Here is a 57,671-nt window from a genome sequence, read left to right as displayed (position 1 = left end):
CGCCGTCCTTGCCGCTCGACGGGGCCTCAAAAGACTCCAACGCCTCCAGGACGTCCTGGACACGGGAGATCTCGGCATTGATGTCCTCGCGCCGCCGCACCAGGACCTCCAGCTCCCGCTTGCCCTCCTCGACCGTGGCCCGCGCCTCGCGGATCGCCTCGGCCTTGAGCTCCTCGGCCTCCCGGATGAGGGTGTTCCTCTTCTGCTCGGCCTCCTTCAGGAGGCCCTCGGCCTTCTTCACGGCGGCGATCCGCACCTTGCCCGCCTCGGAGTTCGCCTCCGAGACCAGCTCCTTGGCCTTCGCCTGGGCCTTCTCCAACTGCTCCTCGGCGGCCTTGATGAGCGCGTCGCACCGGTCGCCCGCGGCCTTCATCGTCTCGGCCGACTCCCGGCGGGCCCGCTCGTGCAGCGCCTCGATCTCGCCGGTGATGCGGTCGCGCAGCTCCTCCGCGCGCTTTCTGATCGCGGTGGCGTCCCGGCGCGCGCCGACCAGCAGCTCGTCCGCGTCCGTGCGGGCCCGCTCCACCAGGGAGTTGCCCTCCACGGTCGCCTCCGAGACCAGGCGGTCGGCCTCCGCGCGGGCCGCGCCGACCATGCTGTCGGCCTGCGCCTCGGCGTCCGCGGTGGTCTTGTGCGCCTGCTGCTGTGCCTCCGAGATGAGCTTGTCGGCCTCGGCGGCGGTCTCCGTGATGAGCTTGTCGACCTGCTCGGCCGCCTCGGAACGCCGCTTGTTGGCGTCCTTGCGGACCTCGTCCAGCGTCCGGTCGGCCTCCTCGCGCGCGGCCGTGGTGACCCGCTCGGCCTCGGCCTCCGCCTCCGCCCGCAGGCGCTCGGACTCGACGCGGATCCGCTCGGCGTGCTGCTGCGCGGAGCCCACGGTCTCGGCCGCCTCGGCGCGCAGCCGCTCGGCCTCGCTGGTCGCGTCCGCGATGAGCTTGTCGGCCTTCGCGACGGACTCCGCGCGGCGCCGCTCGACCTCCGCGGCCGTCTCGCTGGTGAGCCGCTCCGCCTCGGCCGTCACCTCGGTGATGAGCGTGTCGGCCTGGGTGGCGGCGTCCGAGCGGATCCGGTTCGCGTCCTCGCGGGCCTCGGCACGGGTGCGCGAGGCGTCCTGCTCGGCGGCAGCGATGGCGTCCGACGCCTCGGTGCGGACACGCTGGGCGTGCTCGGCCGCCTCGGCGCGCAGCCGCTCGGCCTCGGCGATCGCCTCGGATACCGTGCGCTCCGCGAGCGACTTGGCGGCCTCCGACTCCGCCGCCGCCTCGCGCCGGACCCGGGCCGCGTCCTCGCTGGCCCGCTCGCGCTCGGCGTAGGCGTCGGCGCGGACCCGGTCCGACTCCTCCTCGGCCTCCCGCCGCGTACGGTCCGCCGCGTGCTCCGCGGCGTTGCGCAGGCCGGCGATCTCCTCCTGGGCCTGCTCGTGCAGCCCGGCCACGGAGTCGCGCACCTGCTGGGCGTGCTGCTCGGCGGCCGACACCATCTCGGTGGCGCGCCGGTCGGCCTCCTCGACCAGGCGCAGCGCCTCGGCCTCGGCCTGCTCCACGCGTGCCCGCGCCGAGGCCAGCAGCTCCTCGCTCTGCTCCCGGGCCCGCTCGCGCTCCTGATCCGCCTCCTGCCGGGCGGCGCCGAGGAGTTCGTCGGCCTCGCGGCGGCGCCGGGCGGCCTCCTCCTGTGCGGCGGCCAGCGTCTCGGCGCTCTCGGTCGCCAGCCGCTCGGCCGCGGCCAGCGCCTCGGCCCGCACCCGGTCCGCGGTGTCCTGAGCCTCCGCCTTCAGCCGCTCCGCCTCGGACGCGGCCTCCGAGCGCAGACGTACGGCGATGGCCTCGCCCTCGGCCCGGGACGCCGACGCGTCGGAGGCGGCCTCGGTACGCACCCGCTCGGCCTCGGCCTCGGCCTGTGCCTGGAGCGAACGGATCCGTTCGGCGGCCTCGGAACGGAGCCGGTCGGTCTCCTCGGCGGCCTCACGGCGGATCCGCTCGGCCTCCGCGCGGGCGTCGCTGAGCGCCTGCTCCGCCGACGCGAGCCGCTGTTCGGCGTCGGAGCGCAGCCGGTTCAGCTCCTCGGCGGCCTCCGCCTCGCGGGAGGCGACCGCGCGCTCGGTCTCCTCGCGCAGCTCACGGGCGGCGCGCTCGGCCTCCGCCTTGATGGTCTCGGCCAGCTCGACGGCCTCGTCGCGCTGCCGCTCCGCCTCCTTGCGCGTGCGGTCGAGGGTTTCCTCGGCCTGACGGCGCAGCGTCGAGGCACGCTCGATGGCCTCCGTGCGGACCTTCTCGCTGTCCGTCGTGGCCGACTGCCGCAGCTCGTCCGCGTCCGCCTTCGCCTTGGCGAGCAGCTCCTCGGCGGTCTTGGCGCCCTCCTCGATCTGCTGGACGGCCTCGCGGCGTGCCTCGGAGCGGATGCGCTCGCCCTCGGCGACCGCGTCGGCCCGCAGCTGCTCGGCCTCGCCGCGCAGCCGGCGCGCCTCCTCCTGCAGCTCGACCGTCTTGGCGCGGTACTCCTCGGTGTCGTCCTTCGCCGCGCCCTTGAGCTGCTCGGCGAGGTCGTGCGCCTCGGCGCGCAGCCGGTCCGCCTCGGCCTCGGCCTCACCGCGGATGCGCTCGGCCTCCTCGGAAGCGGCCTTGATGGTGCTCCTGGCGTCCTCCGACGCCTTGTTGAGGACGTCCTCGGCCGTCTTCGCCGTCTTGGCGAGCTGGGACGCGGACTCCTCGGCGGTGATCGAGCGGGCCCTCTCGGCGGCCTCGGCGACGATCTTCTCGGCCTCGGCGCGCGCGTCCGCGACGACTTCCTCGGCGGACGCCTTGGTGGCCTCGGCCTCCTTCGTGGCCTCCTCGACCAGACGGGCGACCTGCTCCTTCGCCGTCCGCGTGCGCTGCTCGTTCGTCGACTCGGCGCTGGCCAGGGCCTTGGCCGCGGCCTCCTTGGCCTCGGCGACCACCTTGTCGGCCTCGGCGCGGGCCTTCTGCAGCGCCGTCTCGGCCTCGGCCATGCGCTGCTCGGCGGCCCGGCTCAGCTCGGTGGCCTGACGGCGGGCGGTGTCCGACTCGGTCGCGGAGGAGGAGCGCAGCTGCTCGGCGTGCTCGGTGGCCTCCTGGGCCTGGGTGGAGGCGGCGTTCAGCAGCCGCTCGGCCTCCGCGCGGGCCCGGCGCAGGATCTGGTCGGCCTCGGAGCGGGCCGACTCGGCCTCCTCCCTCAGCCGCTGACGGGCCTCGGAGGCCACCCGCTCGGCCTCGGCACGGGCCGCGGCCAGCGCCTGGTCTGCCTCCGCACGGGACTCGTCCAGCAGACGGCGGGCCTGCTGCTCGGAGCGGGCGCGCAGCTGCTCCGCCCAGGCCACGTTCTCGTTGACGTGCGACTCGACGGTCTGGCGGCGCTCGGAGAGCTCCTGGTCGAGCTGCTGGCGGCGCGAGACGGCCTCGGCGTGCAGCTCGGCCTGGAGACGGGCGGCCTGCTCGGCGTGCTCCTGGAGGATGCGCTGGGTCTGCGCCCGGGCCTGGCTCAGCTCACGCTCGGCCTCCGCGCGCAGCTGGTCGGCCTGCACCTGGGCCTGGCGGAGCATCTGCTCGGCCTGGTAGCCGATGTCCGATCCGTCGAACGAGGGCCGGGACATGATGGTGCGGCGCGCCTCGTGCAGCTTGGCGCGCAGCACCTCGACCTGGTAGCCGAGGTCCTCGGCGTGCTGGATCGCCTTTTCCCGCTCGGTCTTCAGCCGCTCCATCTCGGCCTCGAACCGAGAGAGGTGGTCGACGTCAGCCGCCGGCTCTCGCTCCTGGCGTTCGTAGCCCCGCACTGCGCGGTCCCATCCGTCCCCTGGTCGCAAGCTTCTCCAAACGAGCTCCGTCCAACCGCCGAACGGGGCCCCCGGGGAATGGTGTCAGATCAACGGCGGAGCGCGGGCTGCCGCCCTGACCCTCGCGTCCCCCGAAACCTGGACCCCGGCCCTTGGGTCCCGTCGTCGGAAGGCGGCAGGACCCCGGCCGTCTCCTCGACAAGGCGACGGCCGACCCCAACCCTACCGGCCCCTATGTACGGGGGTCAGTGCTCAGGTGACTCAACGGGCGCCGAAGTGACCAGTTCTGTCAGTACCCCGTGACAATCCTTGGGGTGCAGGAACGTGATCCGTGACCCCATGGAACCGCGCCGCGGCTCGTCGTACAGGACGCGTACTCCCTTGTCCCTGATGTCGGCGGACGCGGCGTCGACGTCCGACGTACCGAACGCGATGTGGTGGACGCCCTCGCCGTTCTTCGCCAGCCACTTCCCGACGGCGGAGTCCTCCCTGGTCGGCTCCAGTAGCTGGAGGTACGACGCGCCGCCGTCGTCCGTGCTGTTGATCCTGAGCATGGCCTCCCGCACGCCCTGCTCCTCGTTGACCTCGGAGTGGTACACCTCGAAGCCGTACGTGGCCCGGTAGAACTCGACGGTCGCGTCGAGGTCGAAACAGGCGATCCCGATGTGGTCGATTCGCGTCAGCATGGTGTCAGTGCACCGCTCCCGCGGCGGTTACGCAACGTGCGCGCGATCACACTCTTCGCCGGATGACGGGGTGGTCTACCGCTCAGTACATTCGAAGTAAACCCTCGTTCACTCCTCGGCCGTGCAGGCTGGAAGGGGATCGCACCTCATGTCTGGAACGAACGGCAACACCTCGGTGATCGTCGCGGGCGCGCGTACGCCCATGGGGCGGTTGCTGGGCTCGCTGAAGTCCTTCTCGGGAGCCGACCTCGGCGGCTTCGCGATCAAGGCCGCCCTCGACCGTGCGGGGATCGGCGGCGACCAGGTGCAGTACGTGATCATGGGCCAGGTGCTGCAGGCCGGGGCGGGGCAGATCCCGGCGCGTCAGGCCGCGGTCAAGGCCGGCATCCCGATGAACGTCCCGGCGCTCACCATCAACAAGGTCTGCCTGTCGGGCCTCGACGCCATCGCTCTCGCCGACCAGCTGATCCGTGCGGGTGAGTTCGACGTGGTCGTCGCCGGCGGCCAGGAGTCCATGACGAACGCCCCCCACCTGCTCCCGAAGTCCCGTGAGGGCTACAAGTACGGCGCGGTCCAGATGCTCGACGCGATGGCGTACGACGGTCTGACCGACTCGTTCGAGAACATCGCCATGGGCGAGTCGACGGAGAAGTACAACACGAAGCTGGGCATCGGCCGGGCCGAGCAGGACGAGATCGCGGCCCTCTCGCACCAGCGTGCGGCGGCCGCGCAGAAGAACGGCCTCTTCGAGGCGGAGATCACGCCCGTGGAGATCCCGCAGCGCAAGGGCGACCCGGTCGTTTTCAGCCAGGACGAGGGCATCCGCGGCGAGACGACGGCCGAGTCGCTGGGCAGGCTGCGCCCGGCGTTCGCCAAGGACGGGACCATCACGGCGGGCTCCTCCTCCCAGATCTCGGACGGTGCGGCGGCCGTGGTCGTGATGAGCAAGGCCAAGGCACAGGAGCTCGGCCTGGACTGGATCGCGGAGATCGGCGCCCACGGCAACGTGGCGGGCCCGGACAACTCCCTGCAGTCGCAGCCGTCGAACGCGATCGCCCACGCCCTGAAGAAGGAGGGCCTGGAGGTCGCGGACCTCGACCTGATCGAGATCAACGAGGCCTTCGCGGCGGTCGCCGTCCAGTCAATGAAGGACCTCGGGGTATCCACCGAAAGGGTGAACGTCAACGGTGGCGCGATCGCCCTCGGCCACCCCATCGGCATGTCCGGCGCCCGCCTGGTCCTCCACCTGGCGCTGGAGCTGAAGCGGCGGGGCGGCGGCGTGGGCGCGGCCGCGCTGTGCGGTGGCGGCGGGCAGGGTGACGCGCTGATCGTGCGGGTACCGAAGTCCTGAGCCCGCTGTACGTCTGTCCGACCTCTGATCCCGGATCTCGCTGAACGGAGCTGTGATGCAGGACGTCTCCACACTGGTCGCCCAGGCCAGGGAAGGCCGGCCGCGGGCCGTGGCCCGGCTGATCTCCCTGGTGGAGGGGGCGTCCCCGCAGCTCCGTGAGGTCATGGAGGCACTGGCGCCCCTGACGGGCGGGGCGTACGTGGTGGGCCTGACCGGCTCTCCGGGCGTCGGCAAGTCCACGTCGACGTCCGCGCTGGTGACGGCGTACCGGAAACAGGGCAAGCGGGTCGGGGTACTGGCCGTGGACCCGTCGTCGCCGTTCTCGGGCGGCGCGCTCCTGGGCGACCGGGTGCGCATGTCCGAGCACGCCTCCGACCCCGGCGTCTACATCCGCTCGATGGCCACGCGCGGCCATCTGGGTGGTCTCGCCTGGGCGGCCCCCCAGGCGATCCGGGTCCTCGACGCGGCGGGCTGCGACGTGATCCTCGTCGAGACCGTCGGCGTGGGCCAGTCGGAGGTGGAGATCGCGTCCCAGGCGGACACGTCGGTCGTGCTCCTGGCTCCGGGAATGGGCGACGGCATCCAGGCGGCGAAGGCCGGGATCCTGGAGATCGGTGACGTGTACGTCGTCAACAAGGCCGACCGTGACGGGGCCGACGCCACGGCCCGCGAGCTCAACCACATGCTGGGCCTGGGCGAGTCCCGTGGCCCCGGCGACTGGCGGCCGCCGATCGTGAAGACGGTGGCGGCGCGGGGCGAGGGCGTCGACGAGGTCGTCGAGGCGCTGGAGAAACACCGGGCCTGGATGGAGGAGCGGGGGGTGCTCGCGGAGCGGCGTCTGTCCCGCGCGGCCCGCGAGGTCGAGACCATCGCGGTGACGGCCCTGCGGGAGCGGATCGGGGACCTGCACGGGGACCGGCGGCTGAGCGCGCTGGCGGAGCGGATCGTGGGGGGCGAGCTGGATCCCTACCGGGCGGCGGACGAACTGGTGGCGGGCTTGACGGAGGGATGACCGGGAGGGTGTTTCGCCCCCGCCGCCCCTACCCGTCCCATCACCAGGGGCGCTGCCCCTTCGACCCCGCACGGGGCTCCGCCCCGGACCCCGCTCCTCAAACTCCCCCAGCTACCGCTGGGAGGTGCCCCCAAGGGGCTGATACGTGCGGCGGGGGCGGACAGCCCTCTGGCTGCCGCCCCGCCGCCGTAACCGGAGACCGTCAGTCGTCCAGGTCGTCCGCGTCGTCCGTCGACCGGTCCGCCGTCACCTTGGTGGAGTCGAGCGCGACGTGCCAGTCGTGCTCCACGCCGTCGGCGTCCGTCGTGTCCACGTCCCAGACGTGGGCGCGGCCCTCGTCGTCGAGGTCCACGGAGTTCACCGGGCCCTTGGCGGCGGCGGCCTCGGCGGCCTCGGCGGCCGACACGGAGGAGCCCTTCAGCGCGGCCCGCGCCTGGGCGGCGTCCTCGGGGTCCTCCTGCTCGGTGCGGGAGTCCAGCACCTTGCCGGTGCCCGGGTCGACCTGGACGTTGTGCCAGGTGTTGCCGGAGGACAGGATCTCGACCTCCCAGACCACGTTCGTGCGCTCGGTGTCGAGCTCGGCGCCGACCGCCGTACCGGACTTCTCCTTCAGCGCGGCCGTGATCGCGTCGGCGGCGGTGACCTTCGCCGCCTTGGCCTCGGTGGTGTTCTCGGCCCTGTCGTCCGCGTCGTCGGCGTCGTCCGTGTCGGTGGCGTCATCACGGTCATTGCCGTTCTGGACCTGCGCGCTCGACCGCTTCGCGGGCGCCTCGTCGTCGCCCGAGACCGCGAGGGCGGTCGCGGTGCCGCCGCCGACGAGGGCCGCGGCAGCGATGGTGGCGATGACGACGTTGCGCTTCATGGGGTTCCTCCCGAGTGCGATTGCTGTGCGATTCGTTGCGTTCGCTTTCGACGGGAACCAATCTCGCTGAGGGACGCTGAAGCCACCCTGAAACCCCCTGAAGCCGTCTTCAGGTTCGGTCTGGGACGCTTTTCGCATGCGCCTGTTGATCGTGGAGGACGAGAAGCGGCTGGCCCTTTCGCTCGCGAAGGGGCTCACGGCCGAGGGCTTCGCCGTGGACGTCGTGCACGACGGAGTCGAAGGGCTCCACCAGGCCGGCGAGGGAACGTACGACCTCGTCATCCTCGACATCATGCTGCCCGGCATGAACGGCTACCGCGTGTGCGCCGCCCTCCGCGCCGCCGGCCACGACGTACCGATCCTCATGCTCACCGCCAAGGACGGCGAGTACGACGAGGCCGAGGGCCTCGACACGGGCGCCGACGACTACCTGACCAAGCCCTTCTCGTACGTCGTCCTCGTCGCCCGCGTGAAGGCGCTGCTGCGCCGCCGGGGGCCCGCCGGGGCCTCGCCCGTGCACGTGGTCGGCGACCTGAAGGTCGACACCGCCGCCCGGCGCGTGTTCCTCGGCGACGACGAGACCGTCCTCACCGCCAAGGAGTTCGCCGTCCTGGAGCAACTCGTCGTACGGGCCGGCGAGGTCGTCTCGAAGGCCGACATCCTGGACCACGTCTGGGACTTCGCCTACGAGGGCGATCCGAACATCGTCGAGGTGTACATCAGCACCCTGCGGCGCAAGCTCGGTGCCGGGCTCATCAGGACCGTACGCGGGGCCGGCTACCGGCTGGAGGCGAGATGAGGCGCCGTCTGGGGTCGGTACGGGCCCGGGCCACGCTCGCGGCCACCCTCGTCGTGGCGATCGCCCTGGTGGCGGCCGGCGCGGCGGTCCTGCTCGCGCTGCGGGCCAACCTCGTCGACCAGGCCGACGCCCAGGCCGACAACGCCGCCCGCAAGGTGGCCGCCCAGATCGCGGCCGGTGTCCCCTACGCCCAGCTGAACCTGCCCGACGAGGAGGACAACCCCGTCCAGGTCGTGGACCGCAGGGGGCGACTGATCGCGGGCGACGAGGACGTGGAGAACATGAGCGTCGTCAGGCTCAGCTCCGCGCGGCCCGGCGCGGGTCCGGAACCCGGCGACTCCCCGGCCGACGACGATGACGACGACCGGGACGAGGCCCTGCCAGAGGCAGGCACGATCGCCGACCGGGTGCGGCACTCCGAGGGCACCGCGACCGTCGAGGGCGACACGGAGGACTACCGGTTCGCCGCCGTCGAGGTGACCACCCAGCACGACGTCACGCTGACGGTGTTCGCGGGCGCCCCCCTCTCCGCCCAGAAGGGCGCCGTCGGCACGGCGCTGACGGCCATGCTGATCGGTCTGCCCCTGCTGCTGGTGACGGTGGGCGGCGCCACCTACGTCGTCACCCGCCGCGCACTGCGCCCCGTCGAGGGCATCCGCGCCGAGATGTCCGCCATCACGGCCTCGGAGGACCTCTCCCGGCGGGTGCCCGAGCCCGACACGCACGACGAGATCGCCCGGCTGGCCAGGACCACCAACGAGACCCTCGCCGCCCTGGAGACGTCCGTGGAGCGCCAGCGCCGCTTCGTCGCCGACGCCTCCCACGAACTGCGCAGCCCCATCGCCTCGCTGCGCACCCAGCTGGAAGTGGGCGCGGCGCACCCGGAGCTGCTGGACGTGGAGGGGGCGGTCGAGGACACCGTACGACTGCAGCGGCTCGCCGCGGATCTGCTACTCCTCGCGCGGCTTGACGCGGGGGAGCGGCCCCAGGACACGCGCTTCGACCTGGCGAAACTGGTGCGGGAGGAAGCCGACCGGTGCGACCGGGTGCACATGGGCGGCGTGGACGCCGCCGAGGTGGCGGGGTCCCGGAGCCAGCTGGCCCGCGTCCTCGGCAACCTGCTGGACAACGCCAGGCGCCACGCCCGCGACCGCATCGACGTCTCCCTGCGCACCGAGGGCGCCTGGGCCGTGCTCGAGGTCGCCGACGACGGCTCGGGCGTCCCACCGGAGGAACGCGAACGGATCTTCGAGCGCTTCGTCCGCCTGGACGAATCCCGCAGCCGCGACGACGGCGGAGCCGGCCTGGGCCTGGCCATAGCCCGGGACATCGCCGTACGACACGGCGGCACGCTCAAGGTGGGAGATGGGCCTGGGGGCGGAGCACTTTTCGAACTGAGGGTGCCCGCAGCGCCCCTTGAAGGGGCGCGGGGCTGAGTCGATACGCGGCTCCGCCGCGTGGGCGCGACAAGCCACTGACGACCCGCACTGAACCACCGGCGCGCAGTCCCCACCCGCCCTCAGCGGAGCGCTACGGCTTGCCGCGATGCGCCCGCAGATGCTCGGCAACAGGCATCAGCGACTTGTGCAGCTGCTCCATCGCCTCGGGCGGCAGCAGATCGACGAAGTGCCTCCGCACGGACGCCACATGATGCGGCGCGACCCTGCGCATCGTCTCCATGCCGTGCTCGGTGAGCACCGCGTACAGCCCCCGGCGGTCCGACTCGCAGTTCTCGCGCCGTACCAGGTTCGCGTTCTCCATGCGGGTGATCTGGTGCGAGAGGCGACTCTTCGACTGGAGGGTGGCGGACGCCAGGTCGCTCATCCGCATCCGCAGGCCCTCCGACTCGGAGAGGTTCACCAGGATCTCGTAGTCGTTCATTGTCAGGCCGAACGGCTGCAGATCCCTTTCGAGCTGGTGCGTCAACAGCCTGTTGACGTCCAGGTGGGTGCGCCAGGCGCACTGCTCCGCATCGGTCAGCCAGCGCGTGGCCGTCTCGGTCTCCATGAATGAAGTCTACCTAAGAGGTTGAAAGGCGAACTAATGAGGGTTTTGTGACGGGCGGTGGGGTGCACGCGTTCGATGTCACACTCCGCAGACTACCGCTCACAGCCCGAAGCGACGCTGGAGGTCTCCCAGCTGTCCGGGAAGACGCGGTGTGCCCGCCTGCTGTCCGTGCTGCCCGTGACGACCGGGTGCCCCTCCCGAGCCCGGTACACCCGGCTCGTGCGGAACCGCTCCGGTGGCCTGCTCGGCCATGAGTGTCTCGGAGGACTGCAGGAGCACGGTGCCGGCGCCCACGAACTCGAACTGGTGCTCCTCGCCGGAGGCTCCGCCGAGGCCTGTCAGTGCACGTAGACCGCCCATCACGCCCGTCATGTACCCGTGGTCGTAGTGGTGGCAGGGCGAGGGGCAGTCGGCCCAGCCGACCAGGGCCTGCGGGTCGACCCGGATGGGCGGTTCCATGAAGACCACCGGACCGTTCGAGGCGGCCACGAACTTTCCGGTTCCGATCAGCGTCAGGAAGCCCGGCACGATCGACTGCTTGAGGGACAAGCTTGGCTGGAAAGCGAGCAAGTTGCCCGAGCGAATGGTCAGGTTGCCGTCGTCCAGGTCGTACGAATTGACGTCGAAGGCCCGGTCGGCGAGGAGCATCTTGCCCGAACCCTCCGCCACCACCCAGTCGCTCGCGTGCAGAGGTGAATGAAAGGACGTACGGACAAGGCGGTCCAGCCGGCCGTGTCCGACCCCGTTGAAATCGATCGAACCGTAGTAGGCGATCATCTTCCCCTTCTGCAGGAACCACTGGCTCCCCTTGAGCTCCACGCAGAAGGTGTAGTTGTTGACGTTGTCATCGCTCGGCAGCGTCATCGGGTCGTGGACCACCGGGCCGCCCTGAACCCCGTACGTGCTCACAGCTTCTCCTCCGACGCCTGGACGTACACCGCGCCACTGCCGCTCAGCTCCAGCTGGAACGCCTCGCCCGAGCCGCGGCCCACCATGTCGCGCCATCCGAGCGCGGTGGACAGCTTGTTGCGTACGTCGCCGTGGTGCGCCACGTACGCCTGGGGGTCGACGTGGACCGGGCGCTGGGGGGTGATGGGGACCTCGATGACGCCGCCGTGCGCCATCACCGCCACGGACCCGTGGCCCTGCAGGGTCGTCGTGAACAGCCCCTGCCCCGTGACCTGCCCGCGCACCATGCCCATGACCCCGCCCTGGGAGCCCATGAACATCGTGCCCTGCTGGAGTGTGCCGTCGAAGGCGAGCAGGCGGTCCGCCTCGACGTACAGGGTGTCGCCGGTCAGCGCGATCACCTGGACGTGGTGACCGCCGTGCCCGAAGAGCACGGTGCCGCTGCCCTCCACTGTCATCAGCGGTGTGGCCTCGTTCGCCACCCGGCGGCCGATCATCGACATGACGCCGCCCTGACCGCCCTGCGTGTTGGGCGTGAAGGACACCTCGCCCTTGTAGGCGAGCATGGCCCCGCGCTGGCTGAAGAGCCGCTGTCCCGGGGCGATCGTCGCCTCGATCATCTTCGAGTTGATCTCATGGAAGGGCATGTCACACATCCCCCGCGATCGTGTTCCGCTCACTCGGCTGCACGTACACCAGCCCGTCCCCCTCGAACCGGATCTGGAAGGCCTCGCCGCCGCCCTCGCCCATGAAGGTGCGGAACGTCACGCCGGACTGGAAGGACTGCCGCACGTTCCCCTGGTGCGCGATGTACGCCCCCGGGTCGACGACCAGCGGATACTGCGCGCTCACCCGCAGCACCACGGCCGGCCCGTCGGACATGATCGCCGCCTGGCCGTGCCCTTCCACGGTGGTCGTGAACAGCCCGTTCCCCTGGGAGGCCCCGCGCAGCCCCGTGAAGGACGTGCCGGTCCTCAGCCCCGCGTCCGTCGCGAGCAGGTTGCTCGACTCGACGTACAGCGTGTCGCCCTGGAGATGCACGAGATTGATCTCGGAGGCCCGGTCCGCGAACCAGCACGTCCCGTGCCCCTTCACCTCCATCATGGTCATCTGCTCGCCGGTGAGACGCCGGGTGACCATCCCCCGGATCCCCTTCCCGCCGCCGCTCATCTTCTTGAAGGCCATCTGCCCGTCGTACGCGACCATCGAGCCGTTCTTCGCCTTGACGGCGTCCCCGGTCATGTCGACGGCGAGCACCTTGCTGCCCTGAAGTCGGAACATCGCCACGCAGTGAAGGTAGCCGCAGGCAGGGTGGACAGGACAGGGCCCGGGGGTGGATCTCCACCCGGAGACGACCCTTAGGGGTGACGGCCACCCCCCTGCCCGGCCGCACCGGCCGTTGATGCCACAATGGGACCCGCTTGTGCTTGCGTTCACAAGGCTCGACGACTCTCCCATCGAAGGTGACCCGTGGACTTGAAGACCGCTTCCGCCCTCCGCCGCCTGCGCCTCGTCTCCGCCCCCGAGGCCGTCTCGTTCCTGCTTCTGCTCGTCTGCTCGGTGCTGAAGCGGACCACGGACTTCAACGCGGTGCCGGTGATGGGCATGATCCACGGCATCCTCTTCATCCTGTACGTGATCTTCTGGGCCGACGCCTGGAACCGCACGAAGTGGTCGCTGGGGACCGCCGCCCTCTACTTCGTCCTCTCGGTCCTCCCCGCAGGTGGCTTCTTCGCCGAGCGCAAGCTGCGCCGCGAGGCCGAGGACGCGGTGATCGCCTCCCGCGCCCGCAAGGAAGGGGTCGTCAACGCATGATCGTCGCCTTCTCCGTGACACCGCTGGGCGTCGGTGAGGACGTGGGGGAGTACGTCGCCGAAGCGGTCAGGGTGGTCCGCGAGTCCGGGCTGCCCCACCGCACCGACGCGATGTTCACCTCGGTCGAGGGTGAGTGGGACCAGGTGATGGACGTCGTCAAACGCGCGGTCGCCGCCGTCGAGGAACGGGCGCCTCGTGTCTCGCTGGTCCTCAAGGCGGACATCCGGCCCGGCGTGACGGACGGACTCACGTCGAAGGTGGAGACGGTGGAGCGGTACCTGTCCTCTTGACGCGTGGCCTGTCTCCCGGGTCGAAGGGCGAGACGGGGCTGACCGCGATATGACCGGCCGGTAAGGTCGGTGCCGTGCCGAAGCCGCTCAGCCTCTCCTTCGACCCCATCGCGCGCGCCGACGAACACTGGAAGCAGCGCTGGGGAAACGTGCCGTCCATGGCCGCGATCACCTCGATCATGCGTGCGCAGCAGATCCTTCTCGCCGAGGTCGACGCGGTCGTCAAGCCGTACGAGCTGACGTTCGCGCGCTACGAGGCGCTGGTGCTGCTCACCTTCTCCCAGAAGGGCGAGCTGCCCATGTCCAAGATCGGTGAGCGTCTCATGGTGCACCCCACGTCGGTCACCAACACCGTGGACCGCCTGGTGAGGTCGGGGCTCGTCGACAAGCGGCCCAACCCCAACGACGGCCGCGGCACGCTCGCCTCCATCACCGACAAGGGCCGCGAAGTCTGCGAGGCGGCCACCCGCGACCTGATGGCGATGGACTTCGGGCTCGGCGTGTACGACGCGGAGGAGTGCCGGGAGATCTTCGCGATGCTCCGGCCGCTCCGGGTGGCGGCGCACGACTTCGAGGAGGATTAGGCGATCGCGGGTGGCCCGGGGGCGCCCGAAGATCGTACGAAACCGGTGGTTACGCTCATAGCCATGAAAAAGAGCGTGCTGACCCGCTACCGCGTCATGGCCTACGTCACCGGTGTCCTGTTGATCCTGCTGACCCTCGGCATGATCGGCAAGTACGTGCTCGAGATCGACGGGGCCGCGGACTTCACGTACGTCGTGAGCCTCGCGCACGGGTGGCTGTACGTCGTGTACCTGGTGTTCGCCTTCGACCTGGGCAACAAGGCGAAGTGGCCGGTCGGCAAGCAGCTGTGGGTGCTGCTGGCGGGCACCATTCCGACAGCCGCCTTCTTCGTGGAGCGCAAGGTCAGCCAGGAGCTGGAGGCGAAGATCGCGGACGACTCTCCCGCGGTCGCCAAGGCGTAGCCCCACCGCCGTACGGTCACGCGTACGGCGGTCAGCCGTCGACACTTACTTGGACGTCCTAGTAAATTGGGTGCATGGACGCTGACGCCATCGAAGAGGGCCGCCGTCGCTGGCAGGCCCGCTACGACGCCGCGCGCAAGCGCGAGGCAGACTTCAGCACGCTCTCCGGCGATCCCGTGGAGCCGGTGTACGGCCCCCGTCCCTGGGACACCTACGAGGGCTTCGAGCGGATCGGCTGGCCCGGGGAGTTCCCCTTCACGCGCGGCCTGTATCCGACCGGCTACCGAGGGCGGACGTGGACGATCCGGCAGTTCGCCGGGTTCGGCAACGCCGAGCAGACGAACGAGCGCTACAAGACGATCCTCGCCAACGGCGGCGGGGGCCTGTCGGTGGCGTTCGACATGCCGACGCTCATGGGTCGCGACTCCGACGACCCGCGCTCCCTCGGCGAGGTCGGGCACTGCGGGGTGGCGATCGACTCGGCGGCCGACATGGAGGTCCTGTTCCAGGACATCCCGCTGGGCGACGTCACGACATCCATGACGATCAGCGGTCCGGCCGTGCCCGTCTTCTGCATGTACCTGGTGGCCGCCGAGCGCCAGGGCGTGGACCCCGCGGTGCTGAACGGCACGCTGCAGACCGACATCTTCAAGGAGTACATCGCGCAGAAGGAGTGGCTCTTCCAGCCCGAGCCGCATCTGCGCCTCATCGGCGACCTGATGGAGCACTGCGCGTCCCACATCCCCGCGTACAAGCCGCTCTCGGTCTCCGGCTACCACATCCGCGAGGCCGGGGCGACGGCCGCGCAGGAGCTGGCGTACACGCTGGCGGACGGGTTCGGGTACGTGGAGCTGGGGCTCTCACGAGGACTGGACGTGGACGTCTTCGCGCCGGGACTCTCCTTCTTCTTCGACGCGCACGTCGACTTCTTCGAGGAGATCGCCAAGTTCCGCGCGGCGCGGAGGATCTGGGCGCGGTGGATGCGGGACGTCTACGGCGCGACGTCCGAGAAGGCGCAGTGGCTGCGCTTCCACACGCAGACCGCGGGTGTCTCGCTGACCGCCCAGCAGCCGTACAACAACGTGGTGCGCACGGCGGTGGAGGCGCTCGCGGCGGTCCTCGGCGGGACCAACTCCCTGCACACCAACGCCCTGGACGAGACCCTCGCGCTGCCCTCCGAGCAGGCCGCGGAGATCGCGCTGCGCACCCAGCAGGTGCTGATGGAGGAGACCGGCGTCGGCAACGTGGCGGACCCGCTGGGTGGTTCGTGGTACGTCGAGCAGCTGACGGACCGGATCGAGGCGGACGCGGAGAGGATCTTCGACCAGATCAAGGAGCGGGGGCTCAGGGCACACCCGGACGGGCAGCACCCGATCGGACCGGTCACGTCAGGGATCCTGCGCGGGATCGAGGACGGCTGGTTCACGGGTGAGATCGCCGAGTCCGCCTTCCGGTACCAGCAGGCCCTGGAGAAGGGCGAGAAGAAGGTGGTCGGCGTCAACGTCCACACCGGTTCGGTCACCGGGGACCTGGAGATCCTGCGTGTCAGCCACGAGGTGGAGCGGGAGCAGGTGCGGGTGCTGGGGGAGCGCAGGCGGGGGCGCGACGAGGCGGCCGTGCGGGGAGCGCTGGACGCCATGCTGGCGGCCGCGCGGGACGGGGCCAACATGATCGGGCCCATGCTCGACGCGGTGCGGGTGGAGGCGACGCTGGGCGAGATCTGCGGGGCCCTCCGGGAGGAGTGGGGGGTCTACACGGAGCCGGCGGGGTTCTAGGGGCCGGTCGCCGTCGGGGCGCGCGGGGATGGGGTTCGCCCCCGCCGCCCCTACCCGTCCCATCCCCAGGGGCGCTGCCCCTTCGACCCCGGCCAAGGGGGCTGCGCCCCCTGGACCTCCGTCCTTTCGGGGCTCCGCCCCGGCCCCCGGACCCCCGCTCCTCAAACTCCCGCAGCTACCGCTGGGAGGTGCCCCCAAGGGGCTGATATTTCAGCCCGTCCGGCGTTTGAGGACGAGGCCGAAGGCCGACAAGCGGGGGTCTGGGGGCGCAGCCCCCAGGGATGGGACGGGTAGGGGCGGCGGGGGCGAGGAAAGCCCGGGTTCACGCCGGCGGCGACGTCGTTCCCTTCAGGCCCAGCAGCAGTACCTGGGCGAATCCGCGGGCCCAGTCCTCGGTCACCGGCTCGGCGCTGACCAGGGTGCGGTGGACCACCGCACCGGCGACCATGTCGAAGATCAGGTCCGCGGTGCGGGAGGCGGAGTGGGGGTCCTCCTCGGCGGGGAGCTCGCCACGCGCCTGCGCACGGACGCGGCCCTCCAGGACCAGACGCTTCTGGCGGTCGACGATCGAGGCGCGGATACGGGCCCGCAGGGCGTCGTCGCGAGTGGCCTCGGCGACCACCGCCATCAGGCCGCTCTTCGCCTCCGGGCGGTCCAGGATGGCCGCGAACTGCAGCACCACGCCCTGTATGTCGGCGGCCAGGCTGCCGCTGTCCGGGAGCCGCAGCTCGTCGAAGAGCTCGGCCACCGCGTCCACGACCAGTTCGTTCTTGCCCGGCCAGCGCCGGTAGAGGGTCGTCTTGGCGACGCCCGCCCGCGTCGCCACGTCGCCGAGCGTCAGCTTGGACCAGCCCAGCTCCACCAGGGCCGCACGGGTCGCCTCCAGGATCGCCGCGTCCGCCGCGGCGCTGCGCGGGCGGCCCGTGGCGCGGGGAGCGGAGGAGCGGCTCTGCATTCGTCGACCATATCCGGCCGTTTCCGAGAAGTGCGTTTCCTGTGACGCAGTGAGGGAGATCACCGATTCATGGTGTCGCGGGGGTCTGCGGGCCAGTTACGCTACGGGGCGTATCGAAAGCGCGAGGCGGGCGACGACCACGCCGGAGCCGGGTGGGGACCAGGCGCCGAACGCCACGCGGCGGCACGGGCTTTCACGTCGCTTTTCACACGGGAGCGCGGAGGGGGGAGGATGTACTCATGCAGCCACGGAACATGTCCATGAGCGGAGTCGTCGACCTCGCCGCGGTGAAGGCGGCCCAGGAGGCCAAGGCGAAGGCGGAACAGGCGCGCGCCGAAGCCGCCCGGCAGGGCGGGGGAGGGGCCGTCTCCCCCACTGACCTCGTCATCGATGTCGACGAGGCCGCCTTCGAGCGCGATGTCCTCCAGCGGTCCACCGAGGTGCCCGTCGTCATCGACTTCTGGGCCGAGTGGTGCCAGCCCTGCAAGCAGCTGAGCCCGGTGCTGGAGCGGCTCGCCGTCGAGTACAACGGGCGGTTCGTCCTCGCCAAGATCGACGTCGACGCCAACCAGATGCTGATGCAGCAGTTCGGGGTCCAGGGGATCCCGGCTGTCTTCGCCGTCGTCGCGGGGCAGGCCCTGCCGCTCTTCCAGGGCGCCGCGCCGGAGGCCCAGATCCGCGGCACCCTGGACCAGCTCGTGCAGGTGGCCGAGCAGCGCTTCGGGCTGACGGGTCTCGCGGTGGACCCGGATGCCGAGCCGGGGGGTGCCGAGCCGGCGCCGCAGGTCCCGGCCGGTCCGTACGACCATCTGCTGGAGGCCGCCGTGCAGGCCCTGGACGCGGGTGACCTGAGCGGTGCGGTCCAGGCGTACAAGAACGTGCTGAGCGACGACCCGGGCAACACGGAGGCGAAACTGGGCCTGGCCCAGGCCGAGTTGCTCCAGCGGGTGCAGAGCGCCGACCCGCAGCAGGTGCGCAAGGCCGCCGCCGAGAACCCCCTCGACGTAGCGGCGCAGGTCGCGGCCGCCGACCTGGATCTGGTGGGTGGGCATGTCGAGGACGCGTTCGGGCGACTTGTCGACACGGTGCGGCGCACGGCCGGGGACGACCGGGATGCCGCGCGGACGCGGCTGCTCGAGTTGTTCGAGGTGGTGGGCGCCGAGGACCCCCGAGTGACAGCGGCGCGGCGGGCGTTGGCCCGGGCCTTGTTCTGACCAGTCGCTAAACACCGGGGCTTGTGACGCCGCGGTGAAAGATTTGCCGACAGAGCGACATCGCGGCCGCGCTTTACCAAAACTTGGTAATCGCGGCCGCTGTTACTGCAAGTAAGTTGAGAGCGTCGTTCTGTCGGATTCTGTCCACGGATCAACTGTTCTGTCGACTCGCCGGTGGCGACCCTGTGTTGTTGCCCGATGTCGGTGGGTCGTACATCGGTTATCCGTCCGTTACTAGCCAGTAACGAACCCCCTTGCGGGGGCGGCGAGAATGCACCACGATCGGCCACGCTCGGTCCTTTCCCGTGCCCCGTCTGCCAGTCGGGTCAACGGGTTTTCTTGGGTCCCCACCGAGTAGAGCCGACGGCAGTGGCGCCGGCTCTCGGACAGGGGGGTCTCTGCCTCAACGGCAGAGCCTGTCCAGCAGGTTGTGCGTGATGCGTGTCAGGCGCGACCAGTGGTAGTCGCTCGGGGGTGATCGCCGGTGATTCGGGCGCGGTTAGTGCCTCCGAGTGCGGGCGCTCTCCTTCCCGAGGACGTAGCACTTCTCCCATCCCTGCCTGGCTGAGCCGCCGTCAAGGGGCGAGCCGGGGCCAGGAGATGTACGTCCGAGAAGGAGGAAATATGGAGTCCCAGGTGCGTGGCGGGACCAGATGGAAGCGGTTCGCTGTGGTCATGGTGCCCAGCGTCGCCGCGACAGCAGCGATAGGTGTCGCCCTCGCGCAGGGCGCTCTGGCCGCTTCTTTCAGCGTGTCGGGGCAGTCGTTCAAGGTGACGGCGGATCAACTCGAGGGCACGGGCTTCTCTCAGTACGGGGCCATCGACGAGGGCTACACCCTCAAGGGTGAGAAGACGGCGCACCCGGTGGCCGTCTCCGCGTTCAAGAACGCGGAGATCACCAACATGTGCCAGTCCGTGGTCACACCGAACATCCCGCTCGTCGGCACCGTCACCCTCAGGCTGACCGCCGGTACGGGTGCCAAGAAGGTCGAGGCCAGCAACCTCTACATCGACGTAGAGGACCTGAGCACCACCGACGCCACGTTCAAGGACATCAACATCGGCGTGGCGGCCGGCGACCTCAAGAACGGCCCCGGCCCGGGCATGAAGGGCGGCAAGGAGCAGGCCAACCCGTACGGGTTCTCGCAGCAGGCCGAATCGGCCAAGCTGACCGGCGTCAAGCAGACGGCGTGGGCGACCACCGCCGGAACCTTCAAGCTCAGCAACTTGAAGATGTCGCTGCACAAGGGCATGGACGCCGAGTGCTACTAGGCGCTCACCGGGCGGGTGAGGGGGTCTTGGCTTCTTCGCCCGCCCGTCCTCTCACAAGTACGTAACCTCTCCGTGCGTGAAGCGCGCCCCCCGCGCTTCCCGTACGTGAATCACAGCAACGCCGTTCCAGGGAGCTGTTGTCCATGAGCGCCGAGTCAACGGGGCAGAACGAGCACTATCTCCGCGTCTTTCGGCGGCGATTTAGCGCCTGGCGAGGCACTCGTCCGTTCTGGGCGGGGCTGTTCGTCCTGCTCAGCGGCTTCCCGATCATGTACTTCCCGTACGCGAACCTGCAGATCGGTCACCTGACGCTGGCCATGGCCACGACGGGAGGCGCGGGGTCTCTCATCATCGGCGTGCTGCTCGTGGTTCTCGGGGTCAGCCTCTGGTTCCAGCGGCACGTACGGACCTTCGCGGGTGTCGCGGCGATCCTCCTGGCGCTGGTGTCCATCCCGGTCTCCAACCTCGGTGGCTTCGTGATCGGCTTCCTGCTCGCCCTGATCGGCGGTGCGATGGCCGTCTCCTGGGTGCCCGGCAAGGAGGAGGGGCCGGTCGCGGCCGCCCCGCAGGACACCGCCGGAGCCCCGCAGCCGGCGGCGGCGGGGGCCGCGAACGGGGCGGGCGGCGAGTTCGACGATCTGTCAGGTACCACCCCGAACGGGACGAACGGGAGGCACAGTGCCGGCTGACGAGGAGACCCGCGGGACTGCGGTGGGAGAGTCCCGCGCGAGATCCGGACCGCGGCACGCGGCGCCCAAGAAGCCCCTTCTCACCCGCATCCAGGTGCCCGCGGGCAAGGCGATAGCCGTGGCGGCGATGCCGACGGCCGTCCTCATGGGGATGGGGTTCACGTCGACACTCGCCAGGGCCGACGACAAGCCGTCGGCGAAGAGCCTGGCGGCCGAGGCGGACGACTACAAGGACTGCGTCGACGCGCTGAAGGCCGCCGAGAAGGACAAGGAGGCGTCGCCCACGCCCTCCGCCTCGGCGAGCGAGTCCGCGCCGGAGGACAAGTCCGACGACGCGTCCGGCGACACCTCGGGCGGCACGTCGGACAACAAGGACGAGCAGGGCTCCGACGGCTCCTCGGGCAGCGGGACTTCGGGCGGGGACTCTTCGTCGGATTCAGGTTCCGACGACACGACCGAGCCCGCGCCGTCCCCGTCCACGAGCGCGCCGGCCGAGTCCTCCGAGGACGAGGCCTCCACGGCGAGCCCTTCGCCGTCCGAGAGCAGCGGCAACCTGCTCGACACCATCGGCGACACCATCAAGGACGTCTTCACGCCCGACGACCAGGAGTCCGCGGACGCCACGGCGACCCCGTCCCCGTCCGCCTCGGCCGGCGAGGACGCCTCCGACACGGTCGAGGAGGCCGAGAAGAAGGTCACGGACACCGCCGAGGACACCAAGAACTCCGTCGAGGACACGGCCAAGGACGTGACCGACGCGGCCTCCAAGGCGGCCGAGGACACCACGGACAAGGCGGCGGAGGCGGCCGGCGAGGCCACCGCGACCCCCAGCCCGTCCGAGAGCTCCACCACGGACCCGGAGGACTGCCCGACCGCCACGGACGAGGAGGGCGGTGTCGAGACCGGCATTCCGGCGCTCGCCGACGACCCCTGGTACCTGGAGGCCAGTTCGCTGCTGCTGAAGGGCGCCGACTACCAGGGCATCGTCAAGGTGAAGACGGCCAACGGGTCGGTCAAGAAGGTCCTGAAGTACGTCATCTCCGACGGCTCCGACATCGGTGACCTGCACCAGATCGTCAAGGACAAGCAGGCCGGCAAGACCTACCACGTGCAGGGGGGCAAGGGCACCACGTCCACCATCCGTGACGGCAAGACGGTCATGTACACGGAGCGCATCTCCGGCAACCTGCTCGGTCTGATCCCGGTCACGTTCGACCCGGAGCACCCGCCGCCGCTGAACATCCCGCTGATCTACTTCACCAACGTGAAGGTCACTCAGGCCGCCCAGTTCGGCGGGACGCTGACCGTTCCCGGGATGCACCAGTACACCACCGACTGAGAAGCCTCCAAGGCCCGTTCGGGAGCCGCACACGACGAGGGCGCCCTCTGCCGCGCAGAGGGCGCCCTCGTCGTCCTACAGCGCCGTTGCCGGGCGCCCTCAGGGCCTCCTGGGGGCGTCCCGTACGGGGTCAGTCGCGGTCGCCGCCGCCCAGGTGGTGGACCCGGACCATGTTGGTGGTGCCGGGGACGCCGGGGGGCGAGCCCGCGGTGATGATCACGATGTCGCCCTGGTGGAACTTGTTGATCCTGATCATCTCGTGGTCGACCATGTCGACCATCTCGTCCGTGCTGTTCACGAACGGCACGACGTGCGAGTCCACTCCCCAGCTGAGGGTGAGCTGGTTGCGGGTCGACTCGTCCGTGGTGAACGCGGTGATCGGCTGGGCCGCGCGGTAGCGGGACAGCCGGCGGGCCGTGTCACCGGACTTGGTGAACGCCACCAGGCCCTTGCCGCCGAGGAAGTCGGCGATCTCGCACGCGGCACGGGCGACCGAACCACCCTGCGTACGCGGCTTCTTGCCGGGCACCAGCGGCTGCAGGCCCTTGGAGAGCAGCTCCTCCTCGGCCGCGGCGACGATCTTCGACATCGTCCGCACGGTCTCGATCGGGTACGCGCCCACGGACGACTCGGCGGACAGCATCACCGCGTCGGCGCCGTCCAGGATCGCGTTCGCGACGTCGGACGCCTCGGCGCGCGTGGGGCGGGAGTTGGTGATCATCGACTCCATCATCTGGGTCGCCACGATCACCGGCTTGGCGTTGCGGCGGCACAGTTCGATGAGGCGCTTCTGCACCATGGGGACCCGCTCCAGCGGGTACTCGACGGCGAGGTCGCCGCGCGCGACCATGACGCCGTCGAACGCCATCACGACGTCCTCCATGTTGTCCACGGCCTGCGGCTTCTCCACCTTGGCGATGACGGGGACGCGGCGGCCCACCTCGTCCATCACCTTGTGGACGTCCTGCACGTCGTTCGCGTCGCGCACGAACGACAGCGCCACCAGGTCGCAGCCCATCCGGAGCGCGAACCGCAGGTCCTCGACGTCCTTCTCGGACAGGGCCGGCACGTTCACGGCGGCGCCGGGCAGGTTGATGCCCTTGTGGTCGGAGATCACACCGCCCTCGATGACGACCGTCTTCACCCGGGAGCCGTCGACCTCGACGACCCGCAGCTCGACGTTGCCGTCGTTGATGAGGATCTGGTCGCCCTTGGCGACGTCGCCCGGCAGGCCCTTGTACGTCGTCCCGCAGATGGTCTTGTCGCCCGGCACGTCCTCGGTGGTGATGGTGAACTCGTCACCGCGCACCAGCTCGACGGGACCCTCCGCGAAGGTCTCCAGGCGGATCTTCGGGCCCTGCAGGTCGGCGAGGACGCCGATGGCCCTGCCGGTCTCCTCGGAGGCGGCCCGGACACGGTCGTACCGGCCCTGGTGCTCTTCGTGCGAGCCGTGGCTGAAGTTGAAGCGGGCCACGTTCATGCCCGCCTCGATCAGGGCGACGAGCTTGTCATGGGAGTCGACCGCGGGGCCGAGAGTACAGACGATTTTCGAACGGCGCATGGGACGATCCTATCGGTTTGTTTCGCTACGGAATATTCCGTCTGGCGGAAGATACAAATGGGCGGGTATGCGCTCAGGTGTGGCGCGGCTCACTCGCCGGCCCGCCCGCTCACCGTCTCACTTCCGTGCACGACCAGTGCGAAGGTCTGTGTGGCGATCTCCAGCTCCTCGTCGGTGGGGACGACCGCGACCGCGACCCGCGAGCCCGCGGGCGAGATCAGGCGCGGCTCGCCGCTCCGTACGGCGTTCAGATCGGCGTCCACCGCGAGGCCCAGCTCCTCCAGGCCCGCGATCGCCGCCTCGCGCACCGGGGCCGCGTTCTCGCCGACCCCGGCCGTGAACGCGACCGCGTCCACCCGGCCCAGGACCGCGTAGTAGGCGCCGATGTACTTCTTCAGCCGGTGGATGTAGATGTCGAAGGCCAGCTGGGCCTGTTCGTCACCCTCGTCGACACGGCGGCGGATCTCACGCATGTCGTTGTCCCCGCACAGACCGACCAGACCGCTCCTCTTGTTGAGGAGAGTGTCGATCTCGTCCGTGGACAGCCCGCCAACGCGCGCCAAATGGAAGATGACGGCCGGGTCCAGGTCACCGGACCGCGTACCCATCACGAGGCCCTCCAAAGGCGTCAGCCCCATGGAGGTGTCCACGCACCGGCCCTTCTCGACAGCGGACGCCGAGGCGCCGTTGCCGAGGTGCAGCACGATCACGTTCACGTCCTGCGGCGCCCTGCCGAGGAGTTCGGCGGTGGCGCGGGAGACGTACGCGTGCGAGGTGCCGTGGAAGCCGTACCGGCGGACGCGGTACTCGTCCGCGGTCTTCACGTCGATCGCGTAGCGCGCCGCCGACTCGGGCATCGTCGTGTGGAACGCGGTGTCGAAGACGGCGACCTGGGGCAGGTCCGGCCGCAGCGCCCGAGCCGTCCGTATGCCCGTGAGGTTGGCCGGGTTGTGCAGCGGCGCCACGGGGATCAGGCGCTCGATCTCCGCGAGCACGGCGTCGTCGATCACCGTCGGCTCGGTGAAGGACCTCCCGCCGTGCACCACGCGATGCCCGATCGCGGCCAGCTCGGGTGAGTCGAGCCCCAGCCCGTCCTTGGTGAGCTCCTCCGAGACCGCCTGCAACGCGGCCTCGTGGTCGGGGATCGGCCCGGTCGACTCACGGCTCTCACCGCCGTCGTGGAGCGGCGTGTGCTTCAGCCGCGAGGTCTCCTCGCCGATGCGCTCGACGAGCCCCACGGCCAGCCGGCTGTTGTCGCGCATGTCGAGCAGCTGGTACTTCACCGACGACGAGCCGGAGTTGAGGACGAGAACACGCGTGGAGCTCACAGTGCGGCTGCCTTCTCGCTGGAGGACGGGGCGGGGGCCTGGGCCTGGATCGCGGTGATGGCGACGGTGTTGACGATGTCCTGGACGAGTGCGCCGCGAGACAGGTCGTTGACGGGCTTGCGCAGGCCTTGGAGGACCGGGCCGACGGCGATGGCGCCGGCGGAGCGCTGGACGGCCTTGTAGGTGTTGTTGCCGGTGTTGAGGTCCGGGAAGGTCAGCACGCTGGCCTGGCCGGCGACCTCGGAGTCCGGCAGCTTGGTGGCCGCGACCGTCGGCTCCACGGCCGCGTCGTACTGGATCGGGCCCTCGATCCTCAGGTCGGGCCGCCGGGAGCGGACGAGTTCCGTGGCCTGGCGCACCTTGTCGACGTCGGCGCCGGAGCCGGAGGTGCCCGTCGAGTACGACAGCATCGCGATCCGCGGCTCGACACCGAACTGCTCGGCCGTGGTGGCCGACTGGATGGCGATGTCGGCGAGCTGCTCGGCGTTCGGGTCGGGGTTGACCGCGCAGTCGCCGTACACCAGCACCTTGTCGGCGAGGCACATGAAGAACACGGACGAGACGATCGACGCGTCCGGCTTGGCCCGCCCGTCTCCCGCCACCGCCCTACCTGACGCGCTTCGCGCGGCCCCCTTCGTCTTGATGATCTCGAACGCCGGGCGGATCGTCGCGGCCGTGGAGTGCACCGACCCGGAGACCATGCCGTCGGCGAGGCCCTCCTGGACCATGAGGGTGCCGAAGTAGTTGACGTCCGAGACGATGTCGTACGCATGCTCCACGGTGACGCCCTTGTGGGCGCGCAGCAGGGCGTACTGCTCGGCGAAGCCCTCCCGCAGCTCGGACGTCCGCGGGTCGACGATCTGCGAGCCGCCGAGGTCGATGCCCAGGTCGGCGGCCTTCTTGCGGATCAGGTCCCCCGGCCCGAGCAGCGTCAGCTCGCACACACCCCGGCGCAGCAGCACCTCGGCCGCGTGCAGCACGCGCTCCTCGGTGCCCTCGGGCAGCACGACGCGCCGCTTGTCGGAGCGGGCCCGCTCCAGCAGCTTGTGCTCGAACATCATCGGCGTGACCCGGTCGCTGCTGGGCGCGGAGACCCGCCCGGCCAGCTCGGTGGTGTCCACGTGCCGCTCGAACAGACCGAGCGCGGTCTCCGCCTTGCGGGGCGTGACCGCGCTCAACTTGCCCTCGATCGCGAACAGTTCGGAGGCGGTGTCGAAGGAGCCGCTCTTGACCGCGACCACCGGGGTGCCGGGCGCCAGCCGGGCGGCGAGGGTGAGGACCTCCTCGCTGGGCCGCTCGTTCAGCGTGAGCAGCACACCGGCTATCGGCGGGGTGCCCGCGCTGTGGGCGGCCAGCGCGCCGACGACCAGGTCCGCGCGGTCGCCGGGGGTGACCACCAGACAGCCGGGGGTCAGGGCGTTGAGGAAGTTCGGCAGCATGGCGCCGCCGAACACGAAGTCCAGCGCGTCGCGGGCCAGCCCGGAGTCGTCCCCGAGGAGCACCGTGCCGCCCAGCGCGTGGGTGATCTGCGCGACGGTCGGCGCGGACAGCGCGGGCTCGTCCGGCAGGACGTAGGCCGGCACGTCCAGACGGGACGTGAGCCCCACCTGGATCTCCAGGCGGTCGGCCGCGGTCACCCGGTTGGTGACCATGGCCACGACATCGCAGCCGAGTCCCTCGTACGCCCGGTGGGCGTTGCGCGTCTCGGCCAGCACGGACTCCGCGGTCTGCCCCCGCCCGCCGACCACCGGGATCACGGAGGCGCCGAACTCGTTCGCAAGCCGTGCGTTCAGGGACAGCTCGTCCGGGAACTGGGTGTCGGCGAAGTCGGTACCGAGGACGAGGACCATGTCGTAGTCGCGGGCGACCCGGTGGAAGCGGTCGACGAGCGTGGACACCAGTTCGTCGGTGCCCCGCTCGGCCTGCAGGGCGGACGCCTCCTGGTAGTCCATGCCGTACACGGTGGCCGGATCCTGCGTGAGGCGGTAGCGGGAGCGCAACAGCTCGAAGAGCCGGTCGGGGGTGTGGTGGACGAGAGGGCGGAAGACCCCCACCCGGTCGACCTGGCGGGTCAGGAGCTCCATCACCCCCAGTTCCACCACCTGGCGGCCGTCGCCGCGGTCGATCCCGGTCACGTACACGCTGCGCGTCACGCGTCAATCTCCGTTCCGTCTTCAGGGGGGTCTTCGGCAGTGCCTCGTCACGCGTTTCGCGTCGCGCGAAGATCACCCAACCGTGGCGGGCAGAACCCTCTTGACAATACCTCTGAGGCTGGTTAAGGCGCCCGTCAGCGTGGGGGCGGGGCCACCGGACCGTACCGGCCGAACGGGGCGGGAGGGACGCGGTCCCCAGCGCCCCGGGAGCCGTGGAACAATCGGATGGACTCACCAGTACCACCGCGCACCAGTAGCGAGCACCTACCCGGCACCGAGCAGGAGACACAGCACGATGCGTATCGGAGTTCTCACCGCAGGCGGCGACTGCCCGGGTCTGAACGCAGTGATCCGGTCGGTCGTGCACCGAGCCGTGGACCACTACGACGACGAGGTCATCGGCTTCGAGGACGGTTACGCCGGCCTGCTGGACGGCCGCTACGTCGGCCTCGACCTGAACGCGGTCAGCGGCATCCTCGCCCGCGGCGGCACCATCCTCGGCTCGTCCCGCCTGGAGCGCGACCGCCTGCGCGAGGCCTGCGAGAACGCCTCCGACATGATCCACGAGTTCGGCATCGACGCCCTGATCCCGATCGGCGGCGAGGGCACGCTGACGGCGGCGCGGATGCTCAGCGACGCGGGCCTGCCGGTGGTCGGCGTCCCGAAGACCATCGACAACGACATCTCCTCCACGGACCGCACCTTCGGCTTCGACACGGCCGTCGGCGTCGCCACCGAGGCCATGGACCGCCTGAAGACGACGGCCGAGTCCCACCAGCGGGTGATGGTCGTCGAGGTCATGGGCCGGCACGCGGGCTGGATCGCCCTGGAGTCCGGCATGGCCGCCGGCGCCCACGGCATCTGCCTGCCCGAGCGGCCCTTCGACCCGGGCGATCTGGTCAAGATGGTCGAGGAGCGCTTCGCCCGGGGGAAGAAGTTCGCGGTCGTCTGCGTCGCCGAGGGCGCGCACCCCGCCGAGGGCACCATGGACTACGGCAAGGGCGAGATCGACCAGTTCGGCCACGAGCGCTTCCAGGGCATCGGCACGGCCCTCGCGTACGAGCTGGAGCGGCGGCTCGGCAAGGAGGCCAAGCCGGTCATCCTGGGCCACGTCCAGCGCGGCGGCACGCCGACCGCGTACGACCGCGTCCTCGCCACCCGCTTCGGCTGGCACGCCGTGGAGGCCGCGCACCGCGGCGAGTTCGGCATGATGACCGCGCTGCGCGGCACCGACATCCTGATGGTGCCGCTCGCGGAGGCCGTGACCGAGCTGAAGACGGTCCCGAAGGACCGGATGGACGAGGCGGAGTCGGTGTTCTAGACCCAACGCCGTGTAGTTGGCGGCGGGGCTGATGTGTCAAGCCGTCTGAAGCAGAGACGGAGCTCCTGCTGGAACCGTGTCGACCGAGATCACTGTTCAGCAGGAGCTCCAGCTCGGGCGCCTCTGGGTTCAGCACCCGGATCCCGGGGCCGCCGGTGAGGTGGAGATCCGCCTGGGCTCGCCCGACGGCAGGCTCGTCGGTACGGCGCGCTTCGGCGGTACGTCGTCGCCGTACGCGTACCAGAGGGTGACCCTCCGGTGCGGCGAAGGGGCGGCAGGACGTGTACCTGGTCCTGCCGGATGGGCTGCGTCTGTCGGCGTTCTCCCCGCGCTGACAGTTTCCGGCATCGAGGCGGAGCAGTGTGGCCGGTGGAACGGAGGTCCATGACCGACCTGTCCGTCCACGGCCCCGACCACTTGTAGGCCGTGGTCGCCGAGCTGAACAGCCGCCCGCGCAAAGCGCTCGGCTGGGAATCCCAGCCGAGCGCCTGCGTGAACTGCTCGCAGCGACTTCTCCGATCTGCCCAGATCACTGTTCGTTCAAGGCAGCTCGCAGGTAGGCGATCAGATCACCGGTCGGCACCTCGGCCCAGGAGGCCCCGGGCACCCCGACGCGCATGACCTCGCAACGCTCTCCGTCCAGCTCATGCACCAGAACCTGACGGCTCGTTCCGTGCAGCGGATCCACCCGCAGGCGAACGGCGCCGTGCGTGATCGTCGGGAACATGTTCCGCAGCACCTCATCCGCATGGAGGCGACGCAGAAGGTTCCACTGCCTCCGGTGGAAGTCGGACGACAGAAGGCCGGACCACTGCGAAGAGGTGGGCTCTCCGACTTCGAGCGCCCTGGTGAATTCATCAAGCTCCAGGAACGCGAATCTCGACGCCAATTCGTCGAGCGGCATACCTTCCCGCCATGCGGCGACCGCCTCCACGAGCGACCCAAGATCGTCAGTTGAGCCGATCGCCCAGGTGAACTCGGTGATCCCGGGAACGATGACACCCACCCGGAACAGACGCTCCTCGGCCGCAGCGTCGACCGACACGAGACCCCTTGCCGTCTCGATACTGATGACGTCGGAGGCCCAGGGCGGCAGCCCGATGTCGCATCCACGCAGCTTCGCTGCCTCTTTCATGGCTGCTGCAAGGCCACCTGAAGCTGTCACGTCCGGGTAGAGGTCTTTCCGATGGGTATCCATGATCGATTCCTCAGCAGTGACAGCGTCCGATGCTCATACCCTTCACTGGGTCAAGTTTCCCCAGTACCGAAAGATCCGGCATATCTGTCGGGGGATCCAGTCGCATGGCTCCATCTGGACCCGACGGAGAGTAGAACTTGATCGAACTCCACGGGCGTTGACCGTTGGCGACAGCTCTCGCGATCAATGACATCTCGTAGTCCGTGGCGAATCCTTCCTCACCGGCCCTCAGGCCACGCTCGGCAGCGGCCATGAAGCCTCCGTGTCCGTTCAGTCCCGTCATGTTGACGTGCAGCACCACTTTCGGGTCGGCGATGGCGAATCTCGCGACCGAGGCGAAGTCCTTCGGGGCCACGTTGGAGAAGGTCTCGAACTTGTTCTCGGGCAGCTTGGCCCACTCGTCGAGCTTCCCATTGTTCTGCCACCCCAACGCCACCTTGCAGTTGTGGACAAGGACCGGAGTGGCGCCCGCCAGCACGAAGAACGTGTGCAGGTCGTCTACCGTGAGGTCGTAGACCGTGCGCGGAGCCAGACCCGAGCGGTCGTGGAGGGCGGTCACCGAGCGGACGGAGCCCTCCGGGGTGCGCAGGAGATCACCGACGCGCAGGTCCGAGACGAGCGTCCACCCGCGGTCCACCACGTAGAACTTGTGGCCGGCGGTGCTGGACAGCCTCCCCCCATCGGCAACGGTGATGTCCACCAGTCGCTGGGTGTCGTGTTTGAAGGTGTCGGTGACCTGCCGGGCCCGCAACTGGCCGGAAGCCGGATCCGTGGCCTTGACGAGGTCTCCCACGCCCACCTGGCTGATGGGCCGGTGTGAGCCGTCCGCCATCAGCACCTGGGTTGTGCCGGGGAAGCTGTTACGGGCGCAGGCGGTGTAGAACTCTTCGTGGGCGTTGACGAAGCTTTCGATCTTGGCAATGGTCCCGGGGGCCAGGTCGAGCGTCTTGAGGGCCCTGAACGCGTCACGGACCCCGATGCCTGTCTTCATGGCGGCATCCAGAGCCCGGATCCCATCGAAGACCTTGCCGAACGCCTTGCCGGGGATGAAGTTGCTCGCGGCCCAGGCGCAGCCGCTGACGCTGCCGTGCCAGCAGTCGACGAAGTCCTGGACCAGGACCGCCTTGATGATCTTGTAGGTGAGGGTCTCCTGAATGAGCTCCCACTTGGAGAAGTACCGGGTGACGTCCTTCTTCAGACCGGGGATGCGCTTGCTCTCGATGAGCAGCGTGTCCGCCTTCGGACAGCCGTCGGCGCCGGCCGTTGCCTCAGGGTTGACGCAGAGGAAGAAGTCGACCACCGCGCTGAAGGTGACCGTGAACGTGGTGGTGCAGCCCTCGAAGCCGGGCTCGATGACGCAGGGATCGTGCTGCTTGGCGTCAGTGATCTCGATGCTTTCCTCGTCGACGACATACCACGTGCCGCCGACTCCGGTACCCGCGCCAGTCGAGACCTGCTTGTTCGCTTCGTTCCGCTCGGCCTCTTCGGCCGCCTGCTGCGCCGACTCCGCGTACTTCTGGGCGTCCTTGGCGGCTTCCTCGGCCTCGGTGGCGGCGGCGTCGGCGCGGTCGGCTGCCGCGCGGGCGTCCTTGGCGGCCTGCTCGGCCTCGTCCGCTGCCGCGCGTGCGGATGCGGCGTCGAGGGCGGCCTGGTCGGCGGAGTCGCGGGCGTCCTTGGCGTAGCCCTCGGCCCGGCCGGCGGCCTTGTCGGCGGCGGCTGCGTCCTCGGTGGCCTGGCGCTGGTACTCGATCGAGCGGGTCAGTGACTGGCTGGCCTGGGACGCGGCCTTGGCGGCGTCGGCGGCGTAGCCGAGGGCCTCCTTGGCGTAGCCACGGGCGTCCGCCGCGTGTCCGCGGGCGTTGGCGGCGTGCTGGTAGGCGGCCTTGGTGTCACCCTTCGCCTGCTCGGCGAGGGCCTTGGCCGCGGCGGCCTCCTCCTTCGCGTTCTTGGCGTGGGCGTCGGCGACGGCCTTCTGCTGCTCGGCGATCGTCTTCGACGCCTGCCCGGTCAGCACGACCAGGCCGGCGGCCGAGTCGGTGGTGATGTAGGGGGAGCCGAGCTGGATGGCGTCGTTGGCCGGCTTCGCGACCTGTGCGGCGGCGTTGCCGGCGTCCACGGCGGCCTGCGCGGTGACATGGGCGTAGCCCGCCGCCTTCGCCGAGGCCACAAGGGCCTTGGCGGCCTCCTTGTTCGCCTGGTCGGCCTGGGTCTTGGCGGTCTTGGCGTGCTTCTCAGCCTCATCGGCCAGTTCGACGGCCGTCTCCGCCTCGGCGGCGGCGTGGGCCGCGGCCTTGATGGCGTCCGCCACGGCGGCCGTTGCGGTCTTCACCGCCGCGTCCGCCTTCAGCTTCGCCGCCTGGGCGTCGTCGGCGTGGGCGCGGGCGCGCTTGGCGGCGGCCTCGGCACGCGTGGCCGCGGCGTCCGCGTCCGCCGCCGCCTTCGTCGCCGCGTCAGCTGCGGAACGGGCCCGGCCGGCGGCCGCTTCGGCGTCGTCCGCGTGCTTGTCCGCCTCGTCGGCAGCAGCCCTGGACTCCTGGGCGTTGCTGTCGGACTCGTGGGCCTGGGCGTACGCCTCCTTCGCGTCCGCCTTGGCACGCTTGGCGTCGGCCTTCTGTTTGGCGTCCCACGCGTCGTCGCGCAGTTCGCGGGCCTTGTCCCGGGCTTTGACGGCGCCATTCTTCTTCTCGACCGCGGTGGCCTCGGCGGCTTCGGCCTTCTCCTTGGCGTCCTTCGCGTTGGCCGCCTCGGCCTGCGCGGTCTCCTTGTGCCGGGCTGCCTGGGCCTGCTTGGCCTCGGCGGTCTCCTTCTCCTTCTTCGCGGTCTTCTCTTCGGCTTCCGCGGCCAGCCGCTTGGCGTGCGCGTCGGCCGCAGCCGCCTTCGCGTCACCCTCCGCCTTCAAGGCGACGGCGAGCTTGGCCTCAGCGGTCTCCTTGTCCTTCTTGGCGTTGTCGCGGTGCACCTTCGCCGCATCCGCCGCGGCCTTCGCCTGCAACTCGGCCGCCTCAGCGGCCTTCTTACGGAACTCCGCCTTCGCCTGCGCGGCCTGGGCCAGCGCACGCTGCGTGATCGTCTCACTGTCCGCGGCCGCGGCACGGGTGGCCGCCTCAGCGGTCTCACCGGCCTTCACCATGGCCGTCAGCGCAGCCACCGCACCCTTGGTGACCTGCGCCTTCTGCTGACCCACCAGCAGACCACGACCGCGCGGAGCCCCCGCCTGGTCAGCGATCGTGTAGGCGGCCTGCTCGGCAGTGTCGGACGTGGTGACGGCCTTCTGCGCTGCCGCCAGCTGGGCCTTCAGCACAGCGAGCTGCTTCTTCGCCGCCGCCTGAGCGGCCGTGACACCAGCCTTGGCCTTGTCGAACTGTGCCTTCGGCGGAACCGTCCCGGTGTGTCCGGACGGCTTGATGCTGAACTTCTGCGAGTTGCCGCCGGAGCACGTCCACAGCCGCCCGTCAGTGCTGTTCGTGAAGTTGGCCAGGTCCAGGCACTTGTCCGTGGCGGTGTTCTTCAGGGCCGTGGTGGCGCGCAGGTTGTACTCCCACGTCTGCGCCGGGGAACTGTTGCACGTCCAGATCTGGATCTTCGTGCCGTTCTCCGCACTGGTCCCCGACACATCAAGGCACTTCAGGGAGTTGACGTTCCGCAGGTGCAGACCCTTGTCGTCGCCATAGACCTCCCACTGCTGCTGTGCCTTGCCGTTGCAGGTGTAGATCTGCACCGGCGAGCCGTTGGTCTTCGCCCCACCGGGGATGTCCAGGCACTTGCCCGACGCGCCCGGCACCTCGATCACCGCCGGAGCGTCCCCGACGTAGCCGACCCCGCCGGCGGACCAGTAGTCCTGCCAGCGCGTGAGGTGATCAGCCGTCCAGGAGTGGCCCAGCATGTCGCCGAGCGCCTTCGCCCCCGCGGCCAGCGCCGTGGTGGCGTCCTTGTTCGCGCCCAGGATCTGGTTGCGCTGCGCGGCCTGCGAGGAGACCTCCTGTTGCCACTCGGTGGCGGCGGTGGAGGAGATGTCGCCCAGCACCTTGCTCGGGTCGATCGGATCCCGCCACGCACACGCCGCGAACCGGCTCTTCAGGTCCTCGACCGCGATGCGGTACTCCGCAGTGCCCGGCTGCGGGGCCGTACGGGGGAAGCCACCGGAGGCGAGGAAGAGACGGGCGTCGTCCGCGCCGGTGGGCTCCAGCGACCAGTTGGACAGGTGCTTGAAGGCGTCCCGCTCGGCGAGCGCACGATTCCACTCGTCATTGGGCAGACTCGGATCCGGGTCCTGGCCGTACAGCGGGGTGCCGAGGTCCTTGACCGCCTTGACCGTCGCCGCATCAGCTCTCGGGGTGGAGTCCTCGTAGAAGTCGCCCTCGTCCTTCCAGAACCGCTCCGCGGTCCACTTCGTCAGGCCGGTCTGGCCATAGAAGTCGTCCTTGCCGTCATTTGCTGTTCCCGGAGGCCAGTGGAAGCCGGTCTCAGTGAAGCCGGCCGGGGTGGTCAGCCCATCGAGAGGTTTCTTCCACCCGTCCCGCAGCGCGTCCAGGGCGTTCAGCTCCTTGCTCGCCGCGTCCTTGTCCTTCTGGTACGCCGCGGAAAGCGGGGTGTTCTCCCCATTCTCCCGGTTGGCCAGCTCACGCAGCTTCGCCGGAGTCTGGTTGAGACCGTCCTGCGCGGTCGTGGCCATCGACGGCCCGCCCAGGCGCAGCACTTCGGCCATCAGGCACTGGTCCTGCCGCAACTGCTCGGCAGCCGTGTCCTCGTTCCAGTCGTACGAGTCGTTCGCCGCTGCGGCCTTCGCTGCGGTCAACTGCAGCACGTCCGGCTGGACAGCCAGACCGCTCAGCACGGACACGGCCACGACGGACGTGACGACGGGAGCGAGGAACCCGGATTTTCTTGGTCTGGTACTGGTTCTGGAGCTGAAGAACCCTGGTCTGGGGCGCAACAGAGCATCCCTTCATCGCAAAGGAAGGCAGGCGGGAGCGACCGTCCGAAGAGGCGGAAGCGACAGGTGAGGTCAGGCCGTCGTCTCGGTACGGAGACCGGAGCAACGGGCGGAGCAGGCCGAAACAGCATGCGTGAAGTGCCGGAATCGCGGCAGGACGAACAACCTCTCCCCGTGGCGACACCGTTCCCCCGGCCGCCGGTTGACACGCGCGATGGCGGAGTGGTCAGAAGCCGCCCGTCGCGAGGATCACCATACGTGCACATGAACGGGACAGGACAAGTCAGATTTTGATGTCTGAGTTGACTGGCGCAAACGTGCCAGCCGAGGCTCACGGATCTCGGCCTGGACAACTTCCGTGCTCAAGCTCGGGGTTATCTGTGTGATAAACGTGAAGAGCCCGTCAAGTTGGCGCGATTGCCGGATCAAAGTTGACTTTAAGTCGCCCGTCGCCCGCTGCGTTCTGGACCAGCTGGCGGGGCCCGTGTACCGGGAGCTGACCGTCACACCACGGGCCCGGCTGCCCGGCTCAGTACGGGCCGGTGCTCTCCACCGTCGACCAGAAGCGGTCGACGATGTGGTCCAGGAAGTCGCGGCCGGCCTCGTGGGCGTCGGACGCGGACGTGCCGCCGGCCCAGGTGAGTGAGGCCGCCGGCATTCCCTGGTACGCGAGGTGCAGCTGGCGGAGCACGTCCGCGAGGTGCCGCCGGTCCAGGGGCAGCAGCTTGGCCGCCGGGCGCACGTAGGCCTGCCAGCGCGTGGTCACGGCGCTCCGGAGCAGCTCGGCCAGTTTCCCGTTCCTCCCCGAGACGGTGACGAGGTCCTCCAGCGAGAGGCCGAGCAGCTCGATGAGGGCGGCGGACTGACGACCGGTGCCGCGCCACCGGTCGGTCTCCTCCATGCGCAGGTACGCGAGGAATTCCAGGCCGACGCCGCGGGCGACGTCCTCGGCCGCGAGACCCCGGGCGAGGCGGTACTCGCGCAACGTGCGGGGCCTGTCGGCGAGGTCGCCCACGGAGCACCACAACACGCCCGCGAGAGCGGTGAGTTCGGCGCCGGTGGGGGCGGAGGCGCCGCGTTCCCAGTCGATGACCATGTCGGGGGTGACGTGGGGGAGTCCGTACGAGGAGCGCATCCCGTACGCCACGTGCTCGGGCTCCATGCCGAGCCCGGCACGGAGTTCCCGGGCGGCCGCGGAGTTGAAGGGCGGGGTGGGGGGCAGGGGCTGCGCGGCCTGTGACCGGTGCGAGGGCTGCGCGGGGTGCTGGGCTCGTGCTCGTGGTCGGTGCACGCGGCCACCGTAGGGGCGTGGGGCTGCGGTGACTACGGTCTGTTCGGCCACACTCACGGACCGCGGAAACCTTTGGCCGCAGCGCGGAACGCCGGACTCCGGGAGCTTCGTGGGGCCCTTGGGGCCCGAGAGTCTGCCGAGGCCGTCTGGCCCGGGGACAACCCACCGGTCCAGGATGGCGGTGCACGATCAAGCAACGGCTGGAAGGCACTGACCACATGACCGAGGCCGACGGCAGGGACAAGCTGGACGGGCACATCCGGGAGCGGCTGCTCGCCCCCAACTTCTGGCATCTGGCGACCGTGGACGCCGAGGGGGCGCCCCAGGTGTCGCCGATGTGGGCCGACATCGAGGACGGGTACGTCATGGTCAACACGTCCGTGGGCCGCGTCAAGGAGGACAACCTGCGGCGCAACCCGCACGTGTCCCTCTCCCACCACGACGCTGAGAACCCCTACGACCGGGCGGAGATACGGGGACGGGCCGTGCGGTTCGTGACGGGCGAGGAGGCACTGCGGGCCATGGACCGGCTCACGAAGAAGTACATCGGTGAGGACCGGTACCCGTGGCTCCTCCCCGGGGAGGAGCGCCTGATGATCCTCATCGAACCGACACGGGTGCGCCGGGTCGTGGGCGTGGAGCCGTTCCGGGCGGGGGTCCTGCCGGACACGCCGCCCGCTCCCTGACACGTCCCCCGGCTCACCGTCTCACCACCCGGCTCACCCCTTGACCGCCCCGCCCAGCGCGAACCCGCCGCCGAGCCGTCGTGCCACCAGCACGTACAGCACCAGCACCGGCGTCGAGTAGATCACCGAGAACGCCGCCAGCTGCCCGTACACCACCATCCCGCGGTTGCCGAAGAACTCGTTGATGCTCACGGCGGCGGGCATCTGGTCGGGCGTCAGGAGCAACATGAAGGGCACGAAGAAGTTGCCCCACATCATGACGAAGCAGAACACGGTCACCACGGCCACGCCCGGACCCATCAGGGGCAGCACGATCCGGACCAGGGACTGCGGCGACGAGGCGCCGTCCGTCCAGGCGGCCTCCTCCAGTTCCCTCGGGACGCCGTCCATGAAGTTCTTCATCAGCCAGATGGCGAACGGCAGTTGTGAGGCTGCGAAGAAGAAGATCGTGCCCTGAACGGTGTCGATGAGGTTCACCCGCACGAACAGCGCGTACACCGGGACCATGATCGCGGTGATCGGCAGACTCGTCGCGAAGAGGATGGTGAGCAGGAACGGCCGGTTGAGGCGGGAGCGGAAGCGGGAGAGCGGATAGGCCGCCAGGGCCGCGCACACCACCGTCAGGAGGGTGCCGCCACCGCACAGGACCAGGCTGTTGAGCAGCGGGGTGAAGGTGATGTCCGGGGTCAGGACGGCGCCGAAGTTGTCCAGGGTCAGGCCGCCGGGCACCTTCACCCTCAGGTCGGCGTCCGGGTCCAGGGCGGACAGGACCACCCAGGCCAGCGGCAGGGCGAAGGCCGCGGCCACGGCGAGGAGACCCGCGTCGGCGGCCAGCCGGTGGGCCCTGCGGCGGCTGCTCGGAGTGCGGGGCATGGCGGCTCAGACCTCCGTCCGCAGCAGGCGCAGGTAGACGACCGAGAAGAGGGACCCGATGAGGAGCAGCAGGAGGGCCACGGCCGTGCCGTAGCCGATCATGCTGTTCTGGAAGGCCTGTTCGTACATGAACAGGGGGAGCGTCTGGCTCCTGTCGCCGGGGCCCCCGCGGGTCATCACCCAGATCAGGCCGAACACGGACAGCGTCTGCAGGGTGTTGAGCATCAGGTTCGTGCCGATGGAACGCCGGATCATCGGCAGCGTGATGTGCCACAGCCGGCGCCAGCCGCCCGCGCCGTCGACCTCGGCCGCCTCGGTGATCTCCTTCGGGATCTCGTTCAGGGCGGCCGAGTACACCAGCATGGAGAAGGCCGTGCCCCGCCAGACGTTCGCGAACGACACCGCGAGGATCGGCAGCGTGAACAGCCAGTTCTGCGACGGCAGATGGAGCCACTGAAGGATCGCGTTCAGGGTGCCCTCACGGCGGAAGAAGGCGTACAGGAGGAAACCGGCGACGACCTCCGGCAGCACCCACGCCGTGATCACGATCCCGCCCACGAGCGTACGGACCGGCTTCGACGCCCGCCGCATCAGCGACGCCAGCGCCAGCCCCAGCGTGTTCTGCCCGACGAGCGAGCTCAGCACCGTGAACACCAGCGTCAGCCACACGGCGTTGAGGAACGCGTCGTCCTCGAACGCGGTACGGAAGTTGTCGAAGCCGACGAACGACTCCCGGGCCTGGCCGGTGAGCTGGAGGTCGGTGAAGGCGATGTACGCGCAGTAGACGATCGGGCCCGCGAGGAAGAGGACCAGGAGGACGAGGGCGGGTGTGACGGGCAGGGCGCGGGTGAGGCCCCGGAGAACGGGCCGCGGGGCCTGCCGGACTTCCTGGTGGCTCACCTCTCGATCACTTGGCCGTTCGTGACCGACTTCAGGGTGTCGTCGTAGCCGCTCGCCGCCTCCTCGACCGACACGTCACCGGTCGTCACGCCCTCCATCGCCTCCTGGATCGCCGTCGAGACCTTCGGATACGCCGGATACGCGGGCCGGTAGTGGGTGCTGGGGACCAGGTCGGTGAAGAACTCGATGCCGGGCTGCGCCCTGACGTACTCCGGATCCTCGGCGACGTCCTCGCGTACGGCGATGCCCGAGTTGGCGATGTACCACTTCTGGGCGTTGTCCTTCGTCTGCATCGTCTTGATGAACTCGAAGGCCAGGTCGGGGTTGGCCGCCTTGGCCGGGATCGCCCAGGTCCAGCCGCCGGACATGCTCACCTTGCCGGGGGACTGGCCGTTCTGCGTCGGCATGTACGCAAGGCCCAGCTCCTCGGACCAGGTGGGCCACTCGTGCCCGGCGCCCTTCTGCCAGTCCTGCGGGAGCCAGGAGCCGTCGAGGTCGATGGCCAGCTTGCCCTTCGGCAGGAGGTCGCCGCGGACGATGGTCTGGATGTTCGGGTCGAGGGCGACGGAGACGTCCGGGCCGAGCTTCTCCTTGTAGACGGTCTCCACGAACGCCAGGGCGTCCTTGAAGCCCTGGCTCCCGGCGACCCACTTCTTGGCCGCCTTGTCGTACAGCGGGTCGGACGTCCCGTCGCCCGTCCCGTACAACAGCATCTCGAAGCCCTGCATGGTCGCGGCCTCACCCGCCGGTTTGCCGGTGTAGACGTTCAGCGGTGTGACGCCGGGGACCTTCCGCTTGACGGTGCGGGCGGCGGTCAGGACGTCGTCCCAGGTCTTCGGCTGCCAGTCGGAGGGCAGCCCGGCCTTCTCGAAGATGTCCTTGTCGAACCAGAGGCCGCGGGTGTCGGTGCCGTCCGGGACGCCGTACGTCCTGCCGTCCTCCGCCCTGGCCGCCGCCTTGGCGGAGTCGATGAACCGGTCCCAGTCCTTCCACTTGGCCAGGTACGGGTCGAGGGGTTTGAGATAGCCGCTGGTGATGTCGGAGTTGATGAGGAAGGTGTCCTCGTAGACCAGGTCAGGAGCCGTCTTCGGAGAGCGGAGCATCTGCTGGACCTTGGTGTAGTACTCCGAGTCCGGGGCCTTGATGGGGACGAGCTCCACCTTCTTGCCCGGATGTGCCTTCTCGAACTGCTTCTTGACGCCGGCGAGGAAGGTGTCCATGACACGGACGGAGTTGTCCGTGGACTGCTTGAACGACACCTTCACCGTGTCGGGGTCACTTCCGGAGCCGCTGCCGCAGGCGGTGAGGGTGCCTGCGGCGAGGAGTGTGACGGCGAGGAGTGGGGGGAGGGCGGCGGTGGGGCGCACGGGCATGACCTCCTGCGGACGCACTTCGTTGTGGCGCGGGGTGGCTGCCCGGTGACCGTAGGTTGAGTGGTCTAGTCAGGTCAATGCGTCTGCGGCGGATTCGCCTGGAGGAGGGCTCAGGGAGGGACTAGAGGAGGTGGTCGGCCTTGCCGGACTTGATGTCATGGATGAGGGTGCGGAGCGCTTCGCGGGTGACGTTCCGTCGGCGCGGGCCGTGTTGGCATCGATGCCCTTTCTCCATGGTCGGTGGGGGTCAGTCTGCACCTGGGAGGGGTGGGCCCGTGCCAGGGAGACAGGCCACCACCGCTTGGGGCGTCGGCGCGTCACCGAAGGTCCATAGTCAACAAGGGAGTTGCTCATGCCCGTGTCCGCGCTCGGAGTCGTCTCCACCTGTCCTGTCTTCGCCGGGGAGGCGGACGTCTCTTCGCCGGGAAGGCGGACGTGGCGCCACTCTCGCCCGACACGCTCACCTACAGCCTCACCCTGCCTGCCGGACCGGCCGGCTCGTGGATCGCGCGGGTCGCGACGCGGGCCGTGCTTCACGGGCACGGGCTGGGGGACATGACGGATGCGGTGGTGCAGGTGGTGGGGGAACTCACCGCCTGTGCCTGCCGGTTCACGCCGGGAGAAGAGGTGTACCTGTCGCTGCGCTATCGGGAGGGGCGCTGAGGGTGGTGCTCTACGACGGGCATCGGCGGCACGAGCACCCGCGGCTGGTCGCGGCCTGCGATGCGCGGAGGGGGCGGCGTTGCGGGTGCTGGGTGTGTGGTGCGGGCGTGTGGCGGGGAGTGGAGGTTCGGTGAGGCGGGGGAGCCCGGGGGGCGGGGCTCGGATGTGGGCGGTGGTGCCTTGGGTGGGGGCTCGGGGGTATGCGGGGGTGGGGTGAGGTGGGGGTTTGGGCGCGTATCGAGAGCTGGCAGGGGGCTTGTCGTCGGGCAGTTCACGGCTGGCCGTGCCTCTCAGCGGGTGGCGCCTGCTGGTCGTGCTTGATGCGGGTGAGGAAGAAGTCCCGGACGTCCTCGGCGAGCAGCTCCGGGACCTCCATCGCGGCGAAGTGGCCGCCACGGTCGAACTCCGACCAGTGCCTGATGTCGTACAACCGCTCGGCCAGCGGCCGCACCGACTGCGTGATGTCGTGTGCGAACACCGCCACGCCGAGCGGCACCGGACAGGGCGCGCTCCGCCCGCGGGGAGCATCGTGGTGCAGGCGCGCCGAGGAAGCCGCAGTGGCGGTCAGCCAGTACAGCGAGATGTCGGTGAGCATCCGATCGTCGCTGACCGGCGTGCGCGGGTCGGTCCACTGCGCGAAGCGCTCGGCGATCCAGGCCAGCTGGCCGACCGGCGAGTCGGTCAGCGCGTATCCGATGGTCTGCGGGGTGAGGGCCTGCAGGGCCTGGTACGGCGGACGGTTCGCCATCAGCTGCCTGACTTTGTCCAGCCGGGCTTCATCCGTCTCGGACAACTCGATGCCGGCGTCCGGGTCCGGCCGGGTCGGCAGATAGTTGACGTGCACCCCGACGACCTGCTCGGGTGCCACGGCGCCGAGGGCCGTCGATATGCCGGCGCCGAAGTCGCCACCCTGCGCGCCGTAGCGCTGGTATCCGAGCCGGCGCATCAAGTCGGCCCAGGCCCGCGCGATCCGGACGGCGTCCCAGCCGCGCTCGTGGGTCGGTCCGGAGAAGCCGTAGCCGGGGATGGACGGGATCACCAGGTGGAAGTCGCGCGACAGCGGCTCGATCACGTCGAGGAACTACAGGAACGAACCGGGCCAGCCGTGGGTGAGGATCAGTGCGAGCGCGTCCGGCTTCGCAGACCGGACGTGGATGAAATGGATGTTCTGGCCGTCGATCTCGGTGGTGAAGTGTGGAAGCTCGTTGAGCTCGGCCTCATGTGCACGCCAGTCGTAGCCGGTGCGCCAGTACTCGGCAAGCTCCTTCAGCCGCGCCAGCGGGAAGCCGTAGTCCCATCCGGCGCCGGCGACCTCGTTGGGCCAACGGGTGCGGGAGAGGCGGTCGGTCAGATCGTCGAGGTCGGCCTGGGGGATGTCGATGCGGAACGGCTTGATCATGGTCTTCACTCCAGGGGTATTCGTTCGGCACCCAAACGTTCGTGGCACTAATGAAGTTAAACTGTTAGTGTCACTAACGCAAGAGGCGGAGGATCTCCCCATGAGCCCGACTTCCGAACCCACCCCGGCCCGGCTGCGCGCCATCCCCAGCCGCCTGCTCGCCGGGGCCGCGGTCGTCGCCGACCGGCTCGTCAGCGAGCGCCTGGCCGCGGAAGGCGCTCACAAGTGGCACTTCGCCGTGCTGGTCGCGCTCGCCGAGTCCGGCGCCGCCAGCCAGGCCGAACTCAGCCGCCGCACCGGCGTCTACCGCAGCGACATGGTCGCCGTCCTCAACGAGCTTGCCGAGACCCAGTGCATTCGCCGCGAACCCGACCCCGCCGACCGCCGCCGCAACGTCATCACGCTCACCCCCACCGGCCGCCGCCGCCTGGAGCATCTCGATACGCTCATCGCCGACGCCCAGCGCGAACTTCTGGCCCCCCTCAACCCCGCCCAGCAGGACGAACTCACCCGCCTGCTCACTGCCCTGACCGAGCACCACCGCCCCCCGCACCTCCGCCCCCGCGACGGGCAATAGTCCGACGTGGCTAAGGCTGACCCTTCACCCACCGGTACTGCAGCTCCGGTCTCCCCACCGTCCCGTACTGCGGGCTCCGAGCGGCCCGGCCCGCCTCCACCAGGTGCTCCAGGTAACGGCGGGCCGTGATGCGCGAGATGCCGACGGTCTCCGCGATGCCGGCCGCGGTCATGCCGTCGGCGCAGTCGCGGAGGGCCACGGTGACGCGCTCCAGGGTGGGGGCGCTCAGTCCTTTGGGCAGGGCGGCGGGGCCCGGGGCCCGGAGGGTGGCGAGGGCTCTGTCCACCTCGTCCTGGCCGCTCGCCTCGCCCGCCGCCGCGTGGAACTCGGCGTAACGGATGAGACGGTCGCGCAGCGTGGCGAAGGTGAAGGGCTTGAGGACGTACTGCACCACGCCCAGCGACACCCCTTCCCGCACGACCGTCAGGTCACGGGCCGACGTCACCGCTATCACGTCCGCGTGGTAGCCGGCGGCACGCAGCGTGCGGGCGAGCTGCAGGCCGTGCACGTCCGGGAGATGGAGGTCCAGCAGGAGCAGGTCCACGGGCGTGCGGTCCAGCGCGCGGCGCGCCTCCGCACCGGTGTGCGCCTTGCCGACCGCGACGAAGCCGGGGACCCGGCCGACGTACATGACGTGCGCGTCGGCGGCCACGGGGTCGTCCTCGACGACGAGGACGCGGATGGGTTCGGTCGTCATACGTGGCCTCCAGGCACGGCTCTGTGCGCGGCGGACCGCGCGGTCTCCGTCGCCGCGCCGGGCCGGGCGGACCCCACCGTAGGCAACGGCAGCCTGACCTCGAACTCCGCCCCGCCCTCGTCGGCCTCCCTGACCGTGAGGGTGCCCTCGTGGCGGCGTACGGTCTGCCGGACCAGGGCGAGACCGAGGCCGCGGCCGCCCGGGCCCGCCGGCTTCGTCGAGAAGCCCCGCTCGAACACGGCCTCCGCGTGGGCCGGGTCCACGCCCGCGCCCGTGTCGGCGACCCGGAGCAGGAGCTCGGCCCCCGTGGCGGAGTCCGTTGTGTACGCCGTCACCGCCACCCTGGCCCCCACCGTCCCCTGCGCCGCGTCCACCGCGTTGTCGATCAGGTTGCCGAGGACGGTGACCAGGTCGCGGGCGGAGAGCGACTCCGGGAGGAGGCCGTCGTCGATGCGGCTGTCCTCGGAGACCACCAGCTCCACGCCCCGCTCGTTGGCCTGGGCCGCCTTGCCCAGGAGCAGGGCCGCCAGGACAGGCTCGCTGACCGCCGCGACCACCTGGTCGGTGAGGGCCTGGGCCAGTTCCAGTTCCGCCGTCGCGAAGTCGACCGCCTCGTCCGCGCGCCCGAGCTCGATCAGGGAGACGACCGTGTGGAGGCGGTTCGCGGCCTCGTGCGCCTGGGAGCGCAGGGCCTGCGTGAAGCCCCGCTCCGAGTCCAGCTCGCCCATCAGCGACTGAAGCTCCGTCACGTCACGCAGCGTCACGACGGTGCCGCGGCGCTGGCCGCCGGAGACGGGGGAGGTGTTCACGACCAGCACGCGGGTGGCCGTCAGGTGCACCTCGTCCACCCGTGGCTCGGACGCCAGCAGGGCACCCGTGAGCGGGGCCGGCAGTCCCAGGTCGGCGACCGAGCGGCCGACCACCTCCTCGCTCACGCCGAGCAGCTCCTGCGCGCCGTCGTTGATCAGCGCGACACGGTACTGCCCGTCCAGCATCAGCAGGCCCTCGCGTACGGCGTGCAGCGCGGCCTGGTGGTAGTCGTGCATGTTGCTGAGCTCGGCGGCGTTCATGCCATGGGTGTGGCGGCGCAGCCGGGCGTTGACCACGTACGTGCCGAGGCCGCCCAGGGCCAGGGCGCCCGCCGCGACGCCGATCAGCGCGGTCAGCTGGTCCTGGACGCGGGCGCTGATCGCCTCGATCCTTATGCCCGCGCTGACCAGGCCGATGATCCGGCCGTTCTCCTCGATGGGCGTCACCGCGCGCATGGACGCACCGAGGGTTCCCGTGTACGTCTCGGTGAAGGTCTCGCCCTTCAGCGCCCGGTCGATGTGGCCGCGGAAGTGCTTGCCGATCTGCTTCGGGTCGGGATGGGTCCAGCGGATGCCGTCGGGGTCCATGATCGTGATGAAGTCGACCTCGGTGTCGCGCTGCACCTTCAGCGCGTACGGCTGGAGCGTCTTCGTGGGGCGCTGCGTGTGGATGGCCTCGCGCACCGAGGGGGAGTCGGCGACGGCGCGGGCCACGGCCCTCGCCTGGCGGCCCGCCGCCTCCTCGGCCTGGGCGCGGTCGCTGACGTACGTGAACAGCGCGTACCCGGCGACCACGACCGCCAGCAGCACCGCCTGGACGGCGAAGAGCTGGCCGGCCAGGCTGCGGGGCCGCAGGTAGCGGGGGGCGCGGGCGGCGCGGGGGAAGCGCATGCGAACAGTCTGCATCCACGTATAAGCGTGAACTAAATGAACGGAAGGGTGACCGCCCTCACAGGGCGGGAGATAGTCACCCAAGTGCGATGGAGCGAACAGCCCGTCGCGAGGGAGCACGACTCCCGACCCGGGACCCGCACTCCCGAGCCGCAGGGAGCATGACTCCCACCCCCTGGGAACCCCCACTCCCACGACCCCCGGGGGCGGTCTCCCACCCAGGGAGCCCGTTTCCCCGCACATCCCCCGGACGTGAGCCGCACGCCGGAAGAGCCGACGACGTCGTCGACGAGGAGGGCAGCCGTGGCCAGCACCACCCATACGGCACCTACCGCTCCCGCCAAGCGGGACCGCACGCACTACCTGTACATCGCCGTGATCGTGGCCGTGGCCCTCGGCATCGCCGTAGGCCTCATCGCCCCCGACTTCGCGGTCGAGCTGAAGCCCATCGGCACCGGCTTCGTCAACCTCATCAAGATGATGATCTCGCCGATCATCTTCTGCACGATCGTCCTGGGCATCGGTTCCGTACGGAAGGCCGCCAAGGTCGGCGCCGTCGGCGGTATCGCGCTCGGCTACTTCACGGCGATGTCGCTGGTCGCCCTCGGTATCGGCCTGGTCGTCGGGAACATCCTGGAGCCCGGTACGGGCCTGGCGGTGACCGAGGCGGTCAAGGAGACCGGTCAGGCACAGGTCACGGAGGCCAAGAACACCGAGGAGTTCCTGCTCGGCATCATCCCGACCACGATCGTCTCCGCGTTCACCACGGGTGAGGTACTGCAGACGCTGGTCGTCGCCCTGCTCGCCGGATTCGCCCTGCAGGCCATGGGCCCGGCCGGAGCGCCGATCCTGCGCGGTGTCGAGCACATCCAGCGGCTCGTCTTCCGCATCCTCGCCATGGTGATGTGGGCGGCCCCGATCGGTGCCTTCGGTGCCATCGCCGCCGTCACCGGTTCCGCCGGTCTGGACGCCCTCAAGAGCCTCGCCGTGCTGATGCTCGGCTTCTACGTCACCTGCTTCCTGTTCGTCTTCATCGTGCTCGCCGCGCTGCTGCGGATCGTCGCCGGCCTCAACATCCTCACGCTCTTCAAGTACCTGGGCCGTGAGTTCCTGCTGATCCTGTCCACCTCCTCCTCCGAGTCCGCGCTGCCGCGGCTCATCGCGAAGATGGAGCACATGGGCGTCAGCAAGCCGGTGGTCGGCATCACCGTCCCGACCGGCTACTCCTTCAACCTCGACGGCACCATGATCTACATGACCATGGCGTCCCTGTTCATCGCCGACGCCATGGGTACGCCGATGTCGATCGGCGAGCAGATCCCGCTGCTGCTCTTCCTGCTGGTCGCCTCGAAGGGCGCGGCCGGTGTGACGGGTGCGGGCCTCGCCACCCTCGCGGGTGGCCTGCAGTCCCACAAGCCCGCGCTCGTGGACGGCATTGGCCTCATCGTCGGTATCGACCGCTTCATGAGCGAGGCCCGCGCGCTGACCAACTTCGCCGGCAACGCGGTCGCCACGGTCCTGATCGGTACGTGGACGAAGGAGATCGACAAGGAGCGGGTGGAGCAGGTCCTCGCGGGGCAGCTGCCGTTCGACGAGAAGACGCTCCTGGACGACGATGCCGAGGCCGGGACGGACGCAGACTCGGGCTCGGAGGCGGAGCAGGGCGGCGAGAAGGAACTGGCGAAGGCGTAGGCGCGCCGCCCCCTTACGGGGCGCCCCTCTACGGGGCGCCACCCCCCACAAACCCCGAGCGGTCGGATCCTCCCCCGTAGATCCGGCCGCTCGGTCGTTCGCTGTCCCCGGTCGCTTACCTTTCGGTGAGTAGCTGACAAATTAGTCGGTACTTGTGGGGAGTTGTCCCTGCGTCAAGCATGGTCATCATGCGAAACGACGTTGCGAACAATCCTGTTGAGAAGGCCTCTGTCGAGAAGCCCTCTGTTGAGAAGCCCTCCGTCGGGAAGGCCTCCGCCGAGAAGGCCTCCGTCGCCGTCCTCGGTCTCGGCGCCATGGGCAAGGCCCTCGCCGCCGCGTTCCTGCGGGGCGGGCACCCCACGACCGTCTGGAACCGTTCGCCCGGCAAGGCCGGCGAACTGGTCGCGCAGGGCGCCGTCCCGGCCGGGACCGTCGCCGAGGCGGTCCGCGCGGCCGAGCTGGTCGTGGTGTGCGTGGTCGACCACGGCGCCGCGCAGGCCGTCCTCGACGGCGCCGCCGACGAACTGCCCGGCCGCGTCCTGGTCAACCTCACCTCCGACACCCCTGAGCGCTCCCGCACCGCCGCGGCCTGGGCCGCCGGGCGCGGCATCGACTACCTGGACGGCGCGATCATGGTTCCGGTCACGACGATCGGGCAGCCCGAGGCGCTCGTCTTCTACAGCGGTCCACGGGCGGCGTACGACAAGTACGAGGCGGCTCTGCGGGCGCTCGGCGGCCGGCCCACGCACCTCGGGGAGGACCACGGCCTCGCCGCCGTGTACGACCTCGCCCTGCTCGACTACTTCTACGCGGGCATGTCCGGACTGGTGCACGCCTTCGCGCTCGCCGGCACCGAGGGCGTCCGCGCGAAGGACCTCGCCCCCTATCTGGACACGATCACCGCCATCATGCCGCCCATCGCCGCCTACACCGCCGAGCACATCGACGCGGGCTCCTACCCGGGCGAGGACGCACCCCTCGCCATGATGGCCGCGGGGGCCGGCCACGTCCTGGAGGCCGCCGAACAGCGCGGCCTGGACGTCGGCGTCCTCCGCGCGGTCAAGGACATCACCGACCGCGCGCTCGCCCGCGGCCACGCGGCCGACGGCTGGGCGAGCACGGTCGAGGCCGTACGCGGCCGGTGATCCGCAAATCCTTTGACCCGCCCTGCGGTTCGGCCCACGCTTGACGCGCCGGAAGTGTCGGGAGAGCCGAGGGAGCAGTCAGTGTCGGAAGAGCGGGAAGAGCGGGAAGAGCCGGAAGAGAGCATGCTGACCCACATCCCGCCCGACGGAGTCGCCCCGGGCAACGGGTACAGCCATGTGGTGGTGGGAGAAGGCCGACTGGTCGTCATCTCCGGTCAGGTCGCCCTGGACGAGAAGGGCGACGTGGTCGGGGAGGGCGACGCCGCCGCCCAGGCCCGCCAGGTCTTCGAGAATCTGCGGCGTTGCCTTGCGGCGGGCGGCGCGACATTCGCCGACGTCGCCAAGTTGACCTACTACGTCACCGACGTCGCCATCCTGCCGGAGGTACGGGCCGCCCGCGACGCCCATATCGACACCGCGCGTCCGCCGGCCAGCACGGCCGTACAGGTGGCCGCTCTCTTCCGGCCGGAACTGCTGCTGGAGGTGGAGGCCCTCGCCATCGTGCCCTGGTGATCCCCTGGTGATCCCCTGGCGATCCCCTGGCGATCCGGTGGTGGTCCGGCCAGCCCGGGCGCCGTTGCCTTGACGCCGACGTCAAGGCATACGGTCGGCCCATGCGAATCGGCGAGCTGGCGGCGCGGGGCGGGACGACCGCGAGGGCGGTGCGGTATTACGAATCGTTGGGGCTGACCGATGCGAACTGGTGTCTCTGGAGTCGCTGATGATGCTGACCGAGGGGGTCGACGGAGCTTGGCGGAGCTAGCGTTGTCGAGTCAGCCCGTGAGCCCTGGAAGGCACGAACCGGCGGTTGCCGAGGATACGGTTGTACGTGGCGTCGACCGAGCTGTCGTCGTCGGACGCTGTCCGACGTGGGTGCTTGTCACCGCACCCGCACCTGTGCCCGAACCTCGGCGCAGGTGGATGCGACCCGTTACCGCCCTGTCGTAGGGGGCAGTCGGGAGCGCGACGAGGTGTGAGAGGCCGAGCCGCAGGCTGGGGCCACTCACGGCTGAGAAGGTGACGGCTGACTGGTGTCCAGTAAATGCGGCTGGTCCTCGCTCTCCTCGCCGCGGAGGAGGGCGAGCGGCTGAAGGTGGTCCAGTTGGACGTCGACACCAGTCCGGCGACCACGAACGCCTACAAGGTGCTGTCGATGCCGACGTTCATGGTCTTCCGCGACGGCGAGCCCGTGAAGGCGATGGTGGGCGCCCGGTCCAGGCGGCGGCTGCTGGAGGAGCTGGCAGAGGTGCTGTGATCCTGACGCGGCACCACGCGGTGCCCCTGACCCCGTACGAAGAAATCCCCCGAGTAATTGCGCTCGGGGGATTTCTCTGCGTATATTCAGTGGTTCGCGACTTCAGGGAAATGGCCGCGAAGAAGTTCAACTGAAGCAGAGTATATCCGGGCGGGAGCGGAATTGTCAAACAGGGGCTCGCACAAAGAATTCTCCGACGATGAATTGCGGCGTGAGCAGGAATTCATCGACGGACTGTACGCGCGCGTGGACGCCCTGCGCGGGGACGCCGAGGTCTCCGTCTCGGACGCGCTCGCGCAGGGGCACACGCCCATGCAGGCGCGGCTGGAGCGGGACATCCTCGTCGCCGAACGCTCCGGGCTGCTCGCCGCGCTGAACGCCGTGGACGGCTCGCTCTGTTTCGGCCGGATCGACCTGACCTCCGGCGTCAGCCACCACATCGGCCGTATCGGTATCCGCGCCGACGACGCCGACCTCACGCCCATCCTCATCGACTGGCGGGCCGACGTCGCCCGGCCCTTCTACCTCGCCACCGGTCACACCCCCATGGGGCTGCGCCGCCGCCGCCACATCACCACCGAGGGCCGCGACGTCACCGCTCTGCACGACGAGATCCTCGACCTCGGCGACCGCACCCGCACCGGCCACGAGGACCCCACGGGCGACGCCGTCCTGCTCGCCGCGCTCGACGCGGCCCGCACCGGCCGCATGCACGACATCGTGCAGACCATCCAGGCCGACCAGGACCGCATCATCCGGGCGCCCCACCGGGGCGTGCTGGTCGTGGAGGGCGGCCCGGGCACCGGCAAGACCGCCGTCGCGCTGCACCGGGCGGCCTATCTCCTCTACGAGCACCGCGAGCTGCTCGCCAAGCGCGCCGTCCTGATCGTCGGCCCCAACCCCGCCTTCCTCGGCTACATCGGCGAGGTACTGCCCTCCCTCGGCGAGACCGGTGTGCTCCTCGCGACGGTCGGCGAACTGTTCCCCGGCGTGAAGGCCACCGCCAAGGACACCCCGGACGCCGCCCGCGTCAAGGGCCGCGCCGACATGGCCGACGTCCTCGCCGCCGTCGTACGCGACCGGCAGGCCCTCCCCGACCCGGTGATCGCCATCGAGCACGACCGGGAGATCCTCATGCTCGACGACGACCTCGTACGGGTCGCCCGTGAGCACACCCGCGAGGCGAGGCTCCCGCACAACGTGGCGCGCGAGCACTTCGAGGGCCACATCCTCAACACGCTCACCGACATGGTCGCCAACCGCATCGGCACGGACCCCTACGACGGCTCCAACCTGCTCGACCCCAGCGACATCACCCAGATCCGCGACGAACTCGCCGAGAACCCCGAGGTCTGGTCGGCCATCGACCAGTTGTGGCCCCGGATCACCCCGCAGCGCCTCGTCGCCGACTTCCTCGCCGCCCCCGAGGGCTACCTGTCCGACGAGGACGCCGCCGCCGTCCGCCGCCCGGTGACGCGCGCGTGGACCGTGGCGGACGTACCGCTGCTCGACGAGGCGGCCGAACTCCTCGGCGTGGACGACAGGATGGCCCGGGCGGTCGCCGAGCGCGAGCGGGAGCAGCAGATCGCGTACGCGCAGGGCGTGCTGGACGTGTCGTACGCGTCCCGGACGTACGAGTTCGAGGACAAGGAGGACGGTGACCCCGACAGCTCCGAGGTGCTGTCCGCGCACGACATCATCGACGCCGAGCGGTTCGCCGAACGGCAGGAGGAGGACGACCACCGCAGCGCCGCCGAGCGTGCCGCGGCCGACCGCACCTGGGCGTTCGGGCACATCATCGTCGACGAGGCGCAGGAGCTGTCGCCCATGGCGTGGCGGCTGCTGATGCGGCGCTCGCCGACCCGCTCGATGACCCTGGTCGGCGACCCCGCGCAGACGGCCGAGGAAGCGGGTGTCGGCTCCTGGGCCGGCATCCTCCAGCCGTACGTCGAGGACCGCTGGGAGCACACCCGCCTCGGCGTCAACTACCGTACGCCCGCCGAGATCATGGAGCTCGCGGCGAACGTCGTACGGGCCGAGAACCCGGACTTCGAGCCGCCGAGTTCGGTCCGCTCCACGGGCGTACGTCCCTGGGTGCGCCGGGCCCTGGGCGATCTGCCCGGCGAGGTGGCCAAGGCGGTCGCCGAACTCACCCCCGCCGAGGGGCGCCTCGCGGTGATCGCGCCGCGCGACCTGCACCGGGCGCTCGCCGCACGGCTCGACGGCGTCACGGCGGGCGGGGAACCGGACCTGACGCGGACGGTCGTGCTGCTCGACTCCCGGCAGGCCAAGGGGCTGGAGTTCGACTCGGTGCTGGTCGTGGAGCCCGGCCGGTTCGGCACGAGCGACCTGTACGTGGCGCTGACCCGCGCGACGCAGACGCTGGGTGTCGTACACGAGGGGAAGGTGCCGCAGGCGCTGGCGGCGGCGGGCGCGGAGTGACGTGTCCGGTGGATCCGGTCTGTCCGGGCTATCCGGTGGCGGAGGTGAGGGGAAGCAAAGGAGCCGGAATCACCACATCCACCACAGGGATCACCAAGCCGTAACAGTTCATGCCGTCGTCACTGCACGTGAGCGTGTCATACGGTATGCGTGGTCGTCATGGAATCTCATGCGTTCGCCGCCGCCCCCGCCGGCAGCCCCAGGCTTGAGTCGCTGCCCGTGGAGCCGCTGCTGACCTCGGAGTTCGACGCGGATCCGGGCAGTGTGTACGAGCGGCTGCGGCGTACGCACGGCCCGGTGGCGCCGGTGGGGCTGATGGGTGTGCCGGTGTGGCTGGTCCTCGACTACCGCGAGGTCCTGGAGGTGCTGCGCGGCGAGAGCCTCTGGCGGCGGGACGTACGGCACTGGAGGGCGCGCGCCGAGGGGCGGCTGCCCAAGGACTGGCCGCTCCTCGCGGGCTACGAGGTGCGGCAGATGATGTTCTTCGACGACGACGAACACCGGGCCGCGCGGGGGACCTACCACTCGGCGATGCGGCCCTTCCAGGACGGCCACACGCCGGTGGGCTGGGAGATGCGGGCGGCCGTCGCACGGTACGCGGACGAGCTCATCGCCCTGCTGGCCGCGGAGTCCGGGACCACGGGCTTCGCGGACCTGGCGGCGCAGTACACGCGGCCGCTGCTGCTCATGGTCACCACGAAGCTGTTCGGCTGCCCCGTCGAACTCGGCGACGAAATGGTCATGGACCTCTGGCGGATGCTCGACGGCGGGCCCGACGCCGGCCCGGCGACCGCGCGGGCGTCGGCCGCGATGACACGGCTCGCCGCGCACCGGCGCGCGGTGCCCGGCGACGACCTGACCTCCTACATGCTCCTGTCCGACCCCACGCTCTCGGACGAGCAACTGGGCCGGGAGCTGTTCATGAACGCCGTCTACCTGAACGACATCACCGGCAACATGGTCTGCAACACGCTGCTGGAGGTGCTGCGGGGCAACGCCACGGTGCGGCGCAGCCTGTCGGCCGGCCTGATCGGTGAGACGGTCAACCGGGCGGCGCTGGTCAGTCCGCCCGTGGCCAACATGTGTTTCCGGTTCGCGGCGCGTGACGTACGGCTGGGGAACTACTGGGTGCGGGCCGGGGACATCGTGTCCCCCTCGGTCGCCGCCGCACACCACGACCTGCTGGCGATCGGTACGTCCCACATCGTCGACTCCACGATCAGTACGCGGGCGCACCTCGCGTGGGGGGCGGGGCCGCACCAGTGCCCCAGTGCGGCCCGTGAGCTGGCGAGCATGATCGTGTCCACGGCGGTGGGGCGCGTCTTCGACCACTTCACGAAGGCGGAGCTGACCCTCCCGCCGGACCAGTTGCCCTGGCGCTCCGGGCCGGTGGTGCGGGGGCTTCGTCTGCTCCCCGTCCGTTACGAGCTGAGCGACCGGAGTTCCGCCCTGCGCCCGATTCCGGCTCCACGGCGGGGCGAGGAGCCGGTGCCGGCGGCGGGGCACGGGACCGACCGCCCTGCGAGCGGGTTGCTGGCGGCGCTGAGGCGGCTGATGTCCGGGGCGCGCAAGGCGCACTGAGGTGCGGCGGGGGGTGCTGTGTTTCTCCGCCGGGGGCCGAGGTTTTCAGGGGCGCGGGGAACTGCGCGATCAGCCCTCACCCACCCGCACACGCCCCGCCACCCCAGCCGCCCTCCCCGGGGGTCTGGGGGCGGAGCCCCCGGGATGGGACGGGTAGGGGCGGCGGGGGCGGGAAACCCTACGCCGGGCGGAGCCAGACCGTGGCGAGCGGCGGCAGCGTCAGCCCGATCGAGGCCGGCCGCCCATGACACGGCTGCGGCTCCGGCTTGACGGGATGCGGATTGCCGACGCCACTGCCCCCGTACACCTCCGCATCCGTGTTCAGCACCTCATGCCACGCCGGCACATCGTCAGGCACCCCCAGCCGGTACTCGCTCCGCACCACCGGCGCGAAGTTGGACACCGCCAGCAGCGGTGAGCCGTCCGCCGCGAACCGCAGGAACGCGAACACGTTGTCCTCCGCCGCGTCCCCCGCCACCCAGGCGAACCCCGAGGAGTCGGTGTCCCGCTCCCACAGGGCCGGAACCTCGCGGTAGACGGAGTTGAGGTCACGCACCAGGTCCCGTACCCCGCGGTGGTCGGCCTCCGCCCCGTACGCCGGGTCCAGCAGCCACCAGTCGGGCCCGTGCTCCTCCGACCACTCGGCCCCCTGGGCGAACTCCTGTCCCATGAAGAGGAGCTGCTTGCCGGGGTGGGCCCACATGAAGCCCAGATAGGCCCGGTGGTTGGCGCGCCGCTGCCACCAGTCGCCCGGCATCTTCGACACCAGTGAGCCCTTGCCGTGGACGACCTCGTCGTGGGAGATCGGCAGCACGTAGTTCTCGCTGTAGGCGTACACCATCGAGAACGTCATCTCGTTGTGGTGGTGCTTGCGGTGCACCGGGTCCTTGGCCATGTAGCCGAGCGAGTCGTGCATCCACCCCATGTTCCACTTCAGCCCGAAACCGAGGCCGCCGAAGCCACCGGGACCCATGTGGTGCGTGGCGCGCGTGACGCCGTCCCAGGCCGTGGACTCCTCGGCGATCGTCACCACGCCGGGCGCGCGCCGGTACACCGTCGCGTTCATCTCCTGCAGGAACGACACCGCGTCCAGGTTCTCGCGCCCGCCGTGCTCGTTCGGTGTCCACTGGCCCGGCTCGCGCGAGTAGTCGAGGTACAGCATCGAGGCGACGGCGTCGACGCGCAGGCCGTCGATGTGGAACTCCTCGCACCAGTACACCGCGTTGGCCACCAGGAAGTTCCGCACCTCCCGGCGCCCGTAGTCGAACTCCAGCGTTCCCCAGTCCGGGTGCGCGGCCCGGCGCGGGTCCTCGTGCTCGTACAGCGGAAGCCCGTCGAACTCCGCGAGCGCCCAGTCGTCCCGCGGGAAGTGCGCCGGAACCCAGTCCATCAGAACGCCGATGCCGGCCTGGTGGAGCCGGTCGACGAGGTACTTGAAGTCGTCCGGGGTGCCGAGCCGGGCCGTGGGCGCGTAGAACCCGGTGACCTGGTAGCCCCACGAACCGCCGAACGGGTGCTCGGAGATCGGCAGCAACTCCACATGGGTGAAGCCGAGGTCCCGCACGTACGCGGGCAGCTGCTCCGCGAGCTGACGATACGTCAGACCCGGGCGCCATGACGGCAGATGAACCTCGTACACCGAGAACGGCGCCTCGTGGGCCGGGCGGTCGGCCCGGCGCGTCATCCACTCCGCGTCACCCCACTCGTAGTGGGACGCGTGCACGACGGAGGACGTCTCCGGCGGGGCCTGCGTACGGCGGGCCAGCGGGTCCGCGCGCAGGCTCTTCGTCCCGTCCGGCCGGGTGATCTCGAACTTGTACAGCTCACCCTCGCCGATCGACGGCACGAACAGCTCCCAGATCCCCGAGGAGCCCAGCGAGCGCATCGGGTAGCCCGTCCCGTCCCAGAAGTTGAAGGTGCCGGCCAGGCGCACACCGCGCGCGTTGGGCGCCCACACGGTGAAGCGGGTGCCGGTCACGCCCTGGTGCACCATCGGCTGCGCGCCCAGCGCCTTCCACAGCTCCTCGTGCCGCCCCTCGCCGATCAGGTGCAGGTCCAGCTCCCCGATCGCGGGCAGGAAACGGTACGCGTCCTCGGTGTCCTGCACCGTCCCCTCGTACGTGATGAGCAGCCGGTACGACTCCGGAACGGCCCGCAGCGGCAGCACGGCCGAGAAGAACCCGTCGCCGTCGTCGTGCAGTTCGGCCCTCAGCTCGTCCGTGACGACGGTGACCCCCAGCGCGTACGGCCGGAACGCCCGGAACACCACGCCTCCGGGCACGGGGTGCGCTCCGAGCACCGCGTGCGGCTGGTGATGCGTGCCGTTGAGCAGCCGCTCCCGGTCCTCGGCGTCGACCGCGGACGACAACGGCACCCACTGCTCGGGGATCGGCGCGGCCGGCCGGCCGGGGTCCTGCGCGGCGCGGGGTTCAGGGATGGAGGGGACGTCCGCGGTTGTGGCCGTGGCCGTGGCCGGTGGTTCGGGGCTCGTGGGCTCGGGGATGCGTACGACGGCTTCGGCGGTGGCGGTCTCCGGGGCCGACGGCTCGGAAGACCTGGGTACGACCTCGGCCACCTTCTTCGCCGCCACCGCCTTCTTGGCGGCGGCCTTCTTGGCCACCGCTTTCTTCGCGGAGGTCTTCTTGGCCGTTGCCTTCTTGGCGGCCGTCTTCTTGGTGGCGGCCTGGGCGGCGGGGACTTGTGTGGCGGGGACTTGTGCGGCCGGGGCCTGTGTGGCGGGGGCCTGCGCGGCGGTGATCTTCTTGGCGGCGGTCTTCCCGCTGGTCGCCTTCTTGGCCGGGGCCTTCTTGGCGGTGGCTTTCGTGGCGGTGGTCTTCTTCGCCGCCGTCACCTTCGCCGCCGTCGTCTTCGCGGCCGTCGTCTTCGCAGTCTTCGCAGCCGTCTTCTTGGCGACGGTCTTCTTCGCCGCGGTCTTCTTCGCCGGGGTCTTCTTCGCGGCCGTACCCTCACCCGCCTGCGCGACCGGACCCGTGGCGGTGCCCGTGCCCGCGTCCGAGCCCTCAGTGACCTTCGCCCCGGTCTTCGCGGGGCTCTTCTTCGCCACCGCCTTCCTGGCCACCGCCTTCTCCGCCACCGTCTTCTTCGCCGCAGCCGTGGTCTTCTTGGCGGCAGCCGTGGTCTTCTTGGCGGCAGCCTTCGTCGCCGTCGTCTTCTTCGCCCCTGCCTGTTTCGCGGTCGTCTTCCTCACCACCGCTGTGGAGTCGTTCTCGGTGGCGCCGTTCTGGTTCGTACTGTCGTCGGACGGGGGACGGGGGGTCACGGGCACGGCCTCCTCGGCACAGGCACAGACGGGGACGGGTGGGGCAAGGGAAAAGGTCGGAGCGTCAGGGGGTGTCGTCGTTCGCCGCCAGCCGGCGTATCGCGGCCAGCGGCACCGGCAGCCAGTCGGGGCGGTGCCGGGCCTCGTAGACGACCTCGTACACCGCCTTGTCCGTCTCGTACGCGCGCAGCAGCACGGGATCGGTCCGCGGGTCGCTCCCGGAGACCTCCGCGTACCCGGCGCAGTACGCGGCCCGGCACAGGGACGCCCAGCGCGGCTCCGGGGGGTGCTGCGAGTGGGCCGCGTAGTCGAAGGAACGCAGCATCCCCGCGACGTCCCGTGCGATGGGCTGGGGCATGCGGCGCTCGGTGAGCGACTTGGAGGGTTCGCCCTCGAAGTCTATGAGTGACCACTCTCCGCCGGGCGACCGCAGGCACTGGCCCAGGTGCAGGTCCCCGTGGATGCGCTGGGCCGTCCAGGTGGTGCCCTCGGCCGCCAGGTCCGCCAGGGCCACGAAGGCGGAGCGCAGTTCCGGTGCGTACGGCCGCAGCGCCGGAACCGCCTGTGCCGCCGCCTCCAGCCGCTCGGTCATCCCGGCCACGAGCAGCTCCAGCTGGGGCCGCCCGACGGTGACCGTCGGCAGTGCCCGCGCCAGCGCCGTGTGCACCTCGGCCGTCGCGCGCCCCAGCGCCCGCGCCTCCGCGCCGAAGTCCTCTCCCTTGGCGAGCTCCCGCAGTGCCAGCTCCCAGCCGTCGGTCGCGCCCTGCACGAAGGGCTGCAGCACGCCGAGGACGTACGAGTCGTCGGCGGAGGCGAGGTCCGCCATCAGCCAGCCCGCCGGAGCCGGCACCCGTGGGCACCCCTCGCGCGCGAGCATCAGCGGCAGCTCCAGGTCCGGGTTCGTGCCGGGCACGATCCGCCGCAGCAGCTTCAGAATGAACGTATCGCCATACACGACGGACGAGTTGGACTGCTCCGCCGTCACCAGGCGAGGCACGAGCCCTGCTCGGATCTCCTGCCGCATGTCCCGTTCGAACCGCAGCTCACCCACGCGTGCCCGGGCGCGCAGCGCTTCCAGGAGCACCTCGGCGGGCCGGGGGTCGTGCAGCGCCTCGTACACCGTGCGCCCCGCGAGCGGCCCCTCGTCCAGGTGCCCGATCAGCGCGGGCGCGAGCCGCGGCGGCAGGGTCTCGCGCACCCCGATCAGGAGCTGGTAGCAGTCGGCGGGGTGTGCCGCGGCGGTCTGGACGGGCACGAGCGGCTGATGGGCCCGTACGAGCAGATGGAGCAGTCCCAACTTGGAACTGACGGGCAGCAGTTCGGTCGCCGAGACCAGGGTGAACCCGGTGACCGGCCGGCCCTTGCCCGCGAACCACCGCTGCCGTGGCAGCCACTCCCGCAGCAGTGGCTCCATAGACGCAAGGAGGCCCGGACTCGTCGTACGGGCGGAGTGCGCGGAGTGCGTGGCCGCCTCCGGCGTTGCTGCCGACGTGGTCGCCGACGTGGCTTCCGACATGGCGTCGCGTCCTTTCCCCGGTGACCCGGATGACCAGAGGACCAGGGGAGTCGGGGTGTTACTGATGCGTGCCCAGGGCGGGGCGGTGGAAACCGCCCCGCCCTGGGCTTCTAGGCGGCGTCCTTGCGCAGCCGGAACCAGTAGAAGCCGTGGCCCGCGAGAGTGAGCAGGTACGGCAGTTCCCCGATGGCGGGGAAACGGACTCCGCCGATGAGCTCGACGGGGTGGCGGCCGGCGAAGGCGCGCAGGTCGAGTTCGGTGGGCTGCGCGAAGCGGGAGAAGTTGTGCACGCACAGCACCAGGTCGTCCCCGCCCTCCTCCGTCGGGGGGGCCTCGCGCAGGAAGGCGAGGACGGCGGG

The 57,671-nt window shown here is 70.3% G+C and carries 44 protein-coding genes and 3 pseudogenes (1 of these 47 running past the window's edge); 24 read left to right on the top strand and 23 right to left on the bottom strand.

Annotation, left to right across the window (positions count from 1 at the left end; translation table 11 throughout):
* Both scy and mce read right to left on the bottom strand, forming a co-directional pair.
* Positions 1–3,787: the 5' portion of a polarized growth protein Scy gene (gene scy / locus ACZ49J_RS39215; protein ID WP_467450712.1), read on the bottom strand. The gene continues 62 nt to the left of window position 1, outside the view; the window shows 3,787 of its 3,849 coding nt (coding positions 1–3,787); its start codon is at positions 3,785–3,787; its stop codon lies off the left edge, out of view.
* A 245-nt stretch (positions 3,788–4,032) separates the two neighbouring features.
* A complete protein-coding gene (mce, locus tag ACZ49J_RS39210; RefSeq protein ID WP_467450710.1) occupies positions 4,033–4,473 on the bottom strand; it encodes a methylmalonyl-CoA epimerase in 441 nt (146 codons plus the stop codon).
* 148 nt (positions 4,474–4,621) lie between these two features.
* Between mce and ACZ49J_RS39205 the strand changes: the two genes are divergently transcribed.
* Positions 4,622–5,824, top strand: coding sequence for an acetyl-CoA C-acetyltransferase (locus tag ACZ49J_RS39205; RefSeq protein ID WP_467450708.1), 1,203 nt, complete (start codon positions 4,622–4,624; stop codon positions 5,822–5,824).
* A 55-nt stretch (positions 5,825–5,879) separates the two neighbouring features.
* Positions 5,880–6,836, top strand: coding sequence for a methylmalonyl Co-A mutase-associated GTPase MeaB (gene meaB / locus ACZ49J_RS39200; protein ID WP_467450706.1), 957 nt, complete (start codon positions 5,880–5,882; stop codon positions 6,834–6,836).
* A gap of 202 nt (positions 6,837–7,038) precedes the next feature.
* Here meaB and ACZ49J_RS39195 read toward each other — a convergent pair whose 3' ends face one another.
* Entirely contained in the window at positions 7,039–7,698 is a 660-nt protein-coding gene (locus tag ACZ49J_RS39195) for a PepSY domain-containing protein (protein ID WP_467450704.1), read from the bottom strand.
* Between the two features lie 136 nt (positions 7,699–7,834).
* Between ACZ49J_RS39195 and ACZ49J_RS39190 the strand changes: the two genes are divergently transcribed.
* A complete protein-coding gene (locus tag ACZ49J_RS39190) occupies positions 7,835–8,497 on the top strand; it encodes a response regulator transcription factor (protein ID WP_467450702.1) in 663 nt (220 codons plus the stop codon).
* Positions 8,494–9,933: a sensor histidine kinase gene (locus ACZ49J_RS39185; protein ID WP_467450700.1), complete on the top strand. Its 1,440-nt coding sequence runs from the start codon at positions 8,494–8,496 to the stop codon at positions 9,931–9,933. The genes ACZ49J_RS39190 and ACZ49J_RS39185 overlap by 4 nt, the downstream gene beginning before the upstream one ends.
* Before the next feature lie 94 nt (positions 9,934–10,027).
* Here ACZ49J_RS39185 and ACZ49J_RS39180 read toward each other — a convergent pair whose 3' ends face one another.
* The 4 genes from ACZ49J_RS39180 to ACZ49J_RS39165 all read right to left on the bottom strand — a co-directional run bounded on the left by ACZ49J_RS39180 (position 10,028) and on the right by ACZ49J_RS39165 (position 12,694).
* The gene (locus tag ACZ49J_RS39180; RefSeq protein WP_467450699.1) at positions 10,028–10,504 is read right to left on the bottom strand and encodes a MarR family winged helix-turn-helix transcriptional regulator; all 477 of its coding nucleotides are present in this window, start codon (positions 10,502–10,504) and stop codon (positions 10,028–10,030) included.
* A gap of 99 nt (positions 10,505–10,603) precedes the next feature.
* Positions 10,604–11,413: an AIM24 family protein gene (locus tag ACZ49J_RS39175; protein ID WP_467450697.1), complete on the bottom strand. Its 810-nt coding sequence runs from the start codon at positions 11,411–11,413 to the stop codon at positions 10,604–10,606.
* Entirely contained in the window at positions 11,410–12,060 is a 651-nt protein-coding gene (locus tag ACZ49J_RS39170; protein WP_467450695.1) for an AIM24 family protein, read from the bottom strand. The genes ACZ49J_RS39175 and ACZ49J_RS39170 overlap by 4 nt, the downstream gene beginning before the upstream one ends.
* Before the next feature lies 1 nt (position 12,061).
* Entirely contained in the window at positions 12,062–12,694 is a 633-nt protein-coding gene (locus tag ACZ49J_RS39165) for an AIM24 family protein (protein ID WP_467450971.1), read from the bottom strand.
* A gap of 189 nt (positions 12,695–12,883) precedes the next feature.
* On the opposite strand from ACZ49J_RS39165, the gene ACZ49J_RS39160 reads away from it, so the two are divergent.
* From ACZ49J_RS39160 to ACZ49J_RS39140, 5 genes are all read left to right on the top strand, one after another.
* Complete coding sequence (locus tag ACZ49J_RS39160) at positions 12,884–13,228, top strand: DUF3817 domain-containing protein (RefSeq protein ID WP_467450694.1); 345 nt, start codon at positions 12,884–12,886, stop codon at positions 13,226–13,228.
* Positions 13,225–13,518: an MTH1187 family thiamine-binding protein gene (locus ACZ49J_RS39155; RefSeq protein ID WP_467450693.1), complete on the top strand. Its 294-nt coding sequence runs from the start codon at positions 13,225–13,227 to the stop codon at positions 13,516–13,518. Before ACZ49J_RS39160 ends, ACZ49J_RS39155 begins: the two co-directional genes overlap by 4 nt.
* Before the next feature lie 74 nt (positions 13,519–13,592).
* Positions 13,593–14,102: a MarR family winged helix-turn-helix transcriptional regulator gene (locus tag ACZ49J_RS39150; RefSeq protein WP_467450692.1), complete on the top strand. Its 510-nt coding sequence runs from the start codon at positions 13,593–13,595 to the stop codon at positions 14,100–14,102.
* 63 nt (positions 14,103–14,165) lie between these two features.
* Entirely contained in the window at positions 14,166–14,504 is a 339-nt protein-coding gene (locus ACZ49J_RS39145) for a DUF3817 domain-containing protein (RefSeq protein ID WP_467450690.1), read from the top strand.
* A gap of 74 nt (positions 14,505–14,578) precedes the next feature.
* The gene (locus tag ACZ49J_RS39140; protein WP_467450688.1) at positions 14,579–16,279 is read left to right on the top strand and encodes an acyl-CoA mutase large subunit family protein; all 1,701 of its coding nucleotides are present in this window, start codon (positions 14,579–14,581) and stop codon (positions 16,277–16,279) included.
* A gap of 322 nt (positions 16,280–16,601) precedes the next feature.
* On the opposite strand, the gene ACZ49J_RS39135 is transcribed toward ACZ49J_RS39140, so the two are convergent.
* Positions 16,602–17,234 (bottom strand): TetR/AcrR family transcriptional regulator, encoded by a 633-nt coding sequence (locus tag ACZ49J_RS39135; protein WP_467450687.1) that lies wholly within the window; start codon positions 17,232–17,234, stop codon positions 16,602–16,604.
* 239 nt (positions 17,235–17,473) lie between these two features.
* On the opposite strand from ACZ49J_RS39135, the gene ACZ49J_RS39130 reads away from it, so the two are divergent.
* The 4 genes from ACZ49J_RS39130 to ACZ49J_RS39115 all read left to right on the top strand — a co-directional run bounded on the left by ACZ49J_RS39130 (position 17,474) and on the right by ACZ49J_RS39115 (position 21,748).
* Positions 17,474–18,448 (top strand): tetratricopeptide repeat protein, encoded by a 975-nt coding sequence (locus tag ACZ49J_RS39130; RefSeq protein WP_467450685.1) that lies wholly within the window; start codon positions 17,474–17,476, stop codon positions 18,446–18,448.
* A gap of 624 nt (positions 18,449–19,072) precedes the next feature.
* Positions 19,073–19,720, top strand: a complete 648-nt coding sequence (locus ACZ49J_RS39125) for a DUF6230 family protein (protein WP_467450684.1) — start codon at positions 19,073–19,075, stop codon at positions 19,718–19,720.
* A 143-nt stretch (positions 19,721–19,863) separates the two neighbouring features.
* Entirely contained in the window at positions 19,864–20,409 is a 546-nt protein-coding gene (locus ACZ49J_RS39120; protein WP_467450683.1) for a DUF6114 domain-containing protein, read from the top strand.
* Positions 20,399–21,748, top strand: a complete 1,350-nt coding sequence (locus ACZ49J_RS39115) for a prolipoprotein diacylglyceryl transferase (protein WP_467450682.1) — start codon at positions 20,399–20,401, stop codon at positions 21,746–21,748. The genes ACZ49J_RS39120 and ACZ49J_RS39115 overlap by 11 nt, the downstream gene beginning before the upstream one ends.
* A 130-nt stretch (positions 21,749–21,878) precedes the next feature.
* On the opposite strand, the gene pyk is transcribed toward ACZ49J_RS39115, so the two are convergent.
* From pyk to pta, 3 genes are all read right to left on the bottom strand, one after another.
* Positions 21,879–23,309, bottom strand: coding sequence for a pyruvate kinase (pyk, locus tag ACZ49J_RS39110; protein WP_467450681.1), 1,431 nt, complete (start codon positions 23,307–23,309; stop codon positions 21,879–21,881).
* 89 nt (positions 23,310–23,398) lie between these two features.
* Complete coding sequence (locus ACZ49J_RS39105; RefSeq protein ID WP_467450680.1) at positions 23,399–24,637, bottom strand: acetate kinase; 1,239 nt, start codon at positions 24,635–24,637, stop codon at positions 23,399–23,401.
* The gene (gene pta / locus ACZ49J_RS39100) at positions 24,634–26,790 is read right to left on the bottom strand and encodes a phosphate acetyltransferase (protein ID WP_467450679.1); all 2,157 of its coding nucleotides are present in this window, start codon (positions 26,788–26,790) and stop codon (positions 24,634–24,636) included. Before pta ends, ACZ49J_RS39105 begins: the two co-directional genes overlap by 4 nt.
* Before the next feature lie 295 nt (positions 26,791–27,085).
* On the opposite strand from pta, the gene ACZ49J_RS39095 reads away from it, so the two are divergent.
* Positions 27,086–28,111, top strand: coding sequence for an ATP-dependent 6-phosphofructokinase (locus tag ACZ49J_RS39095; protein ID WP_467450677.1), 1,026 nt, complete (start codon positions 27,086–27,088; stop codon positions 28,109–28,111).
* A 529-nt stretch (positions 28,112–28,640) separates the two neighbouring features.
* On the opposite strand, the gene ACZ49J_RS39090 is transcribed toward ACZ49J_RS39095, so the two are convergent.
* The 3 genes from ACZ49J_RS39090 to ACZ49J_RS39080 form a co-directional block, all read right to left on the bottom strand.
* Positions 28,641–29,309, bottom strand: coding sequence for a hypothetical protein (locus tag ACZ49J_RS39090; protein WP_467450675.1), 669 nt, complete (start codon positions 29,307–29,309; stop codon positions 28,641–28,643).
* 10 nt (positions 29,310–29,319) lie between these two features.
* Positions 29,320–34,149, bottom strand: a complete 4,830-nt coding sequence (locus ACZ49J_RS39085; RefSeq protein ID WP_467450674.1) for an RICIN domain-containing protein — start codon at positions 34,147–34,149, stop codon at positions 29,320–29,322.
* 622 nt (positions 34,150–34,771) lie between these two features.
* Positions 34,772–35,533, bottom strand: coding sequence for a helix-turn-helix domain-containing protein (locus tag ACZ49J_RS39080; RefSeq protein WP_467450672.1), 762 nt, complete (start codon positions 35,531–35,533; stop codon positions 34,772–34,774).
* Positions 35,534–35,751: 218 nt separating this feature from the next.
* On the opposite strand from ACZ49J_RS39080, the gene ACZ49J_RS39075 reads away from it, so the two are divergent.
* Positions 35,752–36,219: a PPOX class F420-dependent oxidoreductase gene (locus ACZ49J_RS39075; RefSeq protein WP_467450670.1), complete on the top strand. Its 468-nt coding sequence runs from the start codon at positions 35,752–35,754 to the stop codon at positions 36,217–36,219.
* 33 nt (positions 36,220–36,252) lie between these two features.
* On the opposite strand, the gene ACZ49J_RS39070 is transcribed toward ACZ49J_RS39075, so the two are convergent.
* From ACZ49J_RS39070 to ACZ49J_RS39060, 3 genes are read right to left on the bottom strand one after another with little or no spacing between them, the layout of a single operon-like run.
* Complete coding sequence (locus tag ACZ49J_RS39070; protein WP_467450669.1) at positions 36,253–37,092, bottom strand: carbohydrate ABC transporter permease; 840 nt, start codon at positions 37,090–37,092, stop codon at positions 36,253–36,255.
* A gap of 6 nt (positions 37,093–37,098) precedes the next feature.
* Positions 37,099–37,992: a carbohydrate ABC transporter permease gene (locus ACZ49J_RS39065; protein WP_467450668.1), complete on the bottom strand. Its 894-nt coding sequence runs from the start codon at positions 37,990–37,992 to the stop codon at positions 37,099–37,101.
* Positions 37,989–39,365, bottom strand: coding sequence for an extracellular solute-binding protein (locus ACZ49J_RS39060; protein WP_467450666.1), 1,377 nt, complete (start codon positions 39,363–39,365; stop codon positions 37,989–37,991). The genes ACZ49J_RS39065 and ACZ49J_RS39060 overlap by 4 nt, the downstream gene beginning before the upstream one ends.
* Positions 39,366–39,800: 435 nt before the next feature.
* Here ACZ49J_RS39060 and ACZ49J_RS39055 point away from each other — a divergent pair, with 435 nt between their 5' ends.
* Entirely contained in the window at positions 39,801–40,028 is a 228-nt protein-coding gene (locus ACZ49J_RS39055; protein WP_467450665.1) for a hypothetical protein, read from the top strand.
* A 271-nt stretch (positions 40,029–40,299) separates the two neighbouring features.
* Here the strand turns inward: ACZ49J_RS39055 and ACZ49J_RS39050 are convergent.
* Positions 40,300–41,427 (bottom strand): annotated as a pseudogene (locus ACZ49J_RS39050) (epoxide hydrolase family protein).
* Between the two features lie 100 nt (positions 41,428–41,527).
* Here ACZ49J_RS39050 and ACZ49J_RS39045 point away from each other — a divergent pair.
* Positions 41,528–42,004, top strand: coding sequence for a MarR family winged helix-turn-helix transcriptional regulator (locus tag ACZ49J_RS39045; protein WP_467450664.1), 477 nt, complete (start codon positions 41,528–41,530; stop codon positions 42,002–42,004).
* Positions 42,005–42,014: 10 nt separating this feature from the next.
* On the opposite strand, the gene ACZ49J_RS39040 is transcribed toward ACZ49J_RS39045, so the two are convergent.
* Both ACZ49J_RS39040 and ACZ49J_RS39035 read right to left on the bottom strand, forming a co-directional pair.
* Positions 42,015–42,701 (bottom strand): response regulator, encoded by a 687-nt coding sequence (locus tag ACZ49J_RS39040; protein WP_467450661.1) that lies wholly within the window; start codon positions 42,699–42,701, stop codon positions 42,015–42,017.
* Positions 42,698–44,401 carry a sensor histidine kinase gene (locus tag ACZ49J_RS39035; protein ID WP_467450659.1) on the bottom strand — a complete coding sequence of 568 codons (1,704 nt, stop codon included), beginning with the start codon at positions 44,399–44,401 and terminating at the stop codon, positions 42,698–42,700. Before ACZ49J_RS39035 ends, ACZ49J_RS39040 begins: the two co-directional genes overlap by 4 nt.
* A gap of 303 nt (positions 44,402–44,704) precedes the next feature.
* Here ACZ49J_RS39035 and ACZ49J_RS39030 point away from each other — a divergent pair, with 303 nt between their 5' ends.
* The 7 genes and pseudogenes from ACZ49J_RS39030 (at position 44,705) to ACZ49J_RS39000 (ending at position 52,516) form a co-directional block, all read left to right on the top strand.
* Complete coding sequence (locus ACZ49J_RS39030; RefSeq protein ID WP_467450656.1) at positions 44,705–46,093, top strand: cation:dicarboxylate symporter family transporter; 1,389 nt, start codon at positions 44,705–44,707, stop codon at positions 46,091–46,093.
* Positions 46,094–46,281: 188 nt separating this feature from the next.
* Positions 46,282–47,238: an NAD(P)-dependent oxidoreductase gene (locus tag ACZ49J_RS39025; RefSeq protein WP_467450654.1), complete on the top strand. Its 957-nt coding sequence runs from the start codon at positions 46,282–46,284 to the stop codon at positions 47,236–47,238.
* Positions 47,239–47,361: 123 nt separating this feature from the next.
* Positions 47,362–47,751, top strand: a complete 390-nt coding sequence (locus ACZ49J_RS39020) for a RidA family protein (protein ID WP_467450970.1) — start codon at positions 47,362–47,364, stop codon at positions 47,749–47,751.
* Positions 47,752–47,852: 101 nt separating this feature from the next.
* Positions 47,853–47,936: pseudogene (locus tag ACZ49J_RS39015) on the top strand (MerR family DNA-binding transcriptional regulator); the annotation flags it as partial.
* A 322-nt stretch (positions 47,937–48,258) separates the two neighbouring features.
* A pseudogene (locus ACZ49J_RS39010) lies at positions 48,259–48,493 on the top strand (thioredoxin family protein); the annotation flags it as partial.
* 144 nt (positions 48,494–48,637) lie between these two features.
* On the top strand, positions 48,638–50,935 hold the full coding sequence (locus ACZ49J_RS39005) for a HelD family protein (protein WP_467450969.1): 2,298 nt from the start codon (positions 48,638–48,640) through the stop codon (positions 50,933–50,935).
* A gap of 159 nt (positions 50,936–51,094) precedes the next feature.
* Entirely contained in the window at positions 51,095–52,516 is a 1,422-nt protein-coding gene (locus ACZ49J_RS39000; RefSeq protein ID WP_467450653.1) for a cytochrome P450 family protein, read from the top strand.
* Between the two features lie 178 nt (positions 52,517–52,694).
* Here the strand turns inward: ACZ49J_RS39000 and glgB are convergent, their stop codons facing one another.
* The 3 genes from glgB to ACZ49J_RS38985 form a co-directional block, all read right to left on the bottom strand.
* Positions 52,695–55,796, bottom strand: coding sequence for a 1,4-alpha-glucan branching enzyme (gene glgB, locus ACZ49J_RS38995; protein ID WP_467450652.1), 3,102 nt, complete (start codon positions 55,794–55,796; stop codon positions 52,695–52,697).
* A 64-nt stretch (positions 55,797–55,860) separates the two neighbouring features.
* On the bottom strand, positions 55,861–57,312 hold the full coding sequence (locus ACZ49J_RS38990) for a maltokinase N-terminal cap-like domain-containing protein (protein ID WP_467450649.1): 1,452 nt from the start codon (positions 57,310–57,312) through the stop codon (positions 55,861–55,863).
* A 110-nt stretch (positions 57,313–57,422) separates the two neighbouring features.
* The coding region (locus ACZ49J_RS38985; RefSeq protein ID WP_468351841.1) for an alpha-glucosidase C-terminal domain-containing protein at positions 57,423–57,671 on the bottom strand (249 nt) is incomplete at its 5' end.

Source organism: Streptomyces sp. NPDC030840 (genome assembly GCF_055572015.1).
Note: the sequence above shows the minus strand (reverse complement) of the source record. Positions and strands in the feature narration are given on the sequence as shown.

Excerpts from the sequence above, each read along its gene's own strand:
- mce (WP_467450710.1), bottom strand. The coding sequence starts at position 4,473 with ATGCTGACGCGAATCGACCACATCGGGATCGCCTGTTTCGACCTCGAC.
- ACZ49J_RS39205 (WP_467450708.1), top strand. The coding sequence starts at position 4,622 with ATGTCTGGAACGAACGGCAACACCTCGGTGATCGTCGCGGGCGCGCGT.
- meaB (WP_467450706.1), top strand. The coding sequence starts at position 5,880 with ATGCAGGACGTCTCCACACTGGTCGCCCAGGCCAGGGAAGGCCGGCCG.
- ACZ49J_RS39195 (WP_467450704.1), bottom strand. The coding sequence starts at position 7,698 with ATGAAGCGCAACGTCGTCATCGCCACCATCGCTGCCGCGGCCCTCGTC.
- ACZ49J_RS39190 (WP_467450702.1), top strand. The coding sequence starts at position 7,835 with ATGCGCCTGTTGATCGTGGAGGACGAGAAGCGGCTGGCCCTTTCGCTC.
- ACZ49J_RS39185 (WP_467450700.1), top strand. The coding sequence starts at position 8,494 with ATGAGGCGCCGTCTGGGGTCGGTACGGGCCCGGGCCACGCTCGCGGCC.
- ACZ49J_RS39180 (WP_467450699.1), bottom strand. The coding sequence starts at position 10,504 with ATGGAGACCGAGACGGCCACGCGCTGGCTGACCGATGCGGAGCAGTGC.
- ACZ49J_RS39170 (WP_467450695.1), bottom strand. The coding sequence starts at position 12,060 with ATGCCCTTCCATGAGATCAACTCGAAGATGATCGAGGCGACGATCGCC.
- ACZ49J_RS39165 (WP_467450971.1), bottom strand. The coding sequence starts at position 12,694 with ATGTTCCGACTTCAGGGCAGCAAGGTGCTCGCCGTCGACATGACCGGG.
- ACZ49J_RS39155 (WP_467450693.1), top strand. The coding sequence starts at position 13,225 with ATGATCGTCGCCTTCTCCGTGACACCGCTGGGCGTCGGTGAGGACGTG.
- ACZ49J_RS39145 (WP_467450690.1), top strand. The coding sequence starts at position 14,166 with ATGAAAAAGAGCGTGCTGACCCGCTACCGCGTCATGGCCTACGTCACC.
- ACZ49J_RS39140 (WP_467450688.1), top strand. The coding sequence starts at position 14,579 with ATGGACGCTGACGCCATCGAAGAGGGCCGCCGTCGCTGGCAGGCCCGC.
- ACZ49J_RS39135 (WP_467450687.1), bottom strand. The coding sequence starts at position 17,234 with ATGCAGAGCCGCTCCTCCGCTCCCCGCGCCACGGGCCGCCCGCGCAGC.
- ACZ49J_RS39130 (WP_467450685.1), top strand. The coding sequence starts at position 17,474 with ATGCAGCCACGGAACATGTCCATGAGCGGAGTCGTCGACCTCGCCGCG.
- ACZ49J_RS39125 (WP_467450684.1), top strand. The coding sequence starts at position 19,073 with ATGGAGTCCCAGGTGCGTGGCGGGACCAGATGGAAGCGGTTCGCTGTG.
- ACZ49J_RS39120 (WP_467450683.1), top strand. The coding sequence starts at position 19,864 with ATGAGCGCCGAGTCAACGGGGCAGAACGAGCACTATCTCCGCGTCTTT.
- pyk (WP_467450681.1), bottom strand. The coding sequence starts at position 23,309 with ATGCGCCGTTCGAAAATCGTCTGTACTCTCGGCCCCGCGGTCGACTCC.
- ACZ49J_RS39095 (WP_467450677.1), top strand. The coding sequence starts at position 27,086 with ATGCGTATCGGAGTTCTCACCGCAGGCGGCGACTGCCCGGGTCTGAAC.
- ACZ49J_RS39090 (WP_467450675.1), bottom strand. The coding sequence starts at position 29,309 with ATGGATACCCATCGGAAAGACCTCTACCCGGACGTGACAGCTTCAGGT.
- ACZ49J_RS39075 (WP_467450670.1), top strand. The coding sequence starts at position 35,752 with ATGACCGAGGCCGACGGCAGGGACAAGCTGGACGGGCACATCCGGGAG.
- ACZ49J_RS39070 (WP_467450669.1), bottom strand. The coding sequence starts at position 37,092 with ATGCCCCGCACTCCGAGCAGCCGCCGCAGGGCCCACCGGCTGGCCGCC.
- ACZ49J_RS39060 (WP_467450666.1), bottom strand. The coding sequence starts at position 39,365 with ATGCCCGTGCGCCCCACCGCCGCCCTCCCCCCACTCCTCGCCGTCACA.
- ACZ49J_RS39045 (WP_467450664.1), top strand. The coding sequence starts at position 41,528 with ATGAGCCCGACTTCCGAACCCACCCCGGCCCGGCTGCGCGCCATCCCC.
- ACZ49J_RS39040 (WP_467450661.1), bottom strand. The coding sequence starts at position 42,701 with ATGACGACCGAACCCATCCGCGTCCTCGTCGTCGAGGACGACCCCGTG.
- ACZ49J_RS39035 (WP_467450659.1), bottom strand. The coding sequence starts at position 44,401 with ATGCGCTTCCCCCGCGCCGCCCGCGCCCCCCGCTACCTGCGGCCCCGC.
- ACZ49J_RS39025 (WP_467450654.1), top strand. The coding sequence starts at position 46,282 with ATGCGAAACGACGTTGCGAACAATCCTGTTGAGAAGGCCTCTGTCGAG.
- ACZ49J_RS39020 (WP_467450970.1), top strand. The coding sequence starts at position 47,362 with ATGCTGACCCACATCCCGCCCGACGGAGTCGCCCCGGGCAACGGGTAC.
- ACZ49J_RS39000 (WP_467450653.1), top strand. The coding sequence starts at position 51,095 with ATGGAATCTCATGCGTTCGCCGCCGCCCCCGCCGGCAGCCCCAGGCTT.
- ACZ49J_RS38990 (WP_467450649.1), bottom strand. The coding sequence starts at position 57,312 with ATGTCGGAAGCCACGTCGGCGACCACGTCGGCAGCAACGCCGGAGGCG.